Below are 56760 nucleotides of genomic sequence, written 5' to 3' on the forward strand. Positions count from 1 at the left end.
GGCCGGCCCGGGGGGGGGGGTGGGGGGGCCGGGGGGGGGCCGCCCCCGGGGCCCCCCCCCCCCGGCCCCCCCCGGGGGGGGGGGCGTGGGGCCCGCCCACCCCCCCCGCCCCACCGCTCGTCGCTGTCGCCCGGTCGATCGCCCCGGACTGGCGCACGGGCAGCCTCAGTAGGCCACCAGCGCGATGAGCAATGAGGACACCGCGGCGACCAGGAGCACGACGCCGGTGCCGAGCCCGACCACCGCGCTCACCGCCACGGCGCGCGCCCGGGCCACCGGGATCGCCGCGACCGCGATCAGGGTGACCAGCGCGGCGACCACATGGATCAGCGGGTAGTCCATCAGTACCGCCACCGGGAAGAGATGCACGCCCACGACAAGGGCGACCCAGGGGGCGGTCAGCTCACGGCGCCCCAGCAGGGCGAGCAGGCCGGCACCGACGGCGGCAGCCCCGAACTCGATCCCGACGACGATGCCGAAGGTCCGGCTGGTGTCGGCGTCGAACGCCGTACCGTCCGACCAGTGACTCCAGGCGAGGAGACCACCGGCGGCGGCCGTCAGCAGCGAGAGAACCGAACCGGCGATGAGCACCGGCCGCCACGGCTTCGGCGGCGCCTCCTGAGCCCAGCCGAACCAACTGGAGGCGAAGAACCCGAAGACGAACGCCGTCGCCGCCGCGTCTCGGACATGTTCGGTGATCATTGCGCTCCCCCGGGGTACCGCGTGGCTCGACGACCGTTTTCGCCTCTGTCGGCCGCGCTGCACCAGCGTCCACGACGCGGTAATACTGCCCTGACGGTGCGCTCGGCGACAGCGCGGGTTGCGGTCGCTCAGGCCATGGCCCCCTGTCCCGTGACGAGGTTGCTGGCGACGCCGATCGGGATGAACGCCGCCAGCCCCGCGACCTGCCATGGACTGTCCGGAGCGAATCGGCCGAGGCGATCGGTGACGCTGCTTAGCTTCGTCCGATGTCGTTGACGCAGCGCAGCACCGGCCGGGAGGTGAGGGCTGCGGCGTCCAGCGGGGTGTCGGCGTGGACGGTGAAGGTCGTCGACTCCCCTGGCAGCAGGGTGACCAGCACCTCGTCCACCTCGGCGGACGGCTCCAGCCGGTCCGGGAAGAGGGTCAGGTCGCGCAACACCGTGCGGGCGGTGACCCGGACCCGCTGTCCACCGTCGACCGCCTCGACCGTCGCGTCCCAGGCCGCCGCCGGCCAGTCGACGTCCCGGTCCTCGGCGAAGAACCAGAGCGCACGCCGCGCGCTCTCGCCCGCCTCGGCCACCAGCAACTCCCGCCGGTCCTCCTCCGGCCGCGACAATTCCGCCGGCAGCGCCAGCGTCACCGCCGAGTACGCGGGGACGTCCAGCTCCATCGTCGTCTTCGCCCGGGGCTCGCCGGTGAGGGTCAACCGGGTCACCGAGGCCGACGCCCGCCAGGGCGTGCCACCGTCGTTCACCGCGACCAGGGCCAGGCCGCCTTCGCGGGGCTGCACGGTGAGCAGCCGGTCGGCGTACGCGTGGCGCAGCGCGTACCACAGTGGTTTGCGCCGGCCGTCCCCGTCGACGGCCGACCAGGAGGTGACCGGCCAGCAGTCGTTGAGCTGCCAGACGATGGTGCCCGCGCAGACGCTCCGGTGCGAGCGGAAGTGCTCCACCCCGAGCTGGATCGCCCGAGCCTGGTTGAGTTGCGTCAGGTAGTGCCAGTCGTCGAAATCTGCCGGGACGGGCAGGTGCGCGTCCAGGCCGCGCTGGAGCTTGGCGTCCCCGCCGGCCGCCTTCTGGTGGTGCGCCATCCCCGGCGAGTCGTGGGCGAGGGGTTCGTCGCTCAGCGCCCGACGCAGGGTGGCGTACGCCGGTGGGCCCTGGTAGCCGAACTCGGCGACGAAGCGCGGCACGTACTCCCGGTACTTGCGGTAGTCGTCGGTGTTCCACACGTCCCAGATGTGCGTGGTGCCGTGCGCCGGGTCGTTGGGGTGGATCTCCTCGGTGCCTGACCAGGGGCTGCCCGGCCAGTACGGGCGGGTCGGGTCCAGCTCGCCGACGATGCGGGGCAGCACGTCCAGGTAGTAGCCGCGACCCCAGGTGCGCCCGGCCAGCACCTCTTGCCAGTCCCAGTCGTGCCAGCCCCAGATGTTCTCGTTGTTGCCGGTCCAGAGCACCAGCGACGGGTACGGCGCCAGCCGGGTCACCTGCTCAGCGGCCTCGGCGGCCACCTCGCTGCCGAACGGCTCCTCCTCCGGGTACGCGGCGCAGGCGAACAGGAAGTCCTGCTGGACCAGCAGTCCGCGCTCGTCGGCGAGGTCGTAGAAGTCCGCCGACTCGTACCGGCCACCGCCCCAGACCCGCAGCAGGTTGATGTTGGCGGCCGTGGCCTGGTCGAACCGCTCGGCCAGCCGCTCCCGGGTGACCCGGTTGGGAAACACGTCGTCCGGGATCCAGTTGACCCCGCGCACGAAGACCGGGACGTCGTTGACCGACAGCGCGAACGGGGTGCCGTGCTCGTCGGGGGTGGTGTCCAGTCGGACCGAGCGGAAGCCGATCCGCCGGGACCAGCTGTCCAGGATGTCGCCGTCCGGCGCGTGCAGGGTCACCTCCATCAGGTGGCGCGCCTGCTCGCCGTACCCCCGGGGCCACCACAGCGCGGGCTCGCGGGCGGTGAGGGTCAGCACGGCCGTGCGCTGCCCGGCCGGGACGACCACCTCGGCGTGGGCGCCGGCGACGGTGGCCCGGACGGTCAGCGGGACGTCCGCGACCCGCTCGACCTCGACGTGCAGCTCGACCCGCCCGTCCCGGCCGGCCAGGGTGACCAGCGGGCGGACGGTGGCCAGCCGGGCGGTGGACCAGGCGTGCAGGCCGATCTCCTGCCAGATGCCGGCGGTGACCAGCGTGGGGCCCCAGTCCCAGCCGAAGTTGCAGGCCATCTTGCGGATGAAGTGGAACGGCTCCGGATAGGCGTTGGGCCGGTCGCCGAGTCGCTCCTGCTGCGCCTCGGCGTAGCGGTAGGCGGAGTCGAACGCGACGACCAGGTCGTTGTCGCCGTCGCGCAGCAGCGCTCGGACGTCGAACCGGTAGCCGCGGTGCATGTTCTCGGTGCGGCCGACCTCGACACCGTTGACGGTGACCGTGGCGACGGTGTCCAGGCCGGCGCAGACCAGGTCGACCCGATCGTGGTCGCCCGCCGGGCGCCGGAAGCTCGTCCGGTAGCTCCAGTCGGTGCGCCCGATCCAGGCCAGTGCCAGTTCGTTGTCGTCGAGGTAGGGATCGGGGATCAGCCCGGCGTCGAGCAGGTCGGTGTGCACGCAACCGGGCACGGTGGCCTGGACGGTCAGCCCGGCGATCTCGGCCGGCACCTGCGCTCCGGGCGTCGCCTGCAGGGTCCAACCGTCGTGGAGTGCCTGTCGGCTCAAGACTTCACCGCACCTTCCATGATTCCGCGGACGATCTGCCGTCCACCGATGAACAACATGATCAGCAAGGGGATGGTAGCCACGAACGCACCGGCGAGCACCCGACGGTAGATGACGTAGTTGCCGCTGGCCAGGTCGGAGATGGCGACCATCGAGGTCGGGTAGTCGGTGCCGCCCAGGGTGATCAACGGCCACTGGAAGTCGTTCCAGGTCGCCACGAAGGTGAGTAGGCCGAGCACCGCGAGGGCCGGCCGGATCGCCGGCAGGACGATGGACCGGTAGACCCGCATGGTGGTCGCGCCGTCCATCCGGGCCGACTCGATCAGCTCGTCGGGGACGGTGTTGAGGATGAACTGCCGCATGTAGAAGACGCCGAACGCGGTGACCAGGCCGGGCACGATGACCGCCAGCAGGGTGCCGTTCCAGCCCAGCTTGCCCATCACGATGTACAGCGCGACGACGCCGAGCTGGTTCGGCACGGTGAGGGTGAGCACCACGAACAGCATCAGCCACCGGCTGCCGGCGAAGCGCAGTTTGGCGAAGGCGAACCCGGCCAGGGAGCAGAAGAACAGCATCGAGACGGTCACCACGGTCGAGACGATGACGCTGTTGATCAGCGAGGCGGCGAAGTAGACGTCCTGGAGGGAGAAGACCTCGTCCAGGTTGACCAGGAACCGGTCCCCGGGGATCACCGCCGGTGGGATCTGGGCCAGGGCCTCGTCGTTGCTGGTGGCGATGACGAACATCCAGTACAGCGGGAACGCCGCGAACAGCATTGTGGTGGCCAGCAGGAGGTACGTCCCGACGCCGGCCGGGGTGTCCTGCGGGGCGCGACCCATCAGGGCGGCCCGTCGCCGACGGCTCTTGGTGACCGCCGACCGGGGCGGTGTGGTGTCGACGGCGCTCACCTGGATCGCCCTCCGGAGAGTCGGTTGGTCAGCAGCGTGTTGATCCCGGCGACGACCAGGATGATCAGGAAGAGCGCCCAGCTCATCGCGGCCGCGTAGCCGAGGTTGAGGTCCTTCCAGCCGACCTTGTAGATCAGCTGCGCGATGGTCTGCCACTCGCCGTTGGGTCCGCCGGTGGCGGCCTGGGCGTTGAGGTCGAAGAGCATCGGCTCGATGAAGAGCTGGAACCCACCGATGGTGGAGAGGATGACGGTGAACACGATCACCGGCTGGATCATCGGCACGGTGATCCGCCAGAGCTGACGCCACGGGCCAGCCCCGTCGACCGCGGCGGCCTCGTAGACGTCGCGCGGGATGGACTGCATGGCGGCCAGGTAGAGCAGCGCGTTGTAGCCGATCCACTTCCAGTTGACCATCGTGGCGATGGCGATCCAGGCGTGCAGCTTGTCGGCCCGCCAGTTGATCGGGTCACCGTCGCCGATGCCGAACAGGCCGAGCACCCAGTTGGCCATCCCGAAGTCGCGGGAGAAGAAGACGCTGAACACCATGGTCGAGGCGACGATCGGGGTGACGTACGGCAGTAGCACGCCCACCCGCCACCAGGTCTGCGCTCGGAGCCGGCGGTTGAGCAACGACGCCACGATCAGCGCGAGCAGCAGCTGTGGCACCGAGGAGAGCAGGAAGATGCCGAAGGTGTTGTAGAGCGCGTTCCAGAAGTCGTCGTCGCCGAAGAGCTGGCGGAAGTTGGCCAGACCGGCCCACCCGGTGAGCGTCGGATCGTCCAGCCGGTAGTTCCGCAGGGCGATGACGCCGTTGAAGATCAGCGGGAACAGGCCGAAGACCAGGAAGATCAGGAAGAACGGCGCGATCAACACGTACGGCATGTAGCGCATGTCGAACCGGTACAGCCGGTCGCGCCAGCTGGGCCGGCGGTGGTCCGGGTCGGTGCCGTGACCGTGCCGCCCGGCGGCGGCACGGCGGCCCGACGACGCGGGCGCGGCGCGGGTGGTGGACATCGGGACACTCCAGGGCCGAAGAGACGGGGTACGCGCGGATGGCGCGGGGGCGGCCCGGGTCCGGCCCGCCCCCGCCCAGCGGGCTCAGGATGTGCTGGCCTTCTCGGCTTCCTTGACCGCCTCGGCCCAGGCGGCCTCGGGCTTGAGGGTCTTGTTCTGCACCCGGATCAGCACGTTCTCCACGGCCACCCGGGTCGGGCCGTTCTTCTTGCCCAGGTACTGCGGGGTCAGGCCCTGCGCCATCTTCGGGAAGATCTGGCCGACCGGTGCGTCGGTGAAGAACGGGTTCTTGAAGTCGGCGATGGCCGGGTCGCTGTAGAGGGCGGGCTGCGACGGCAGGTTGCCGACCTTCTTGAAGATCTCGATCTGCTGCTCCGGTTGGACCAGCCACTCCAGCAGCTTGTACGCCTCGTCGACGTGCTTGCTCTGCTTGGGGATGGTCAGGAAGGAACCGCCCCAGTTGCCGCCGCCACCGGGCACAGCGGCGATGTCCCACTTGCCCTGGGTGCCGGGGGCGGTGTCCTTGATGTGCCCGAGCATCCAGGCCGGGCAGGCGAGCACGGCGAAGGAGCCGCTGGTGAAGCCCTTGTCCCAGTCGGCCTGGAAGCTGGCCAGGTTGGCGGAGAGACCAGCCTGGATCGCCTTGATGGTGTAGTCGAAGGCCACCTTCGGGCCCTGCTCCATCTGGAGCTGGTCCTGCTCGTTGTAGAAGCCGACCTGCTGCTGGCCGAGGATCGGGTTGAACAGGTTGCTGCCGGCGTCGATGAACTTCTTGTTGGTCTTGCCGGTGTACTGCTGGCCGACCTCGATGAACCTGTCCCAGGTGGGCCAGAGGGCCGAGACCTGGTCGCGTTCGGTGGGCAGCCCGGCGGCCTTGAACAGATCGGTGCGGTAGCACATGGCCAGGCCCCCGGTGTCGGTGCCGAGGCCGATCTGGGTCTTGCCGTCGGCGGAGAGCGACTGCTTCCACTTCCAGGCCAGGTACTTGCTCTCGTACGAGCCGGCGCCCTTGTCGAGCAGGTTGACGAACTTGTCCGACTGGCCGCGGAACTGCACCATGAAGCCCTCGTCGATGGCGGCGATGTCCGCCGCGCCGGAGCCGGCGACCAGCTTCTTCTGCAGGTCCTCGTGCTGGGCGTTGTACTCCCCCGAGTTCAGCTGGATCTTGACGTTCGGGTTGGCCGCCTCGTACTTCGTCTTGAGGTCCTGAAGGCCGAAGTCACCCCAGAAGTTGATTTTCAGGGTGACCTGCCCGTCCGTCGCGCCGGAATCCTGCCCGCTCTTGCCGCTGCACGCGGCGACCAGGGCGAGACCGACCGTGCCCACGGTGACCGCGCGGGCCCACCGGGTCCAGGAGCGTTTCATGGCATCCTCCGAACAAGTGGGAACGCTCCCGACATCGAGAGACGTTGACTGAACCGGATAAGTGAGGCCACCGTACGGGCCGGTTCCGGGAGTGTCAACGGCTCGTTAACGCAGTGCACGAACGGTCCAGGTAAAGGGCCATGGGAGCGCGAACAGGCGTGGTGTAGCGCTTGCTGGCGCAGCTCCACGCGCCGGCCGGCACGCCCGAACCGAGGACGCACCGGTACGCTGAACCGGGCAAGTACGCCGCGCCCGGTGGCCGAGGTTTACCGTGGACGGTCGGTTGGCAGCCGCCGACACCGGTTGCGCTAGGTTGAGGCCGCCGGCTTGCCGCGGCAGTCAGAAGATCCGACCCCCGTGGCCGGAGAGTGGAGGAGCACGCCGGTGAAGCGGCCGACCATCGCCGACGTCGCCCGACGCGCCGGGGTGTCCAAGGGCGCCGTGTCGTACGCGCTGAACGGGCAGCCCGGCGTCTCCGAGGCCACCCGGCAGCGCATCCTGGCCATCGCCGCCGAGATCGGGTTCAGCCCGAGCAGCGCCGCCCGGGCCCTCTCCGCCGCCACCGCCGAGGCCGTCGGCCTGGCCCTGTGCCGGCCCGCCCGGATACTGGGCATCGAGCCGTTCTTCATGGAGCTGATCAGCGGCGTCGAGGCCGAACTCTCCGCCCGCTCGTACGCCCTGACCCTCCAGGTGGTGGCCGACCACGATGCCGAGATCGCGGTCTACCGACGCTGGTGGGGCGAGCGGCGGGTCGACGGCGTGCTCGTCTGCGACCTGCGCACCGACGACCGCCGCATCCCCGCACTGGAGCAGCTCCAACTGCCGGCGGTGGTGATCGGCGGGCCGGGCGGCACCGGCGACCTGGCCAGCCTCTGGTCCGACGACGCGGCCGCGCTGACCGAGGCGGTGGAGTACCTGGTCGCGCTCGGGCACCGGCGGATCGCCCGGGTCGGCGGCCTGCCCGACCTGCGACACACCGAGATCCGCACCGAGGCCTTCGCGGCGGTGTGCCAGCGGCTCGGCCTGGTCGACGCGGTCACCGTCTGGTCCGACTACACCGGCGAGGAGGGCGGACGGGCCACCCGCCGGCTGCTCAGCTCGGCCCAGCGGCCCACCGCGGTCATCTACGACAACGACGTGATGGCCATCGCCGGGCTCTCCGTCGCCCAGGAGATGGGGCTCACCGTGCCGGGTGACCTGTCCATCGTGGCCTGGGACGACTCGCCGCTCTGCCGGCTGGTGCACCCGCCGCTGACCGCGCTGGGCCGGGACATCCCGGCGTACGGCGCGCACGCCGCCCGGCAACTGCTCGCCGTCATCGCCGGACAGCCCGCGACCCGGGTGCAGGACGAGACCCCGCACCTCACCCCGCGCGGCAGCACCGCACCGCCCCGGGACAGGTGAACCGGTTCACCCAGGGGCGGTCAGCGGGACGTCGAGGGAAACTCCTCGAAGTACGCCTCGACCCGCTCGGCGGTCGCCGGGCGGGCCAGCGCGAAGCCCTGCCCGTACCGACAGCCGGCCCGCTGCGCCCCCCCGACCTGGGCCGGTGACTCCAGCTCCTCGGCGACGATCTCCACCCCCAGCCGCTCGCCGACGTTGACCACCACGTCGATCAGCGGCGGCTGCCCGTCCGGCCGCGCGCCCACCAGCTCCGGGCCCACCTTGAGCAGGTCGATCGGCAGCCGGCGGAGCTGGGCCAGCGAGGCGTGCTCGGCCCGGAAGTCGTCCAGGGCGGTGCGGACTCCCAGCGACCGCAGGCCGGCCAACCGGGCCACCACGGTCGACAGGTCGGCGGCGACCCTCGGCTCGGCCACCTCCACCACCAGTCGCTCCGGCGACACCCCGTACGCGGCCAGCACGGCGGCGGCGCGCTGCACGAAGTCGGGGGTGGTCAGCTCCCGGGTGGTGACGTTGACCGCCATCCACAGCTCCCGACTGCCCGCCGACCAGTCGGCCAACTGCCGGCAGGCCCGGTCCAGGACCCACCACTCCAGCTCGCCGACCAGGTCCAGGTCCTCGGCGACCGGCAGCAACTCGGTCGGGAGCACCGTGCCGAGTACCGGGCTGCGCCAGCGCAACAACGCCTCGGCGCCCACCGGCTGCCGGCTCGCCAGGTCGAGCACCGGCTGGTAGACCAGGTCCAGCTCGCCACGCGCCACCGCACCGGGCAGCTCACGTTCCAGATCGAGCCGGCGGACCAGCTGCTCCTCCAGGAACGCGTCGTACCACTCGACCCGGTCCCGGCCCAGCTGCACGGCCCGCCGCCGGGCCAGCTCGGCCTGGCGGAGCACGTCCGCCGGCCCGGCGCCGCTCACCTCGGCCAGCCCGATGCTCGCATGCACCCGCAGCACCGACCCGGCCAGCTGGTAGGGCGGGGTGAGCACGGTCAGCAGCCGGGTGCCCAGCGCGTACGCCACCACCGGGCCGGCGGAGGTGACCACGGCGAAGCCGGCGCTCGTGCACCCGGCGACCAGGTCACCGGGCGCGATGATCGCGCTGGCCCGGCGGACCGCCTCGGCCACCACGTCCTCGCGGCCCGTCGGCCCGATCGCGTCGGCGCTGTGCAGGTCCACCAGCAGCAGCGCGCCGACCGGGACCGGCACGTCGCCGATCGCGGCGAGGGCGTCCAGCAGGGCCGTGCGGTCCCCCGGACCGCCGCCACCGGACAGAACGGACCGACGGCCGAACGCCGACCAGGTCGCGCCGTCGTCGGGCGGCCAGGTCGAGCCGACGCCGTCCGAGATGGCCGACCCGACAGCAGTCGTACCTGGGTGCTCCGACGTGCCGAGCCAGCGCTGCTGAGCCGCACGGCGGTGCCGGACCGCCCGACCGCTACGCCGCCGGTGTGCGGCACGGCGCTCGGGGGAAGCCGCGTCACCGGAGCGCAGCAGCTCACGCAGCATCAGTGGCGGCACCGCCGCCAGGGCCAGCAGCACGCTCGTCCGATCCGGCGCCCGGCCCGCGCCCAGGTGCAGGCTCCCCGCCAGCAGCAGCAACACCGCCGGAAGCACCGCCCGGGGCCAGGCCGGGGCGACCCGACCCACCGCCGCCGCGTCGCCCGTGGCCACCGCGTAGCCCGCCGTCACCGCTTCGCCCTGCGCCACCGCGTCGCCCGCACCGAGCGCGGTGAGCAGCATCCCGAGCACCAGCGGCGGCACGGCCAGCAGGGCCGCCCGACCGGCCGACACGGGCGGCAGGGCCGTCAACAGCACCAATCCGACCAGGGTGAGCAGGACCCCACCCCGGCAGATCGCGCCGGCCGCGCGTCGGTACGGGCCGGTGAACGCACTGAGCGCCGCCATACCAAGCCCACCGAGCACCAGCGCGGCGGCCATCCGGGCCGGCACCGGCAGCGTGTCGCGGGGCAGCAGCAACCAGCCGGCGAGGGCCAGCCCGATGGCCGGGCCGGTCGCCTCGATCAGCAACCGCAACCGGGCCTGGTTCGGTGACCGCGTCCGGCCGACGAGTCGGCGCAGCCCGGCCACGGACAGGGCCGCCACGACCAACGACCCGACCAGCGCGGCGGCCCGATGCCCGGTGTCGGCCAGCGGCAACACGGCGGCGCTGACACCGGCTGCCACCACCGCCGCGTCGAGCAGCACCGCCGCCGCGCGCGGCCAAGAATCGGGGTGCGCCAGATCGGGGTGCGACGGATCGGCGGACGACAGATCGGCGGGCGACGGATCGGCGGAGCGCCGGGTGGCCAGCCGGGAGAGCCGCACCCCGGCGAGCGTGGCGCCCGCACCGCCGGCCAGTGCGATCACCACCGACGTCGGGGCCAGGCCAGCGGCGCCGGCGAGGACGAGCAGCGTCACCGCCGCGGACACGGCGGCCTCCGGCGCCGCCCGGCGGGGGACGAGGACGCGGAACGGGTACGCGAGGAGCACGGCGGTCGCCTTCGTGAGGGGGCACGGGGCGGTGCGGCGGTGCGGGACATCGGACGTTGCGGGTCCGCTGCCCACCAGTCGAGAACGACCGGCGGTCAAATCGGTTACGCGCCGGCCACCGAAAGGAAGCAGTGACCCGTGTCACTGTACGGCGTGCCGGGCGGCCCGACACCGCCCGCCGCGAGCCGGACCAGCCGGAGGTGGGATCATCGGAGGGTGAGTACGCCCAACACGATCCGCTTCCGGTACAACCAAGGCATCCTGGCCGCCGCGATCATCGCCTTCATCGGTGCCCTGCCGCTGGCCAACGCCCGGGCGTACCTGCTGCCGGTGCTGCTCGTCCCGCTCGCCGTCGGCGCGTGGGCCTGGCGGGCCGGCACCGACGCCGACGACCGGGAGCTGCGCCTGCGCGCACTGGCGGGGCAGCGCCGGATCGGCTGGGACCGGGTCGTCGAGCTGGCCACCGACCCGCGCGGGCGGGCGGTCGCCCGGCTCGACGACGGCCAGCAGGTCGTCCTACCGGCGGTACGCGGCTCGGACCTGCCCCGGCTGGTCTCGGCCACCGGCCAGACGCTGCCCGGCGCGGCCGGCTGAGCCACGGTCAGCGGCCGGCTGAGCTACGCCCGTCAGCGGCCGGCTGAGCTACGCGGTCAGTAGCCGTCGACCACCGTGTTGATCAGCGGCTGGCCGGCGGCGAAGCGCCGCACCTGATCGCCGACCAGCCGGTAGGCGCGCGGCAGCAGCCCTCGCACCGACCCGGCCACGTGCGGAGTGAGCAGCACGTTCGGCATCGTCCACAGCGGAGAATCGGCGGGCAGCGGCTCGGGGTCGGTGACGTCGAGCGCCGCCGAGATCCGGCCGGTGCCCAGCTCGGCGACGAGCGCCTCGGTACGGGCCACCGGCCCCCGGGCCGCGTTGACCAGCAGCGCACCGTCCGGCATCGCGGTCAGGAACTCCTTGTCGATCAGGCCGCGCGTCTGGTCCGTGAGCGGCACCAGCACCACCACCACGTCGGCCTCCGGCAGCAGCCGGGGCAGCTCCTCGACGCCGTGCACCCCCTGCTCGGGCCGGGCGGTCCGGGCCACCAGGGTGAAGCTCACCTCGAACGGGGCGAGCCGGTCCCGCACCGCGGTGCCGATCGAACCGGCCCCGACGATGAGCACCCTCTTGCCGGTGAGCTCGTCGGTCGGGGCGACGTCGCCGAATGCCCACCGTCGGTCGGCCTGCGCCCGGACGAAGGCCGGGAACGCCCGTAGCTGGGTCAGGATCGCCGTGACGACCCACTCGGCCGTGGACGGATCGTGCACTCCCCGGGCGTCGCAGAGCGTGACACCCGTCGGCGTCCGACCCGCCCAGGCGTCCGCACCGGCGGAGAGCAGTTGCACCACCGCCAGATCGGGCAGCTCGTGCAGCAGCGCGGTCGCGTCCGAGCCGGCCAGGAACGGCGGTACCCAGAACCGCACGCCGGCCACCGCTGAGGGCAGCCGCTCGGCGTGCTCGACGACTTCCACCGTCACGTTCGGGGGCAGCTCGCCGACGAGGTTCAGGCCGGCCTGGTGCGGAATCCATACCTTCACGTCCGCCGACGATAGCCCCCGCACCGGCGGCCGGTGCGGGCACGGCGGTGAACCGGCGTCCCGGGGGATGGCGCGCCGAGTCGGCCCGGGCGAGACTCGGCACACCGACGTTCGGCCGCGGCGTGAACCAGGTATAACGGATGGTCGGAGTGCCGGTCGGCCTCCGCCCCGGCAGACAGGCGCTCATGACCGACGGCTCCCCCGCCCGCCCCCGGCGTTCGATCGCACCACCCCTGGCGCTCGGCGATCCGGCACGGTTGCGGGCGCTCGCCGACACCGGGCTGGACGCCGCCCCGGACGAGGCGTTCGACCGGTTCGCCCGCCTGGTCAGCGACCTGCTGGACGTACCCGTCGCGCTGGTCTCCCTGGTCTCCGCCGAGCGGCAGTTCTTCCCCGGCGCGGTCGGGTTGCCGGAGCCCTGGGCGGAGCGCCGGCAGACCCCGCTGAGCCACTCGTTCTGCCAGCACGTGGTGGACATCGAGGTGCCGATGGTGCTGCCGGACGCCCGGCTCTACCCCCGCGTGCGGGACAACCTGGCCATCGAAGACCTCGGCGTGGTCGCGTACGCCGGGATGCCGCTGACCGACCTCTCCGGCCGGGTGCTCGGCTCGCTCTGCGCCATCGACAGCAAGCCGCGGGCCTGGACCGCCGGACAGCTGCGGACGCTGGCCGACCTGGCCGCCGCCTGCTCCTCGGAGCTGCGACTGCGGATCGCGCTGGACGGGGCGGAGGAGGCACGTCGGCGAGTCGTGCGGGCGCACGAGCGACTGGAACTGCTCGCCGGCCTGAGCGAGACGCTGGCCGGCACGCTGGACGTGGGCACCGCGCTGCGCCGGCTCGCCGACACCATGGTGCCGCTGCTCGCCGACTGGTGCCTGCTCACCCTGGTCGGGCCGACCGGCCTGCCCCGCGAGGTGGTCGCGGTACACCGGGACCCCGCCCGGACTGCGGACGTCGACCGCTTCGCCGAACTGCTGCGCACCGGGCTGAGCGCGGATTCGGCCATCCGGGCGGTGCTGCGGACCGGCCGGCCCCGGCTCGGCGGTGTGGCGTCGCTGGCGGATGTGGCACGTGGCACTACGAATCCGGAGATGGCGTCGATCGCCGGCCGCCTGGGTATCGCCTCCTACCTCTGCGTGCCGGTCCGTGCCGCCGGCGGCACGGTGCTCGGCGCGATCACCCTGGTCAACGACGCACAGCGCCAGCAGTTCGACGACCGCGACCTGCTCACCGCGGTCGACATCGGTCGCCGCGCCGGGCAGGCGATCGGCAACAGCTCGATGTACGGCGAGCAGCGGCACGTCGCCGAGGTGCTGCAACACAGCATGCTGCCGCAACTGCCGGTCGTACCCGAGCTGGAGCTGGCGGCCCGCTACCAGCCGGCGGCCGACCGGGTGGAGGTGGGCGGTGACTGGTACGACGCCTTCGTCCAGCCCGATGGGGACCTGATCGCGGCGATCGGGGACGTGGCCGGGCACGACATCGAGGCGGCGGCGACCATGGGCCAGCTGCGCAACCTGGTGCGCGGCAACGCGTTCGGCCGGCAGGACGCGGTCGGGGAGCTGATGACCCACCTGGACGGCGCGATCCGCGGCCTGCGGCTGCCGATCGCGGCCACCGCGACGCTGGTCCGGATCTGTCCCCAACGGTCCGGTGGCTGGGAGATGACCTGGTCCAACGCCGGGCACCCGCCGGCCCTGCTGGTCCGTGCCGGCGGCGCGGTGGAGGTCCTCGAAGCGCCGCCGGAAGCGCTGCTCGGGCTGGCCCGGCCGGTGCGACGGACCAGCCAGTCGACCAGCCTGGCCACCGGCGACACCCTGCTGCTCTACACCGACGGGCTGATCGAGCGGCGGGACCGGTCCATCGACGAGGGGCTCGCCGAGCTGCTGGACCGGCTGACCGGCACCGACACGCTGCCCCTCGACGAGCTGTGCGACCTGCTGCTCGCCTCGACCCGGCACCGCGAGGACGACACCGCGCTGCTGGCCGTGCGGGCACGCTGAACGGTCCACCCCGGAGCACCGCCGGCATCCGCCGTGTCCTGTCGGGCCCGGCCGGGCCGTCCGGCGGGATACCCTGGGCCGGGTGAGCGCCCGTCCCCCGTACACTCGCACCCGCCGCCTCCGGGCGGCCCTCGCGGCGTCCTGCGCGGCGCTGCTGTTCGCCGCCGGTTGCAGCTTCGGCGAGCCGGAGCCGGACCCGGCCGGTGAGCCGCCCAACCTGCCGACCCCGTCGGCGCCGGCGAGCCCCGGCGGCGCCGGCCAGCAGGCGGTGGCGACGGTGCTCGCCAAGGGGCTGCGGGTGCCCTGGGCGATCGCCTTCCTGCCAGACGGCGGCGCGCTGGTCACCGAGCGGGACAGCGGCCGGATTCTCCAGGTCGGTCCCGAGTCCGGGCCGGACGGGCTGCGGGTCCGGGTGGTGCAGACGATCACCGACGTGGCGGCGGCGGGCGAGGGCGGCCTGCTCGGCATCACCGTCTCCCCCGGCTACGACAAGGACCGCACGGTCTTCGTCTACTACACGACCGAGCAGGACAACCGGGTCGTCCGGCTGCAGCTCGGTGGGCAGCCCACCCCGATCCTCACCGGCATCCCCAAGGCCAACGTGCACAACGGCGGTGGGCTGGGCTTCGGCCCGGACGGGCAGCTCTACGCCAGCACGGGTGACGCCGGTGAGCGCCCCGCCGCCCAGGACGTGAAGAGCCTCGGCGGCAAGATCCTGCGGATCACCCCGGACGGGAAGCCGGCCGCGGGCAATCCCTACCCCGGCTCCCCGGTCTGGTCGCTGGGGCACCGCAACGTGCAGGGCTTCACCTGGGACGCCGCCAAGCGGATGTACGCCGTGGAGTTCGGCCAGAACACCTGGGACGAGATCAACCAGATCACCAAGGGCGGCAACTACGGCTGGCCGCAGGTCGAGGGGCGGGCCGGCGACAAGCGGTACAGCGACCCGATCACCCAGTGGGCGACCTCGGACGCGTCCTGCTCCGGGCTGGCCGCCGCGGATCGGCTGCTGGTCACCGGCTGCCTGCGCGGCAAGCGGCTCTGGGTGATGGAGCTGACCGACATGGGCACGCTGCTCGGTCAGCCCAGTGAGCTGCTCACCAACCGGTACGGCCGGCTGCGCGCGGTGGCCGCCGCGCCGGACGGATCGCTCTGGGTGAGCACCTCCAACCACGACGGGCGGGGCAACCCGGCGGCCGACGACGACCGGCTCCTGCGGGTGGTCTTCGCCGGCGGCGACGGCGGTCGCAGCTGACCTTCGTCACCATCCGTGCAGGTTTGCCAAGATCCTCCGATGGGCAGGTCAGAATCTCAGCATGGACGGGCAGCACGACGAGCAGCACGACGACGCCGGTGACCGGGACGACCCGGTGACCGGTGGCGAGTCGGTGACTGATGGCGAGCCGCAGCGGTCGGCCGGCCTGCGGGCTGGCCGGCTCGGTGCACTGCGCCGCACCGGGGTGATCCTCGCCGTGCTCGCCGTGGCCCTGGCCGGGGCGGTGCTCGGGGTGCTGGCCGGCGGCCGGGTGGACACCGACATCGGGCCGTTCCGGGCCAGCCTCACCCTCACCCCTGCCAGCGACGGCGGCACCACCGTCGACGTGCCTCCGCTCGGTGCGCTGCTGCTGAACAGCCACGACGGGCCGACACATCTCACCGTGCGGCTGGGGGCGCTGGACCAGGGACGCACCGAGGCGCTGCTCGACGACCCGGCCAGCATCAGCCGGGCCAGCCAGAGCGCCGTCGAGGACGTCCGGTCCGGGGTGATGCGGCTCGGCCTGCGGACCCTCGCCTCGGTGGTGCTGGTCACTCTGATCCTCGCCGGGCTGATCTTCCGCGATGTGCGGCGGACCGCCTGGGCGGGCGGGCTGGCGCTGCTCGTCACCGCCGGCAGCCTCGGCACGGCGGCGGCCACCCTGCGCCCACAGGCGATCGAGGAGCCGCGCTACGAGGGGCTGCTGGTCAACGCCCCGGCCATCGTGGGCGACGCCCGCCGCATCGCCAACGACTACACCAAGTACGCCGAGCAGCTGCAACGCATCGTCGGCAACGTCAGCCAGCTCTACACGACCGTGTCGGCGCTGCCGGTGTACGAGCCGGCGCCCGGCACCACCCGGGTGCTGCACGTGTCCGACATGCACCTCAACCCGACCGGCTGGCAGCTGATCCGGACGGTGGTGGAGCAGTTCGGCATCGACGCGGTGATCGACACCGGTGACATCACCGACTGGGGCAGCGAGCCGGAGGCGTCCTTCGTCGGCTCGATCGGCCTGCTGAAGAAGCCGTACGTGTTCATTCGGGGCAACCACGACTCGGGCCGCACCGGCGCCGCGGTGGCCCGCCAACCGAACGCGATCGTGCTGAACAACTCGACGACCACGGTCGCCGGGCTGACCATCGCCGGCATCGGCGACCCGCGCTTCACCCCGGACAAGAACACCTCCCCGGCCGGCAGCGGGCTGACCCAGCAGGTGGCCGACCAGGTGATCGGGGCCGGCGAGCAGCTCGCCAGCACGGTGCGCAACTCACCGCAGCCGGTGAACATCGCGCTGGTGCACGATCCGGCGTCCGCCGGGCCGCTCGCCGGCACCTGCCCGCTGGTGCTGGCCGGGCACACCCACTCCCGGCAGGTCTCCAAGCTGCCCCAGGCACCCGGGCAGCAGCCCACCACGCTGATGGTGGAGGGCTCCACCGGCGGCGCCGGGCTGCGCGGCCTGGAGGGCGAGAAGCCGACCCCGCTGTCGATGTCCGTGCTCTACTTCGACCAGCAGAAGATGCTCCAGGCGTACGACGACATCACCGTCGGCGGCACCGGGCAGGCCCAGGTCAACCTGGAACGGCACGTGGTGGAGAACCCGTCCGCCGGGGCACCCGCCTCGGTCACCCCCACCCCGACCCGCTGAGCGCGGGCCGGGGCGGCAGCGTCGGGAACGTGAGCGTCAGCGCAGCGCGAGGGCGGCCAGGGCGGCGTTGACGATGCTGCCGGGCAGCAGGTCGTGCAGCTCGTACAGCTCGGCAACGCTGCCGGACTGGCCAAACTCGTCCACTCCGAGCGGCACCGCCGGCGCGCCGAGCGCCGAACCGAGCCAGGCCATGGCGTGCGACGCGGCGTCGTGCACGGTCACCACCGGCACCCGGTCGGCGAACGCGGACCGCAGCGCGCCCGGCACGCTGGGCACCGTGGCGGTCCGCACGCCCTGGCGCAGGGTGCGCTGCCAGGCCCGGTAGAGCCGATCCAGCGAGGTCACGTCCACCACGTGCGCGGCGACGCCCTCCTCGGCCAGCTCCGCCGCGGCGGCCAGTACCTCGGGCAGCACCGCACCGGAGGCTGCCAGCTGCACCACCGGGGCGTCGGCCAGGTGCGGGTACGCCTGATGCGCGTCCACCAGCCGGTACGCCCCGGCGACCACCTGCCGGCGCAGCACCGCGTCACCGATCCGGGCCCGGGCCGCCTCGAACGGCGCCTGGTCCAGCGGTCGGGTGCTGAGCCGGAAGTAGTACGCGCCGTCCTCGGTGGGCGCGGCGGTCGCGGTCGGGGCCGACCCACCGGCGATCTGCCCGAGCGCGTCGCAGAGCAGCCAGTCCAGGCTGGCCGCGTACGCCGGTTCGAGGAAGGTCACCCCGGGCAGCTCCAGGCCGACCGAAGCGGTGATGGTGGACTGGTGGGCGCCGCCCTCCGGGGCCAGCGTGATGCCCGACGGGGTGCCGGCGACCACGAACCGGGAGCCGGAGTAGGTGCCGTACAGGAACGCGTCCAGGCCGCGCAGCACGAACGGGTCGTAGACCGTACCCACCGGCAGCAGCGGCTGCCCGGACAGGTCCCACGACAGGCCGAGCTGCCCGAGCAGCAGGAACAGGTTCATCTCCGAGATGCCCAGCTCGATGTGCTGCCCCGCCGGGCTCTCGGTCCAGCGCAGCATCCGGTCCTCGGTCCAGGATCGCTGCTCGGTGGGGGCGAACACCCCGGTCTTGTTGATGAACCCGGCCAGGTTGGTGGAGGTGGCCACGTCCGGCGCCGTGGTGACCAGGTAGCGGCCGACCTCCCGGTCCCGGGCCAGGTCCACCAGCACCCGGCCGAAGACCTCCTGCGTGGAGATCGGCTTGGCCGCGCGTACTCCGGTGCTCTCCGGGACGGTGACGCCGAGCGCCCGCTCGCGGGGCGCGCGGAACAGCGCCTCCCGACGGGCACCGGCCCGGATGCCGGCGGGTGACGCCGGGTCGAGGCGGTCCCACTCGGTCTCCCGGGTCAGCCCCTGCGCGGCACGCAACACGTCGACCTGCTCGGTGCTGAGCAGCGCCGAGTGGTTACGCGGATTGCCGGCGATGGGCAACCCCCACCCCTTCACGGTGTACGCGAAGACGACGCTGGGCCGGTCGGTGACCGCGTCGCACTGGGCGTACGCGTCGAGCATCGCGGACAGGTCGTGGCCGCCCAGGTCGGTGACGAGCGGGCCCAGCTCCTCGTCTGCGATGCCCCCCACGAAGGCACCCACCTCAGCCGGCGCACCGTCCAGGAACTGCTTGCGCAGCGCCGGGCCGGCCAGCCCGAACAGCGACTGGTACTGCTCGTTGGGCATCGCGTCGATCCAGTCGCGCAGCACCTCGCCGCCCGGCCGGGCGTACGCCTCGGCGAGCCGACGGCCGTACTTGACCTCCACGACGTGCCAGCCGGCCGCCTCGAACTGACCCCGCCACTGGTTGATCCGGATGCCCGGCACCACCCGGTCCAGCGACTGCCGGTTGAAGTCCACCAGCCACATGACGTTGCCCAGACCGGTGGTGGCCGGGTCGGCGACCGCCTCCCAGATGTTGCCCTCGTCCAGCTCGGCGTCGCCGATCAGCGCCACGAACCGGGAGTGCGGCCGGGCGCCGAAGTGCGCGTCGACGTAGCGCCGGGTGGCGGCGGCGAAGAGCGGAGCCGCCGCGCCGAGACCCACCGAGCCGGTGGAGAAGTCCACCTCGTCGGGGTCCTTGGTGCGCGACGGGTACGACTGGAGGCCGCCGCGGGCCCGCAGCCGGGGCAGGTACGAGCGGTCCAGGTTGCCGAGCAGGTACTGGATGGCGTGGAACACCGGAGAGGCGTGCGGCTTGACCGCAACCCGGTCCTCGGCGTCCAGGTGGGCGAACCAGAGCGCGGTCATCGCGGTGACCAGGGAGGCGCTGGACGCCTGGTGCCCGCCGACCTTCACCCCGTCGCCGGTGGCCCGGTCGTGGTTGGCGGCGTCCACGATCCGGGTGGCGAGCCAGAGCACCCGCCGCTGGATCTCGTCGAGCACATCGAGGTCGTGGTGGTTCACGGTGGCTCCATCCGGGCGTCGCCGTTGACGCCCTCGCGAGGGGTGCGGATCACGCCGCCCGAGTGGGCGACCCAGCGGGGTGGGACGTCAGGAAGTGCCCCTTCCTGTGCACGAAGCGTTGAGAAGGGGCCCCTTTCGGACGGTCAGCCCTGGACGCCGAGGCGCTCCAGGACCAGCTCACGGACGGTCTTCGCGTCGGCCTGACCGCGGGTGGTCTTCATGACCGCTCCGACCAGCGCGCCGGCTGCGGCGACCTTGCCACTACGGATCTTGTCGGCGATGCCGGGGTTGGCGGCGATCGCCTCGTCCACCGCGGCGGTGAGCGCGCCGGTGTCCGACACGACCTCCAGGCCCCGGTTGGTCATGATCTCGGTGGGCGAGCCCTCGCCGTCGACCACGCCCTCCAGCACCGCGCGGGCCATCTTGTCGTTGAGCTTGCCGGCGTCCACCAGGCCCTGCAACTCGGCGACCTGGCCCGGGGTGGCGCCGATGTCGGCCAGCTCCACGCCGCTCTCGTTGGCCCGGCGGGACAGCTCGCCCAGCCACCACTTGCGGGCGGCGGCCGGGGTGGTGCCGGCGGCGACGGTGGCCTCGATCAGCTCGACCGCGCCGGCGTTCAGCACCGACTGCATGTCCAGGTCGGACAGCCCCCACTGCTGCTGGAGCCGACGCCGGTGCACCCGGGGCAGCTCCGGCAGGGTGGCCTTCAGCTCGGCGACCCACGCGGGGTCCGGGGCGATCGGCACCAGATCCGGCTCCGGGAAGTACCGGTAGTCGGTGGCGGTCTCCTTCGAGCGGCCCGGGGTGGTGTCGCCGGTGTCCTCGTGGAAGTGCCGGGTCTCCTGGGTGATCCGGCCGCCGGCGTCCAGCACCGAGGCCTGCCGGAGCATCTCCGAACGGACCGCCCGCTCCACCGAACGCAGCGAGTTGACGTTCTTGGTCTCGGTGCGGGTGCCCCACTCCTGTCCCGGCAGGTTGAGCGAGGTGTTCACGTCGCAGCGCAGCGAACCCTCCTCCATCCGCACGTCCGAGACACCGAGGGTGCGGATCACGTCCCGCAGCTCGGCGACGTACGCCCGGGCCACGTCGGGGGCGAGCACGCCGGTGCCCGGGATGGGCTTGGTGACGATCTCGACCAGCGGAATGCCCGCCCGGTTGTAGTCGACCAGCGACTCGGTCGCGCCGTGGATGCGGCCGGTGGCGCCGCCGACGTGCAGCGTCTTGCCGGTGTCCTCCTCCAGGTGCACCCGCTCGATCTCGATCCGCACCGTCTCGCCGTTGACCTCGACGTCCAGGTAGCCGTCGACGCAGATCGGCTCGTCGTACTGGCTGATCTGGAAGTTCTTCGGCATGTCCGGGTAGAAGTAGTTCTTCCGGGCGAACCGGCACCACTCGGCGATGGAGCAGTTCAACGCCAGGCCGATCCGGATGATCGCCTCGATGGCCGCCTTGTTGGCCACCGGCAGCGAGCCGGGCAGGCCGAGGCAGACCGGGCAGACCCGGGTGTTCGGCTCGCCACCGAAGTCGGTCGGGCAGCCGCAGAACATCTTGGTGTTCGTGCCCAGCTCGACGTGGGTCTCCAGGCCGATCACCGGTTCGTAGCGCGCGACGACCTCGTCGTACGCGGGCAGCGTCGTCGTCATCTGGGCTCCTGCCTCACAGTGCCGGTGGGGTGAACGTGCCGACCGCGGACTCCAACGCGGCGGCGACCCGGTACATCCGGTCGTCGGCCATCGTCGGGGCCATCACCTGCAGGCCGACGGGCAGCCCCTCGGAGAGGCCGCAGGGCACCGAGATGCCCGGCCCGCCGTACAGGTTGGTCGGGATGGTGAACAGGTCGGCCAGGTACATCTGGTACGGGTCGGCGGTGCGCGCGCCCAACGGGAACGCCACCGACGGGGTGGTCGGCGAGATCAGCGCGTCCACCCGCTCGAACGCGGCGGTGAAGTCCCGGGTGATCAGCGTCCGGACCTTCTGCGCCTGCCCGTAGTACGCGTCGTAGTAACCCGACGACAGGGCGTACGTGCCGATCATGATGCGGCGCTTGACCTCCGGGCCGAAGCCGGCCTCCCGGGTCAGCGACATGACCTCCTCCAGCGACCGGTTGCCGTCGTCGCCGACCCGCAGGCCGAACCGGACGCCGTCGAACCGGGCCAGGTTGGAGGAGCACTCGCTCGGCGCGATCAGGTAGTACGCCGGCAACGCGTAGGCGAACGTCGGGCAGGACACCTCGACGATCTCCGCACCCAGCTTCGCCAGCGCGTCCACCGACTCGCGGAACGCGGCCATCACACCCGGCTCGGCGCCCTCGCCGACGAACTCGCTGACGATGCCGAGCCGTACGCCGGTCAGGTCGCCGGTCGCGCCGAGCTTCGCCGCCGCCACCACGTCCGGCACGGGCTGCGGGATCGAGGTGGAGTCGCGCGGGTCGTGCCCGCCGATCACCTGGTGCAGCAGGGCCGCGTCGAGCACCGTACGGGCGCAGGGGCCGGGGGTGTCCAGCGACGAGGAGAAGGCGACCAGCCCGTAGCGGGAGGTGCCGCCGTAGGTGGGCTTCACACCGACGGTGCCGGTGACCGCGCCGGGCTGGCGGATCGAGCCGCCGGTGTCCGAGCCGATCGCCAGCGGCGCCTCGTACGCGGCCAGCGCGGCGGCGCTGCCGCCACCCGAGCCGCCCGGGATCCGGCTGAGGTCCCATGGGTTGTGCGTGGGGCCGTACGCCGAGTACTCGGTGGAGGAGCCCATGGCGAACTCATCCATGTTGGTCTTGCCGAGCATCACCATGCCGGCGGCGCGCAGCCGCTGCACGATCGTGGCGTCGTACGGCGGGCGCCAACCCTCCAGGATCTTCGACCCCACGGTGGTCGGTACGCCCCGGGTGGCGAGCACGTCCTTCACCGCGACCGGCACCCCGGCCAGCGGGCCCAACTCCTCGCCGGCGGCCCGGCGCTCGTCGACCGCGCGGGCCGCGGCGAGCGCGCCGTCGGTGTCGACGTGCAGGAAGGCGTGCACTCGGTCGTCGACCGCGGCGATCCGGTCCAGGTGTGCCCGGGTCACCTCGACGGCGGAGGTCTCGCCGCCGGCGACCAGGGCGGCGATCTCCGTCGCGGTCATTCTGGTGAGGTCACTCATGAGGCCACATCCTCGGTGAGAATCCGCGGAACGCGGAACCGCTGGTCCTCAGCGTCCGGCGCACCCGACAGTGCCTCCTGCGGGGTCAGGCACGGCGTGACCACGTCCTCCCGCAGGATGTTGGTCAGCGGCACCGAGTGCGAGGTCGGCGGGATGTCCGCCGCGGCGACCTCGCCGACCTGGGCGACCGCCTGGAGGATCACGTCGAGCTGGCCGGCGAAGGTGTCCAGCTCCTCCTCGGTGACGGCGAGCCGCGACAGGCGCGCCAGGTGCGCGACCTCCTCGCGGGAGATGGCGGCCATCCGTGCCCCCTTCTGATGTCCTGCTGGTCGGGCGGTGTGCCGGCCGCGCGACGGGTGAGCGTGACACGCGGTGACCGGAGCGAGTCTATTGTTCCGCTCCGGTGCCGCGTCCCCGACTCCCCCTCCGCCGACCCGTGCGCCGCGTCGACGGGCGGGTCAGCGGGGGGTACGAAGGCCGTTGTCCGGCTCCGGGCCGCCGGTCGGGCGGACCGGCCGGTACCGGGCCAGCCACGTGACCAGCTCCTCGGCGGGCATCGGTCGGGCGTAGAACCAGCCCTGCGCGGCGTCGCAGCCGGCGGCGTGCAGCATCCGCCAGGTCCGCTCGTCCTCCACACCCTCGGCGACCACCCGCAGCCCCAGCGCGCCGGCCAGCTCGATCATCGACCGGACGATCGCCGCGTCGTCGGCGTCGTCGGCCATGCCGAGCACGAACGAGCGGTCCACCTTCACCTCGGACAGCGGCAACCGGCGCAGGTGTTGCAGGGAGGAATACCCGGTGCCGAAGTCGTCCAGCGCGATGGCCACCCCGATCCGGTGCAGCCGGGAGATGGTGGCCAGCACCCGACGCGGGTCGGCCATCAGGGCACCCTCGGTGATCTCCAGTTGCAGTCGCTCGGCCGGCACCTCGTAGCGGGCCAGCCGGTCGGCGATCTGGTCGGCGATCTCGCCGGTGTGCAGGTCACGCACGCTCACGTTCAACGCGGCGCGCAGCCCGATGCCGGCCGCCGACCACTTGGCGAGCTGCTCCACGACGTCGTCGACCACCCGCCGGGTGAGCAGCCGCATCACCGCGCTCTGCTCGGCGACCCGGATCAGCTCCTCCGGGTCGACCATGCCCCGGCGCGGGTGCCGCCAGCGCAGCAGCGCCTCGACGCCTACCACCTCGCCCGTCGCGATGGCGATCTGCGGCTGGTAGTACATGGTGATCTCGCCGGCGTCGTCGGCCGGCTCACCGCCGGAGTGTGCCCACTCGGTCGGGGCGAGCGGTTGCTCCGGGGCGCCCCGCCCGATGTCGCGCCGCGGACCGGGACCGCCGTCGGTCAGCGCGGGGGCGGGCACCGCACCGCCGTTTGGCGATCGCCGCCCGCGCCCGCCGCCGGAGTGCCGGTCCCGGGCCGCACCCGGGCGGGTGCCGGTGACCGTGGCGCGGGCGTTCCGGCCACGGATCGGGTCGGCTCCGGTGGCGATCCGGTTGATCAGCTCGTCGGCGTGCACCACCTCGGCGTCGGGCCGCCGCCGGCGAACCCACCACCGGCCGCCGACCCGCCGCGCCGCGGCGATCACCGGTGCCGCGCCCGCGTGCGGCGCGGCCTCGGCGGGCAGGTCACCGGCGGGCAGCGCCGCACCATCCCCGCCGCGCACCTCTGCCGCCCCGAGGGGTACGTCGACAGCCCGCTCCGGGCCCACTGGCTCGACCGGCCCGGAATCCCGACGGTTCCCGTCGGCCTGTCCCGTCAGCTCGCCGTGTCGCGCTGGTTCGGCGTCGAGTCGCTCGTCGGCGGACGGGCCGGACTCCAGCACGCGGCGCAGGTCGGCGAGGAGGCCGAGCCGCTCGGCGGAGTTGTGGTCGGACTCCGGGGCGTAGAGCGCCACCGTGTCGTTGCGGTGCTTGGCGTCGTACATCGCCACGTCGGCGTGGCGCATCAGGGTGGCGAAGTCCTCGCCGTGCTCGGGGAAGAGGGCGATCCCGATCGAACCACCCACGTCCAGCGGCAGCCCGTCCAACGGCACCGGCTCGGCCAGCGCCCCGACCACCCGGTCGGCCAGGTCACGCGCCTGGCTCGCGTCGGTCAGCCCGGTCATCACGATGGCGAACTCGTCCCCGCCGAGCCGGGCGATCATCTGCGGCCGAGGCTCCACGTCGGTGAGCCGGGCGCTGACCTCGACCAGCAACCGGTCGCCCACGGCGTGCCCGAGCGCGTCGTTGACGTTCTTGAAGCGGTCCAGGTCGATCAGCAGCAGCGCCAGGTGCCCGTCCGGTTCCCCCCGGGCGGTCCGCTCGGCGTGCAGGTGCACCTGCTCCGCCACCTCGGTCAGCAGGGCCTTGCGGTTGGGCAGCCCGGTGAGCGGGTCGGCGGCGGCGAGGTGCTGCTGCTCGACGGTCAGCCGGGCCATCCGGTACACGGCGAAAAGCGGCACCAACACCAGCGGGATCAGCGCCGCGCTGACGCGCGCGGCGGCGACCAGCACCGGGGCGAGCAGCAGCAGCGAGCCGGTGGAGAGCAGTTCGAAGCCGAGGCCCTGCCGGACGGTGGGCCACCACCGGTCGCCGAAGCGCAGCCGCACCGCCCAGCTGACCAGCCCGTAGTTGACCACGAACCACGCCACCGTGGCGCCGCCGACGACGGCCACGTCGGTCCAGTGCAACCGGCCGCCCGAGAAGATGGTGCCCGGCCCGAGCTGGATGACCCCGTACGCGGCGGCGAGAGCGCAGGCGTACTGGCCGACGTTGAACGCGGTCCGCCACGCGGCGTGCCGCATCCGCCAGCCCGAGACGACCACCCCCACCGCCTGCACGGCGACCGCCGGGCCGAGCCCCCAGCCGAGCAGGATCGCGAAGGTGAAGCAGGTGGAGGGGAAGACCGCGGAGGACTGCCCACGCCCCGGGGGGACGAACGGGCGGGCATCGCAGACCACGGCGAGCGCGGCCATCGTCCAGAACGCCACCGGCAGCCGGGAGAGCTCGCCGGGGAGTGTCGCGAGTGGACCGGCGGCGGTCAACGCGGCGACCGCCAGGATGCCGAGGACGAAGCCGGCGAACGGCGCCACCCGTCCGGGAGGGACGAAGTTGCGCGGGTCGGCGACCTCCATCACACCTCCCGACCGACGGTCGGCGTGCCGGTGAGCACGCCGTGACCCAATGAAACGCCCTCAGCCCCGAGTTTCCCGGTATGACAGTCACGAATCGGTCGTAGTCGTAATTAAGTTGGTATGCGCGACCAGCCGGTGCGGCGAGACGCCGGCAGCGGTCAGCCCTCCAGCCGGGCAGCCCCCCGCGCGGCGTCCGGACCCGCGTCCAGCAGCAGCCGGAACCCGTCCTCGTCGAGCACCGGCACCTTGAGGCTGGCCGCCTTGTCGGCCTTGGACCCCGGGTTGTCCCCCACCACGACGAAGCTCGTCTTCTTGGAGACCGACCCGCTCACCTTGCCGCCCCGGCTCTGCACGGCCTCGGCGGCCTGGTCCCGGGAGAAGCCCGCGAGCGTGCCGGTCACCACCACGGTCAGCCCCTCCAACGGGCGCGGCCCCTCGTCGACAGCCTCCTCGGCCATCCGTACGCCCGCCTCGGCCCACTTGCGGACCACCTCGCGGTGCCAGTCCACGGCGAACCACTCTCGGATGCTGGCCGCGATGGTCGGCCCGACCCCGTCGACCGAGGAGAGCTCCTCCTCGCTGGCCGCGTCGATGGCCTCCATCGAGCGGAAGTGCCGGGCGAGCGCCTGGGCCGCGGTGGGGCCGACGTGCCGGATGGAGAGTGCCACCAGCACCCGCCACAGGTCGCGCTCGCGGGCGACCGCCAGATTGTCGAGCAGTTTGACCGCGTTGGTGCCGAGGCTGCCGTCCTTGTTGACGAAGAACGGGGACCGGGACAGCTGCTCGGCGTCGAGCTGGAAGAGGTCGCCCTCGTCGGTGATGATCTCCGCGTCCAGGAGCGCCCCGGCACCCTTGTAGCCGAGCACCTCGATGTCGAACGCGCCGCGGCCGGCCAGGTGGAACACCCGCTCGCGTAGCTGGGACGGGCAGCTGCGCGTGTTGGGGCAACGGATGTCGACGTCGCCCTCCTTGGACGGCGCGAGCGGGGTGCCGCAGGCCGGGCAGTTGGTCGGCATGACGAACGGCCGGGCGTCGGGCGGGCGCAGCTCGACCACCGGGCCGAGCACCTCGGGAATCACGTCACCGGCCTTGCGCAGCACCACCGTGTCGCCGATCAGCACACCCTTGCGCTCCACCTCCCGGGCGTTGTGCAGGGTGGCCAGTGCGACGGTGGAGCCGGCCACCCGCACCGGTTCGAGGACGGCGAACGGGGTGACCCGCCCGGTGCGGCCCACGTTGACGTCGATGTCGAGCAGCTTGGTGGTGACCTCCTCCGGTGGGTACTTGAAGGCGATCGCCCACCGCGGGGCGCGGCTGGTCGAGCCGAGCCGACCCTGGATGGAGACCGGGTCGACCTTGACCACCACGCCGTCGATCTCGTGCTCGACGTCGTGCCGGTGCTCCGCGTAGTAGGCGATGTATTCCGCCACACCGGCCAGATCCGGCACCACCCGCCACCGGTCGCTGGTCGGCAGCCCCCACGCCTTCAGCGCGGTGTACGACTCGGACTGCGCCGTCGGCTGGAACCCGCGACGGGCGCCGATGCCGTGCACCACCAGGCGCAGCGGCCGGGAGGCGGTGACCCGTGGGTCCTTCTGCCGCAGGCTGCCGGCGGCGGCGTTGCGCGGGTTGGCGAAGGGTGCCTTGCCCTGCTCGACCAGACCCGCGTTGAGGTCGGCGAACGCGGCGATCGGGAAGTAGATCTCGCCCCGGACCTCCAGCAGCTCGGGCACGTCCGGGAATTCGGCGGACGGGGTGAGCTGGCTGGGCACGTCGCGGATGCTGCGCACGTTGGCGGTGACGTCCTCGCCGGTGCGGCCGTCACCACGGGTGGCCGCCCGAACGAGCCGGCCGGCCTCGTAGGTCAGGTTGATCGCCAGCCCGTCGACCTTCAGCTCGCAGAGGTAGGGCACCGGGCCGCCGGCATCCCGCTCGACCCGCTCGGCCCAGGCGGACAGCTCCTCGTCGGCGAAGGCATTGTCCAGCGAGAGCATGCGCTCGGCGTGGGTGACCGGGGTGAAGTCGGTGGAGAAGGTGCCGCCCACCCGTTGGGTCGGCGAATCCGGCGTGCGCAGCGCCGGGAACTCCTCCTCCAGCGCCTCCAGCTCGCGCAGCTGCTGGTCGAACTGGGCGTCGGCGATGGTCGGCGCGTCCAGCACGTAGTAGCGGTACTGGTGCTCGGTCAACTCGCCGCTGAGCGTGGCGTGCCGCTCCCGCGCCTGCGGCGTCGGCTCGGCGCCGGCCGCCGCCTCCTGCGCCGGGCTGACCTGTTGGCCGATCTGCTCCTCGGACACACCGCCACCTTCGGACACGCCTACGACCTCCCTGATCACGCTACTCCCGCACGGTATCGGGCCGGTCAGACAATCCGTCGGCCACCCGCGCCCACCGGCCGCGCCGTTGACGGGCGGCAAGGTCGACGGCGTGCGAGGATCGCCGGACGACGGTGGCCGGTGGGGCCACCGGAAGGCGGAGGTACCGATGCCCGAGGCCCTGCTCTGGGCGGTGGCGATCCTGCTGGCGGTGACCGCCGGCTGGGCGTGGAACAGCTGGCGGCACCGGGTGGCGAACCGGCGGTCGGGCACCCGGCCAGGCCGGGGCGCCACGGCGCGTACCGGTGGCCGCCGCACCACACCGCCCCGGCCGCGCGGCGGCGACCGGCCCGCCACCAAGCCCCGGTCGCGCGACACCGACCGGGTGACCGGCAAGCCGGCCCCGGGCGAGATCTGGTGGGCCGACGTGCCGTACGCCGACGACAGCGGGTCGAAGGTCCGGCCGTGCCTGGTGCTGCGCGCCGACTCCCGGGGCGCAGACGTCCTGAAGATCACCAGCCAGGACAAGAGCGACCGGGACGACCACGTGCGCATCCCCACCCGGGACTGGGACCCGGGCGCCGAGCACGACAGCTACCTGAGCCTCACCGAGCCGGCCCGGATCAGCTCGGCCGCCTTCGCCGACCGTGCCGGCAACTGCGACGGCGACCTGTGGCGACGGGTCCGCAGCCTGCACCACCTGCCCACCCGCTGACCGTCCCCCACCCGGCGATCCCCCGGGGCGGGGCACGCCCCCGCCGCCGAACGGGATCAGTCCCAGGCCGCGCCGAGCGTGGCGAGCTGGTCGGCGTACTCGATGCGGTCGACCCAGGCGGGTGGCCAGGCGGCCATCCCGGCGGCCGCACCCACGAAGGCGCCGGCCAGGGCGGCGATCGAGTCGGAGTCACCGGCGGTGGTCGCACCCCGGGCCAGTGCCGAGACCGGGTCGTCGGCGTGCCGTACCGCGCAGAGCAGAGCGGTGGCCAGCGCCTCCTCGGCCACCCAGCCATCCCCGGTGAGCCGGCACGGGTCAGCGCCATCATCCGGTTGTCCCAGCGCGGTCGTCAGTCGCCCCAGCACCGCCAGGCACTCGTCCCAGCCCCGGGCGATGAACTCCTCCGGGGTACGGACCCCGGGGCGCTGCCAGAGGTCACCCAGCCACTGCTCCCGGTACACCCGGCGCTGGGTGCGCGCCCGGTCGATAAGAATCGCGGGAAGCTCGGCGAGCGTGGCGCCCCCGCGCAGTGCGAAAACCGCGTACGCGGTGAGCTCGCTGGCAGCCAGCCCGGTCGGGTGGCCGTGCGTCAACCCGGCCTGTAGCTGGGCCAACCCGGCCAGCGTGTCCAGGTCCACGTCGAGCAACCCGACCGGCGTCACCCGCATGTTGGCCCCGCACCCCTTCGACCCGGCGACCGTCGCCTCCTGCCAGCGGAGCCCACGACCCAGCTCGGCGCAGGCGCGCAGGCAGGTCATCCCCGGGGCCCGGTTGTTGTCCGGGCTGATCGCCCAGGCCAGGAAACGCCGCCGCAGCAGCGGCTCCACGACCTCCGGGGTGAGCGACGGCGCCTCGTGCAGCGCCCAGCCCAGCGCCAGCGCCATCTGGGTGTCGTCGGTGACCAGCGCCGGCTCGCCGGACAGCTCCCGCGGACCGGTCGGGCCGTACCGTCGCTCGATCTCGGCGACGGTCAGGAATTCGGTCGGCTTGCCCAGCGCATCGCCGTAGGCGAGACCGAAGAGCGACCCCGAGGCGCACAGCGGAGAGTTGTGGATCACGGCGGCCATGATGCCCGGCCGCCGTGATCCACGCCAGGCTCAGTCCCAGCAGAGGCAGAACGGGTGGCCGGCCGGATCGGCGTAGACCCGCCAGCCTTCGCCCTCACCCGGCAGCCGTCGCGCGCCGAGCGCCAGCGCCGCCTTCTCGGCGGCCTCGACGTCGGTCACTGTCACGTCGATGTGGAACTGCTGCGGGCGCTCCGGATCAGGCCAGGCCGGCGGACGCAGGTTGAGCGCCCGCTGGAACGCCAGCCGGGGCTGCTGCCCGGGCGGGCCGCCCAGCACCACCCATTCGTCGTCGGAGTCGCCCTCGGCCAGAGACATGCCGAGCAGCTCCGCGTAGAACGCGGCCAGCGCCCGCGGATCCGGGCAGTCGATCACCACGGAACGTAGCTGTCCAATCATGACGCTCATCCTGCCCACCAATTACGACAGGAAACCTCAGTCCTCGACGAGGCGCCGGCCGGCGTCCCGGCAGGCGGCCAGCACCGTCCGGGCGTACTCCGGGGTGGCGCCGGCGAGGCCACAGGCCGGGGTGACCACCACCTGCTCGGCGAGCTGTCGACGGGGGAAGCCGAGGCGGTCCCAGAGCTGGCGTACCCGATCGGCGATCTGGGCGGAGGTCGGCGCCGGACCGGTCGACGGCGGCCGCGTCGGCGCGGCCCCGGCCAGCAGCCCGAGGCCGGCGTCGATCGCCTCGCCCAGCGGGTCCAGCTCGGTGAGCAGGCCCAGGTCGAGGGCGACTGCGGCAGCGCCGGTCGACCGGATCAGCTCCAACGGCACATCCGGGGCGCAGCAGTGCACCACGGTCGGGACGCCGACCGCTTCGACGACCGTGCGCAGCAGCGCCGCCGCGTCCGCCGACTCCACCGCCCGGTACGCGCCCAGCCCGCTCTCGGTGGGCACCCGCCCGGCCAGCACGGTCGGCAGCGACGGCTCGTCCAGTTGGAGCAGCACCGAGGCGTGGGGCAGTTGCCGGGCAACCGCCGCGACGTGCACGCGTAGCCCTTCGGCGAGGGAGTCGGTGAGATCACGGACCGCGCCGGGGTCACGCAGCAACCGGCCGCCGATCGGCAACTCCAGCGCGGCGGCCAGGGTGAGCGGGCCGCCGGCCTGCACCTTGATCGGGCCGGCGTACTCCTCGGCCTGCTCGGCGAGCTGGTCCAGATCGCGTTCCAGCAGGTCGCGCGCACGGCGCAGGTCACGGCCCGGGCGCGGGGCGACCCGCCAACGGCCCGCGTACAGCTCGACGGGCAGCTCGACCAGCATTCCGGCGGTGCGACCGATCAGGTCGGCCCCGGGGCCGCGAGCCGGCAGCTCGGGCAGGTGGGGCAGCGCCGGAAGCTCGCCGAGGACCACCCGCTGGGCCTCGGCGATGTCGGTGCCGGGCAGCGAACCGATACCGGTTGCCGCGCCGGCCGGCCAGGGCCACGCCTGATCTGTCACGGCCGAAGGGTATCCGGTGCGCGAAATGCCCCGGGCTGCGACGGCCACCTCGCCGGCCCCGGCTCCCGGCGGCCGCTCAGCGCCGGGTCAGCCGGTGATGGTGGCGGAGCCGAGAACCACGTCGCCGGCCGGGTCCGGCCGGTACGCCACCACGGCCTGACCGGCGGCGACACCGCGGACCGGCCGACGCAGCTCGGCGTGGAGCCGGTCGCCGTCGAGGGCCACGGTGGCCGGCACCACCTCGCCGTGCGCGCGCAGCTGCACCTCGCACTCGACCGGCGCGTCCGGACGCGGGCCACCGGTCCAGACCGGCCGCTCGGCGTGCACCTGGAACACCTCCAGCGCCTCGGCCGGGCCGACCGTCACCGTGTTGGTCTTCGGCGTGATGGAGAGCACGTAGCGCGGCCGCCCGTCCGTGGCGGGTCGGTCCAGGTGCAGCCCGCGACGCTGGCCCACGGTGTACGCGTACGCGCCGGTGTGGCTGCCGACCACCGCGCCGGTGCTCGCGTCCACCACGTCGCCGGGCGCCGCACCGAGCCGGCCAGCCAGGAAGCCCCGGGTGTCGCCGTCGGCGATGAAGCAGATGTCGTGCGAGTCCGGCTTGTCGGCCACCGCCAGGCCACGCTCGGCGGCCTCCACGCGGACCTGCGCCTTGGTCGAGTCGCCGAGCGGGAAGATCGACCGGTCCAGCTGCTCGCGGGTGAGCACGGCCAGCACGTACGACTGGTCCTTGGCCACGTCGACGCTGCGCCGCAGCAGCCCGTCCGGGCCGAGCCGGGCGTGGTGGCCGGTCACCACCGCGTCGAAGCCCAGGGCCACCGCCCGGTCCAGCACCGCCGTGAACTTGATCTTCTCGTTGCAGCGCAGGCAGGGATTCGGCGTACGGCCTGCCGCGTACTCGGCCACGAAGTCGTCCACCACGTCGGCGTGGAACCGGTCGGCCATGTCCCAGACGTAGAACGGGATGCCGATCACGTCGGCCGCCCGCCGGGCGTCCCGGGAGTCCTCCAGCGTGCAGCAGCCACGCGCCCCGGTCCGGTAGGTCTGTGGATTGCGAGCCAGCGCCAGGTGCACGCCGGTCACGTCATGCCCGGCCGCCACCGCCCGCGCCGCCGCCACGGCCGAGTCAACCCCGCCCGACATAGCCGCCAACACCCTCACCAGCCCACTCCCTTCCCTCCCCCAGCCTATCCACCCACCCAACCCACCCCCATCCCCGCCACAACACCCCGCCCCCGCTCCGTCGATCATGGAGTTGTGGTGGGGGACAAAAGCCGCCTGCCATCGCACTCCGGGCACCACGACCCCATGATCGACCGGGTGAGGGGTGGCCCCCGGGGGGGGGGGGGGGGGGGTTAGCGCTGGGTGCGGTGGGCGGCGGCTCGGCGGGCGCGGTCGACGGCCGCCGGGAGGGCCGCGATGAGGGCGTCGATCTCGGTCTGGGTGCTGGTGTGACCGAGGGTGAAGCGCAGCGAGGAGCGGGCGCGGTCGTCGTCGGCACCCATCGCCAGCAGCACGTGCGAGGGCTGGGCCACCCCGGCCGAGCAGGCCGAGCCCGTCGAGCAGGCGATGCCCTGGGCGTCGAGCAGGAGCAGCAGGGCGTCGCCCTCGCAGCCGGGGAAGGAGAAGTGCGCGTTGCCGGGCAGCCGGTCGACCGGGTCACCGTTGTAGATCACCTCGGGCACCGCCTGGCGGACCCGCTCGATCAGGTCGTCACGGAGCGCGGCCACCCGGGCCGCGTACTCCTGCTGGCCCTTCACGGCCGCTTCGACGGCGACCGCGAAGGCGACGATGCCGGCGGTGTCCAGGGTGCCGGAGCGTATGTCGCGTTCCTGGCCGCCACCGTGCAGCAGCGGCGTGGCCGCCACGTCCCGGGCGAGCAGCAGCGCCCCCACCCCGGTCGGACCGCCCAGTTTGTGCCCGGTGACGGTCAGCGCGGCGACCCCGCTGGCGGCGAAATCGACCGGCACCTGACCGACGGCCTGGATGGCGTCCGTGTGGAACGGCACACCGTGCTCGGCGGCGACGGCGGCCAGCTCGGCTATCGGCTGGACGGTGCCCACCTCGTTGTTCGCCCACATCGCGGTGACCACGGCCACCCGGTCGGTGTGCGCTGCCAACTCGGCGCGCAGGTCCTCCGGGTCGAGTCGACCGGCGGCGTCCACCGGCAGCCAGCCGACCTCGGCCCCCTCGTGCTGGGCCAGCCAGTCCACCGCGTCCAGCACCGCGTGGTGCTCGATGGCGCTGGAGACCACCCGTCGGCGGTCGGGGCCGGCTCCCCGGCGAGCCCAGAAGATGCCCTTCACCGCAAGGTTGTCGCTCTCCGTGCCACCACCGGTGAAGATCACCTCGGAGGGCCGGGCGCCCAGGACGGCGGCCACCCGCTCGCGCGACTCTTCGACCCGGCGGCGGGCGCGGCGACCCGCCGCGTGCAGGGAGGACGCGTTGCCGACCTCGCGGACGGTGGCGACGTACGCCTCCAGTGCCTCATCGAGCATCGGAGTGGTCGCCGCATGATCCAGGTAAGCCATCACCGTTCAGCCTACGGCCGACAGGTCGGAGACCGGATGGCGGAGGGGACTCCGGTGACCGGCCGGACCCGGAGGCCCTCGCCCGACGCGGTACGGCCAGGGCGGGAAGAGGTTCCTCTCCCCCGTCCCCGCCCGCATCCGGACCGGGTCCGGGAGACCGGCGCGGCGGCTGGTCCCGCTGGGCGGCGTGACGCCCGGGCCTTCAAGGGCGGCCAACTACATCTGCACGTGGCGAATCTCCCGCGCGTGCCGGGGTACTACGAGGTCTGGCTCATCAACCCGAGGGCACCCTGACGGGCTGATCGGCGGGCCGGCTCAGCTCCCCGGCCCGCCGATCAGCTCCCTTTCCGCCAGCACGAAAGTGGCCGCCCACTCGGGCGGCCACTGTTCGTCGTGCGGTGCCGGGGTGTGCCGTTGGGCGGCAGCCCCGGGTCGGTCACTTGCGCTTGCGGATCTCCTCGGCGGCCTGCGGGACGATCTTGAACAGGTCGCCCACCACGCCGAAGTCGGCCAGCTCGAAGATCGGCGCCTCGCCGTCCTTGTTGACCGCGACGATGGTCTTCGAGGTCTGCATGCCGGCCCGGTGCTGGATGGCACCGGAGATGCCGAGCGCGACGTAGAGCTGCGGGGAGACCGTCTTGCCGGTCTGGCCCACCTGGAACTGGTGCGGGTAGAAGCCGGAGTCGACCGCCGCGCGGGACGCGCCGACGGCGCCGCCGAGCAGGTCGGCCAGCTCCTCGACCAGCTTGAAGTTGTCCGCGTTGCCGACACCGCGACCGCCGGAGACGACCACGCCGGCCTCGGTCAGCTCGGGGCGGGAGCCCTTCTGCTCGGCGACCCGCTCGACGACCTTGGCCAGCTTGTCGCTGTCGGTGACCGACACCGTGAGCTGCTCGATCGTCGGGGTGGCCGCCGCCGCGGTCGGAGTGACCGAGTTGGGCCGGACGGTGACCAGCGGCAGGCCCTTGGTGACCTTGGACTTGACGATGGTGGAGCCGGCGAAGGCGATCTGGGTGGCGGTGCCGTCGGCGGCCAGGCCCACCACGTCGGTCAGGATGCCGTTCTCCAGCTTGACGGCGAGCCGGGCAGCGATCTCCTTGCCCTCCTGCGCCGAGGCCAGCAGCACGGCGGCGGGCTGCACCCGCTTGACCAGCTCGGCCAGCACGGTGGCCTTGGGGGCCACCAGGTAGCCGTCGATCTCGTCACCCTCGGCCGCGTAGATCTTCTCCGCGCCGTACTCGCCCAGCTTGCCGCTCAGCGCCTCGGCCGCACCAGCGCCGCCGAGCACGACCGCGCTGGGCGTGCCCAGCTCGCGGGCGAGGGTGAGCATCTCCAGGGTGACCTTCTTGACGCCGAATTCCTTGGTGGCTTCGACGACGACGAGAACCTCAGACATGTCCAGACCCGCTCTCACACGAACTTCTCGGTAGCGAGGAACTCGACCAGCTTGACGCCGCCCTCGCCCTCGTCGGTGATCTTGGCGCCGCCGGAGCGCGGCGGGCGCTTGGTGTGCTCGACCACGGCGCTGGTGGCGCCGTCGAAGCCCACCTCGGTCGGTGCGACGCCGAGGTCGGCCAGGGAGAACGTCTGCACCGGCTTCTTCTTGGCGGCCATGATGCCCTTGAAGGAGGGGTAGCGCGGCTCGTTGATGGTGTCCCAGACGGAGACCACGGCCGGGGTGGAGGCGGTGACGACCTCGTAGCCCTCCTCGGTCTGCCGCTCGACGGTCAGCGTGCCGCCGTCGACGGTGAGCTTGCGGGCGCCGGTGAGCGCCGCGACGCCGAGCCGCTCGGCGAGCATGTGCGGCATGACCTGGACCCGACCGTCGGTGGACTCCGCGCCGCAGATCACCAGGTCGGCGTTGAGCTGACCGAGCGCGGCGGCGAGCACCTTCGAGGTGGAAACCGCGCAGGAACCGTGCAGGGCGTCGTCCACCACGTGCACGGCCTTGTCCGGGCCCATGGAGAGCGCCTTGCGGATCGACTCGGTCGCCCGGTCCGGACCCATGGTCAGGATGGTGACCTCGCCACCGTGCGCCTCCTTGATCTTCAGCGCCTCCTCGATGGCGTACTCGTCCATCTCGTTGATCACGTTGTTCGCCGAACCGCGGTCGACGGTGTTGTCGTCATTGCGCAGGTTGCGGTCCGCGCCCGAATCAGGCACCTGCTTGACGAGTACGACGATATTCATCGCGTTCGACGACCCTCCTGTGTGGTGATGCGATTCGCTCGCCCGGTCTCGGGCGCAGCCTCGCGCGTCGGTCGACGCCCGGTCAACCGCGGGCTGCTGTGCAGTTGCCCACGGCGCAATGTTACCTGCCAGTAGGTTGCGGGCCCCGGGGCACTCAGAGTGACACAGCTCACCGATGTCGCCCGGGGCCGCCGCCTGCTCAGGCCGGTCCGGCCAGCGCGCCCCGGATCCGGTCGATGGCCGCGGCCTCCGCCGGGGCCACCCCGTCGTGCGCCCGGGCCACCCGGTCCGCCGCGGTCAGCACCACCTCTCGGTACGCCTCCACGTCCGCCGGCGACTTCTCCCGCAGGATCCGCACCGCCCGACCGAGCGCCGGCAGCACCACCGACTCGATCTCCAGCTGGGAGTCCCGGGGCAGCCGGGGCAGCGGACCGCTGGTCAGCGCATCCTTGACGACCCCGCTGGCGTCGGCCAGCGCGCCGGAGGCGGCGAAGCTCTCCCGGATCACCCCCAACATGCCCGGGGCGGCGTTGGAGACCAGGAACACGGCGCCAAAGACACCGGTCTTGAGGGTCAGCCGCTCATCTTCCGTCAACCGCTGCTCCATGATCACGGAGTGTAGACGTACGGGGTGGTGGTGGTGACCGGGACGAGGCCGAGCCGCTGGAGGATCGGCCGGCTGTCCTCGGATGCGTCGACCTGCAGCAGCGTCCGGTCCCGCTGGTCGGCCAGCCGGGCCCGATAGGTGACCAGCGCTCGGTAGATGCCCTTGCGACGCCACTGCGGCAGGGTGGATCCGCCCCAGAGGGTGGCGAAGCCGGTGTTCGCCGGGAAACGCACCCAGCCGGCGCTCACCACCGTCTCGCCCGCCTCGGCCACCACCACAGTGATCGAGTGCGGGTCGGCGTCGATCTCCTTGGCCAGCCCCGTGACGAGGTGCGAGCGGTCCTCCTGCCAGACCTCCTCCTCCATGGCGGCGATCCGCTCCAGGTCGGCCTGGCTGGTCACCTCACGCAGACGTACCCCCTCGGGGGCGACCGGCAGCGCGGCCGCCAGCGGCGCGACCGGGCCGACCACCACGGTCTCCCGGTCCTCCGCCACGAACCCGGCGGCGCGCAGGCGGTCCGCCAGGTCCGCTGGCTCGTCGTGCTCGTTGAGCTTCCACTCCACCGACTGGCCGCGCTGGCGGAACAGCTCCACCTGCCGGGCGATGAGCGCGTCCAGCTCGTCCCCGGTCAACCCGCCGAGGTCGCGGTAGGTGAGGAACCCGCCGGCGTCGAGCCCGATGATCCGGACCAGCGGCCCGTCCCGCTCCACTGTCACCCCGGCTGGCACCGGGTCCGGGATCTCTGGGCGGAGTTGGTTGTCATAGGCGGTACGCAGCGTCATCACGTCGAGATCGGTCACCGCCCCAGGCTAAGCCGGAGGGGAAGCGGATAATCGGCGTCGTGTGGGAGGCGATCAGGCGGTGGTTCGACCCGGCGGACCTACGCTCGGTCGGCGAGCCACCGGACTACCGGTTCTCCCTGGCCAACGAGCGCACCTTCCTGGCCTGGCTGCGTACCGGCCTGGCGCTGGTCGGCGGCGGGCTGGCCGCCGCGCAGTTCCTGCCGCCGCTGCCGCTGACCCACCTGCGGGAGGTGATCGCGGTCGCGCTGCTGCTGCTCGGCGGCGCCGTCGCGGTCCGCGCCGTGGACCACTGGGCGCGTACCGAACGGGCCATCCGGCTCGGCCAGGAGCTGCCCGCCTCCCGTTTCCCCGCCATCCTCGCCCTCGCCATCGGGGCGGGCGCCGTGCTGCTGGTGGTCGCGGTGCTGGTCCGGGCGGTCGGCGAAGCGTGACCGGCGGCCCACGCCCGAGGCCGGGGTCCGGCCGGTGACCGCCGGGCGCGACCCGGGGCTGCAACCGGAGCGGACCCGGCTGGCCTGGCGGCGCACCGCGCTGGCACTGACCGTGGTGACCGCGCTGGCCGTCCGGCTGGGGTCGACCGGCGACCCGGCCGGGGCGCTGATCGCCGGCGCAACCGTGCTGGTCTGGGGGGCCGTGCTCGTGCTCTGCTGGCCCCGGGCCACCGGCACCGGGCCGGCGCGCACCGGCGGCCGCACGCTGCCCCTGGTCGCGCTGGCCACCGTCGGGCTCGCACTGCTGGGTGTGCTGCTGGTGGTTCGCCGACTGTGGTGACGGGACGGGGTGCGCCATGATAGGTGCATGGCCCGGCTTGGCGTACTCCTCTTCCTGGTGCAGATCGTCCTCGCGGTCTGCGCGCTGATCAGTTGTCTCTCCGCCGAGGAGGGCCAGATCCGTGCCCTGCCCCGGATCGCCTGGGTGCTGATCATCCTGTTCTTCCCGCTGATCGGTTCGATCGCCTGGTTCCTCGCCGGCCGGGTGCCCAGCGCCGGGACCCGCAAGGCCGGGCCGGCCGGCAACGGCCGCACCGGGCGGCAGCGCCCGCGCCCGCTCGCCCCGGACGACGACCCGGAGTTCCTCCGCTCGGTGCAGGACCGCGCCCAACAGCAGGACCAGGAGCTCTTCCGCCGCTGGGAGGAAGACCTGCGCCGACGCGAGGACGACCTGCGCCGCCAGGACGGTGATCCGCCGCGGGAGGGTGACCGGCCGGAGGTGTGAGCACCGGCCCGGCCGCGCCGGTGCCGGCGACCGGGCCGCTGCGGGTCAGACCCGACGCTTGAGCCCGCGCACCGCCAGCGGTGCGAAGATCACCGCGATGCCGAAGCCCCAGAGCAGTGTCTGGAGCACCGGGCCGGCCACCGGCCCGCCGACCAGGAGCCCGCGCAGCGCGTCGGCCACCACGGTCACCGGATTGACCTCCACCCAGTTCTGCAACCAGCCCGGCATCCGGTCGGTGGGCACGAAGATGTTGCTGGTGAAGGTCAACGGGAAGATCACCATGAAGCCGAAGATCTGCACCTTGTCCGGTTCGCTCACCAGCACCCCGACCAGCACCGATATCCAGGACGCGGCCAGCGTGAACGTCAGCAGCAGCGCGAACGCCCCGACCACCCCGAGCAGCCCGTTGCCGACCCGGAAGCCCAGGATCGCCCCGACGCCGAGCAGCAGCGCGATCGACCAGGCCTGCTTGACGGTGTCGGCGAGGATCCGACCGGCCAGCGGCGCCCACCGGGCGATGGGCAGCGCCCGGAGCCGGTCGAAGACGCCCTTGGTGAGGTCGTTGTTCAGCCCGAACCCGGTCGTCATGGTGGCGAAGAGCGCGTTCTGCACCATGATGCCGGGCAGCATGAAGGTGAGGTACTCGCCGGACGAGCCGGCGATGGCGGTGCCGAAGACGTAGGTGAACAGCAGCACGAACATCACCGGCTGGATGCTCAGGTCGAGCAGCTCCATCGGGTTGTGCTTGATCTGCACCAGGCTGCGCCAGGCCAGCGTGAACGTGTGCCGCAGCCCGGCAGCGGGACCGAGCCGGCGGGCCGGCGTCCGCGCAGGGGTGAGAGTGGCGGCGGTCATGCCGAGGTCCTTTCCAGGTCGGTGTCGGCCGGCGCGTCCTCGGCCCGGTGGCCGGTGAGGGAGAGGAAGACCTCGTCCAGGCTGGCGCCGCGCAGCGCCAGCTCGGCGACCGGAATGTCGGCGGCGTCGAGGCGACTCACCACCGCGGGCAGCACGCTGGGGTCGTTCACCGCGACGGTGACGGCGTTCTGGGCCACCTCGGGGGTCACGCCGGACACCTCGCCAGCGATGGCGACCACGGTGCCCAGGTCGGTGAGCTCGGCCGGTCGCACGGTCAGGGTCTGCCCGCCGGTCTTGGCCTTCAGCTCCTCGGGCGTGCCCTGGGCGATCACCCGGCCGTGGTCGACCACCGCGATCTCCCCGGCGAGCTGATCGGCCTCCTCCAGGTACTGCGTGGTGAGCAGCACCGTCACCCCGTCGGAGACCAGGGTGCGGACGATGTCCCACAGGTCGTTGCGACTGCGCGGGTCCAAGCCGGTGGTCGGCTCGTCGAGGAAGAGCACCTGCGGCCGGCCGACCAGGCTGGCGGCGAGGTCCAGCCGACGCCGCATGCCGCCGGAGTAGGTCTTGGCGGCCCGGTCGGCGGCGTCGCTGAGCTGGAAGTCGGCGAGCAGTTGGCGGGCGCGCAGCCTGGCGTCGGCCCGGCTCAGCCCGAGCAGCCGGCCGATCAGCAGCAGATTCTCCGCGCCGGTCAGAGTCTCGTCGACCGAGGCGTACTGGCCGGTCAGGCCGACCAACTGGCGCACCTGGTGGGCCTCGCGGACCACGTCGAAACCACCGACGGTGGCGTGCCCCTCGTCGGGGCGCAGCAGGGTGGCGAGCACCCGTACGGCCGTGGTCTTGCCGGCGCCGTTCGGCCCGAGCAGGCCGAAGACGGTCCCGGTCGGGACCGCCAGATCAACGCCGGCGAGAGCGGTGGTGGCGCCGAAGCGACGCACCAGACCCTCGGCGCGGACTGCGTAGTCCATCGCAACTCCTGTCGTCTCCGGTGGTGGCACCACCATGGGCGACAGGGCTGACAGCCCGCCGATCCCGGGCTGACGTTACGACGATCGGCGCTGACATTCCGCTGATTTAGCTGCGGAAAGACCGCGCCGCCGCCCGCTGGGCGGGCGACGGCGGCGGCAGGTGCGACTCAGGCCAGGTTCGACGACCGGGGGTACGCGTCGGTCGGGTCGGTGAGCACGTTGACCAGGTACGGCACTCCAGCGTCGAACGCCCGCTGCAACGCCGGACCCAGGTCGGCGGCCTTGGCGACCGTCTCCCCCGCACCGCCGAGGGCGCTGACCACCGTGTCGTAGCGCAGCTCCGGCTGGAGGTCGGCGGCCACGTCGTAGCCGTACATGGCCTGCATCGGGTGCTTCTCCAACCCCCAGATGCCGTTGTTGCCGACCACGATCACCACCGGCAGCTTCTGGCGGACCAGCGACTCGACGTCCATCAGCGAGAAGCCGGCGGCGCCGTCGCCCATCAACACGCAGATCTGCCGGTCCGGGTGGCTGACCCGGGCACCCATCGCGTAGCCCATGCCGGTGCCCAGGCAGCCGTACGGACCCGGGTCCAGCCAGGTGCCAGGCTGGGCCGGCTCCAGGTACCGCCCGGCGTACGAGACGAAGTCACCACCGTCGCCGATGGTGATCGCGTCACGGGCCAGCACCCGGCGCAGCTCGCCATAGATCCGCGCCGGCCGGATCGGGTCGGTCTCGGCGGCCATCTCCGCCGCGTCGCGGGCCCGGGCCGCGTCCTCTGCGGCGCGCAGATCGGCGATCCAGCCGCTGTGGTCGGCCCGGTCACCGGCGTGGTCGGCCAGCGCGGAAAGGATCAGGCGCAGGTCGCCGGCCGGGGCGGCGGCCGGCTGCACGTGCCCGGCCCGCTGGCTGGGCGCGTCGACAATGTGCACCACCTTGGCGTCGCCGAAGTCACCGAAGCTGAGCCGGAAGTCGAGCGGGGTGCCGACCACCACGACCACGTCGGCGCCGGAGAGCGCGGCCCGGCGCGCCTTGGCGAAGGCGAGCGGGTGCTCCGGCGGGAGCGAGCCGCGGCCCATGCCGTTGGTGAAGACCGGCACCTGCAACGCCTCGGCCGCCTCACGCAGCGCGGCCACCGCGTCGCCGGCGTACACGTCGGAGCCGGCGATGATGACCGGCCGCTGCGCGCTGGCGATCAGCGACGCGGCCCGGGCAACCTCGTCCGGGTCCGGCGCGACGGGGTCGATGCCGGTCGGGGCGGGCACCTCGGCCTCGGCGACGGAGAAGACCGTCTCCAGTGGGAAGTCGAGGAAGGCCGGCCCGCGGTGCGGGGTGAGCGCGGCGGTGAGCGCGGCGCCCACCGCGCGCGGGATGTCGTCGGTGCTGAACACCGTCTCGGCGTGCTTGGTGACCGGGGCGACCAGCGGCAGGTGGTCCATCTCCTGGAGGCTGCCCGAGCCCCAGCGGAACGCCGGCGCCCGGCCCCCGAGCACCAGCACCGGGGAGGCGTTGAAGTAGGCGCTGGTCATGCCGGAGATGCCGTTGGTGACACCGGGACCGGCCGTGAGCACGGCGAGGCCGGGACGGCGCTGGAGCTTGGCCACCGCCTCGGCGGCGAAGACCGCGGACTGCTCGTGCCGGACGTCGTAGATCGGGAAGTCGTTCCGGTGCGCGGCGTCGTAGAGCGGGAAGACGTGGCCACCGGAGAGGGTGAACATCTCGCGCACCCCGTACGCCCGCAGCGCCGCGAGCGCCAGCTCCCCGCCGTGACCTTCGACCCGCTCCGTCATCGCCGCTCCCCTTCGTCGCTCATGACCGAAGCCACACGCTACTGGCCGGTAAGCAGAATGTGAACCGTTCTCGGCTGACCGTCGGGCCGGCGACATGCGCCGCCGGCCCCGTCCGCTCAGCGGCCGGTGAAGCCCGGCTTGCGCTTCTCGACGAAGGCCGCCATGCCCTCGCGCCGGTCGTCCGTGGCGAACAGCGCCGCGAAGAGCTGACTCTCCCAGGCCAGGCCCGAGTTCAGGTCCATGTCCAGGCCGCCGTCGACCGCCAGCTTCGCCGCGCGCAGGGCCTGCATCGGCCCGTTCAGGTACGGCGTGACCAGCGCGACCGCCGCGTCGTAGACCTCGGCGGCCGGGACGACCCGGTCGGCCAGGCCGATCCGGAGCGCCTCCTGCGCGTCCACCATCCGCCCGGACATGATCAGATCCTTGGCCCGGGCCGGGCCGACCAGGCGGGCCAGCCGCTGGGTGCCGCCCGCGCCGGGGATGATGCCCAGCTTGATCTCCGGCTGGCCGAGCTTGGCGTCCTCGGCCACCACCCGCCAGTCGCAGGCCAGCGCCAACTCGCAGCCCCCGCCGAGGGCGTAGCCGGTGATCGCGGCGACGACCGGCTTGGGGATCCGGGCGATCGCGCCGAGCGCGCTGGACAGGTTCGCGGCTCGCTCGGCCATGTCCACGTAGGACATCTCGGCCATCTGCTTGATGTCCGCACCGGCGGCGAAGACCTTCTCCCCGCCGTACACGATGACGGCGCGGACCTCGGGGTCGTCGGTGGCCGCCGTGGCGGCGGCGCGCAACTCCTCCTGCACCTGGGTGTTGAGCGCGTTCATCGGCGGCCGCTCCAGCCGGATGGTGCCGATGCCGTCCTTGGTCTCCAGCCGAACGAACTCGCCCACGCTGCCCTCACTTCCTCGTCGAAGTCGCGTGCCAACCTTACGACCCGGCTCGTTGGGGTAAGTAGTCTGGTGTCAGCCCCGCGGGCGGGAGTCCAGCGATGATCACGTATTACGACGACAAGTCGGTCCAGGTCACCTCCACCGCAGTCCGGGTGGAGGGCCGCAGCTACGCGCTGGCCGACATCAGCATGATCTGGCACCGCCGGGGCAGCCGCTCCTGGCGGGTGCTCGTCGGGCGAGGCGCGATCGGCGCCGCGCTGGCCGGTCCACTGATCGCGGCCGTGCTCGGCATCGGCGTGGCCGTCTGGCTGCACCGCTCGCCCACCGTGACGATCGCGATCGTCGGCGCCTCGGTGCTGGTCGGGCTGGCCGTCGGGCCGGTCGCCGACTTCCTCTTCGAACACCTGGACCGCTCGTACGCCCGGGGCAGCCGGCAACTGGAGATCTGGGCGCGCTGGCGCGGCCAGCCGGTACGGCTGCTGTGCACCGGCGACGCGCTGCGCTTCGGGCAGATCTACCGGGCGGTGCAGCGCGCGGTCGAGCACAACCACCCGGTCCGCCCGACCAGCCGCCGATAGCGGCCCACGTTTCAGAACCGGATCGGCTCGTCCGGCGGCTCGACGAGGTCCCACGGCCGACATCCGACGGACGCGTGCGCGCGACGACCGCACCGCCGGCCAGCGCTCAGATCTTGGACACTTACCGATCGCGCGATCGGTAAGTGTCCAAGATCTGAGCGGAACGCACCGGACGCCTGGGTTGCCTGCCGGTGGTTAGGCTTAATGATGACCCTCTATTACCGGGACGACGCGGTGCAGGTGACCTCCGAGTCGATCCGGGCGGGCGGTCACGTGATCGCCCTCTCCGATGTGACGTTCGTCTGGCACGCGCGCGGCCCGAAGACCCTCGCGGTGCGCGGCCGGGTGCTCGGGCGGGGTGTCCTGGTCCTGCTGCTCTCGCTTCCACCGCTGGTCGCGCTGGTCTGCGTGCTCTCGCTGGCGTACACGGCGCAGGACCGGGGCAACTGGAAGATGGCTCTGATCATCCTCGCCGCCTGCGCGGTGGGGGCGCTGGCGCTGACCCCGTTCCTGGAGATCCCACTGACCTGGCTGGACCGCTCGTACGAGCGCGGCAGCCACGTGCACGAGCTGTGGGTGCAGCACCACAACCGGGAGCAGTTGCTGCTGCGTACGCCGGACGCGCTACGGTTCGGCCAGATCTACCGGGCCGTCCAGCGTGCCGTCGAACAGCAGGGGGACCATCGATGAGCAACCGCCGTGGCGAGGCCGCCGCGCTGGCCGGGCTGCTCGCCGTGGCCGGCGTCACCCACCTCCTGCGCCCCAACCTTTACGACCCGATCGTGCCGGGCGCGCTGCCCGGCCCGGCCCGATTCTGGACGTACGCCAGCGGGGTCGCCGAGCTGGCGGTGGCGGCGGCGGTGGCGAACCCGGCCACCCGACGGGCCGGCGGTCGAGCCGCGGCCGCCCTCTTCATCGCCGTGCTGCCGGCGAACGTGAAGATGGCGGTGGACTGGCGACACCGGCGTCCGGCGAAGCGGGCCATCGCCTACGGCCGGGTGCCGATGCAGGTGCCGCTGATCTGGTGGGCCCTGCGCGTCGCCCGCGCTGGCCGGTAGGCCCGGGGCCGGTCAGGTCAGCGGCCGGTCAGGTCAAGCAGGCCGGTCAGGTCAACGGCAGGGTGGTGGCGATCGGCCAGCCCACCAGGGCGGCGCCCAACGCGGCCGGCAGCCAGCGCGGGCCGGCGTACCGGCGCAGCACGGTCGCCCAGGCGGCCTGCCAGCCGAGCAGCAACGCGAACAGCGGCACCACCAGCACGACGAAGCCGGGCGCCAGACCCACCAGCGCCGACGCCGTCAGCACGAGCACGGTGACCGCGACGACCAGCAGGTGTCGCCCCGTCCGCCCGGCGGCGACCAGCTCGACGCCCAGCAGGAACAGCAGGCAGGCTCCCGCCACCAACGGGAGCAGCCACCAGCGGGCACCGACCGGCAATGCCGAGGTCAGTCCAAGGTGGATCGGCAGCGCGACGGCGAGGACGGCATACCCGGTCAGCACCAGCGCCGCGACGGCGGTCCGTGCCGGTGCGCGCCGGTCCGCCGGCGCGGCCGTGCCGGACGGCGGTGGCGACGCGCCGGACAAGCCCGGCAGCCAACGCTGACCGGCGACCAACAGCACTCCGGTAACCAGCAGGAAGCCGATGACGTAGCCGCCGACCGCGAGCGGGAGCCAGGCGGTCGGCAGCACCGCCGCGACGGCCGCGCCGACGCCGGCCGCGAGCACCGCCATCGCGAACAGCAGCAGGCCACCGAACGGCACCCGGTCCCCGGCCGGCGCCGGACTCCCGGGCGGCGCTGGGCTGTCGGTCTGCGCCGGGGCGTCGGGTTCCCGGCCAGAGGGTGGCTCGGTCGGTCGGCGGTCGGTCGCCGGGCGCGGCAGGAGCAGGGCCGCCAGCGGGACCACGCCGATGCCGAAGGCGAACACCAGCAGCGCCGCCCCGGCGAGCCGGGCGGTCGGTCGTGGCTGGGCGGTGCCGTCGGCGATGGGCAGCCAGCCGGCGATCTCCTCGTGGGTACGCGGGGCGAAGAGCACCGAGATGTGCTCGGCACCGGGCACCACCACCACTGGCTGTCGGCTCGTTCCCGCGCCGCGCCGAACGGCATCGTCAGCCGCCCGGCGGAAGGCGGGGAACTCCGCACCGCCCACGATAAGCAGCAGCTCCGCCGGTCGGCCCGGGGACAGCTCGCCGGCGTCGGGCAGCGAGATCGCCACGGTTCGAGCGATCTCCGGGTGCCGGCTGGCGTACCGGGTGACCGCACCGGCGCCCATCGAGTGTCCGACCAGGACGATGCCGTCCGGATCGACGTCCGGCCGGGAGCGTAGGTAGCCGACGGCGGCGTCCAGGTCGGCGGCGAGCGTGGCGGCGGACGTGTCCGGGCCCGCGCCGGGCAGCCGGGCCGGGTTGGCACCGTGTCCGGCGAAGTCGAACAGCAGCGCGACCGCTCCCCGCCGGGCGACGGTGTCGGCGATCGGGCGCATCAGCTGAGCCGAGCCGGCGAAGCCGTGCGCGATCACCACCCCGGGCCGCCGGACGCCGGGCGTCGGAGGGCGGGCACGCACCTCGGTCATCGGCACCCCGGCGACGGTGACGTGCCGGGCGGTGAGGCCGGCGTCCGCCCGGACCAGCACCAGCGTGCCGAGCGCGGCGGCGGCCACCGCCAGCACGGCGAGCAGGACGGCGGTGCGGGTGCTCGGCGGGCGATGCGGCGTGGGTGCCGACATGCCGGCACCCTACCGTCGGACGACCCGCCCGACGCTCCACCGAGCGCGCCGGCCGAGCGCCGCCGGGCGGTTGTGGTGCGGCCGACGCACACTTGACCCCATGGCGATTCCCCTCCCCACACCGGCCGCCGTGGTCGGCCTGACCCGATCCGCTCTCGACCAGGCGCTCGGCTCGGCCGCCTCGTTCGCCGCCGTGCCCACCCGCGCGTTCGCGGTGCTGGACGGGGTTGAGGCGCTGCTGGCCCGAATCAACGGGGTGGTGGACCGGATCGAGACGACCCTGGACCGGACCGACCAGGTGCTCACCGACGCCGAGACGGCGGTGCGCGAGGTGGCCGTGATCAGCGCCGCCGCGACCACCGCCATCGACACCGCCACCGAGGTGGCGACGGCCGCCGCCGTACTGGTCCAGGAGGCCGGCAAGATCGCCCGGGTGGCCGGCACGGTGGTCGCCGAGGCCGACGCGGTGGCCGGCCGGGCCGCCGTCACCGTGGGCACCGCGGCGGAGGCGGCCGCCACGGCGGCCGAGCTGCTGGCGGCGTACGAGCCGACGCTACGGCGGGCCGCACCGATGACCGAGCGGTTCGTCGAGCAGCTCAGCCACGAGGAGATCACCGCGGCGATCCACCTGATCGACGAGCTGCCCAAGCTCAAGGAGCACCTGACGGCGGACATCCTGCCGATCCTCGCCACCCTCGACCGGGTCGGGCCCGACCTGCACGACCTGCTGGACGTCACCCGCGACCTCAAGCTCGCCGTGGCCGGCATCCCGGGGCTGGGCATGCTGCGCCGACGCGGCGAGAAGCTCAGCGACGACGCCGTCTGAGCCCTCGCCGGCCAGCGACGACCTGTCCGCCGCCGCCTCAGCAGTCGCAGGTGATCGTTGACCGTGGCGCGGTCAGGTCGTCGACCGGGCGACGGGTCACCCCGGTCCCGGTCACCACCGGCAGCCCCTCCCGCACCCAGTACTCGAACCCGCCGAGCATCTCCTTGACCGGGTGGCCGAGCCGGGCGAACTCCAACGCGGCCCGGGTCGCACCGTTGCAGCCCGGCCCCCAGCAGTAGGTGACCACCGCCGACCCGGCTGGGATCAGCCCGGCAGCCCGGGTGGCGATCTCGGCGGTGGGCAGGTGCACCGCCCCCGGCAGGTGTCCCTGCGCCCAGGCGGCCTCCCCCCGGGAGTCGACGACCACCAACCCGGGAGTACGGGCGGACAGGTCGGCGTGCACGTCGCTGACGTCGGTCTCGACGCTGAGCCGGGCGAGGAGGTGGGCGGCGGCGGTGGCCGGATCGGCCGCCGGGACGGCGAAGGTGAATGTCATGCACCGATCCTGGCCGCCGTCCCCGCTCCGGACGAGTGGCGGAAACGACGTCCTGCGCTAACATCCCGCCATGCCGACCCGCGCCGTGGCCGCCAACCCACTCCCGTTGCCAACGGCCCGTCGGCCGGCCGCCGGGCACCGCGTCGCCGTGCTCGCGTACCCGGGGATGTCGGTGTTCGAGACCGGCATCGTCACCGAGGTGTTCGGACTGCCCCGGCCTGAGTTCGACGTCGACTGGTACGACCTGGTGGTCTGCGCTGAGCGGCCCGGGCCGGTGCCGGTCGTCGGTGGAGCCAGCCTGCACACCCCGTACGGCCTGGCGGAGCTGGCGGCGGCACAGACGGTCATCGTTCCCGGCGTGCCCGACGTGACCGCCGACCCGTCATCCGAGTTGGTGAGCGCCCTGCTTCGAGCGCACCGGCGGGGTGCCCGGATCATGTCGATCTGCTCTGGCGCGTTCGCGCTGGCCGGCGCCGGGCTGCTGGACGGGCGGCGGGCCACCACCCACTGGCAGTACGCGGAGCTGCTGGCGCGGCGGTACCCGCGGGTCGAGGTGGACCCGGACGTGCTCTACCTCGACGACGGCGACCTGCTCACCAGCGCCGGCAGCGCCGCCGGGCTCGACCTCTGCGTGCATGTGGTTCGGCGGGACCACGGCTCGGCGATCGCCAACGCGGTCGCCCGTCGGTTGGTGATCCCCCCGCACCGCGACGGCGGGCAGGCCCAGTTCGTGGAGGCGCCGGTGACCACCGACCCGGACGACGACCGGATCGCCGCCAGCATCGACTGGGCGCTCGCGCACCTCACCGAGCCGCTGACCGTGGCCCAGCTCGCCGGGCGGGCGCACATGTCGCCCCGCACCTACCTGCGGCACTTCGCCCGGGCCACCGGGACCAGCCCGATCCGGTGGCTGATCGACCAGCGGGTCCGGGCCAGTCTGGCGCTGCTGGAGGAGACCGACGCCCCGGTCGAGCAGATCGCCGGCGCGGTTGGCTTCGACACCCCGGTCACCTACCGCCACCATTTCGGTCGGGTCATGCTGACCTCGCCGTCGGCGTACCGCCGGGCCTTTCGCACCGGAGCGGCGACGGGCCGGCCGGCGTAGCGCGGGCGGGTCAGCCCCGGGCGTACAGCTCGTCGATCTCGGCGCGGCGGGGCAGAGCCACCGAGGCGCCGAGCCGGCGCACGCAGGCCGCGCCGGCCGCCGCCGCCCAGCGCACCGCGTCGACCAGGTCCCGTCCCTCGCCCCAACCGACGGCCAAGGCGGCGGTGAACGCGTCGCCCGCCGCCGTGGAGTCGACCACGTCGACCCGGACGGCCGGCACGTGCACCTCGGCGCCCTCGCGGTCGACGTACCAGGCGCCCTCGCCGCCGAGGGTGAGCACGGCTCGGGGCACCAGGTCGAGCAGCGCCCGTGGCTCCCGACCTCGGCCGGTGAACGCCTGCGCCTCACCCTCGTTGACGACCAGCAGGTCCACCGCCGCGAACAGCTCCGGCGGGACATCCCGAGCCGGTGCGGCGTTCAGGATGACCCTGGTGCCGGCGGCGCGGGCGGCCACCGCGGCGTCGGCCACCGTCTGCACCGGGATCTCCAGCTGGGCGACGAGGACGTCCGCCGCACGGACCGTGGACAACTCCTCCTCGGTGAGGCCGAGCAGCGCGTCGTTCGCGCCGGGGGTCACCACGATGGCGTTCTCCCCCTCCGCGTTGACCATCACCAGCGCCACCCCGGACGCGCCGTAGACCACCCGCAGCTGGCCGGTGTCCACCCCGGCCGCCGCGATCCGGGCCGTGAGGGTGACACCGAACGCGTCGGAGCCGATCGCACCGAGGAAGGCGCAGGAGGCGCCGGCCCGGACGGCGGCGACGGCCTGGTTGGCGCCCTTGCCGCCGGGCACCATCACGAAGTCGGTGCCGAGCAGGGTCTCGCCCGGTCGGGGCAGCGCGGGCGCCATCGCGACCAGGTCCATGTTGGCGCTGCCCACCACGACCACCCGGGTCTGCGGCACGGTGACCTCCCGCCCTGTCCCGGGCTCAGGCGGCGCGGGCGGTGAAGCGGTCGCCCGAGCGCTCGACCACCAGCGGCAGGCCGAAGGTCTTGGAGAGGTTGTCGCCGGTCAGCGTCTCGGCGAGCAGGCCCTGCGCGACGGCTACGCCCTCCCGCAGCAGCAGTGCGTGGGTGAATCCCGGCGGGATCTCCTCCACGTGGTGGGTGACCAGCACCAGAGCCGGGGCGTCCGGGTCGTACGCCAGCTCGGCCAGGCGGGCCACCAGGTCCTCGCGCCCACCCAGGTCGAGCCCGGCGGCGGGCTCGTCGAGCAGCAGCAGCTCCGGGTCGGTCATCAGCGCGCGGGCGATCTGCACCCGCTTGCGCTCACCCTCGGAGAGGGTGCCGTAGCGGCGCTCGGCGAGGCCGCCGATGCCGAGCTGGCTCAGCAGCGCCCGCGCCCGCGCCTCGTCGCCGCGCTCGTAGCTCTCCCGCCAGCGGCCGACCACCGACCAGGCGGCGGTCACCACCACGTCGCTGACCCGCTCGTCGGCGGGCAGTCGCTCGGCGAGCGCGGCGGTGGAGAGCCCGATCCGGGTACGCAGCTCGTTGACATCGGTGCGGCCGATCCGCTCACCGAGCACGTGGGCGACACCGGTGGTGGGGTGCAGTCGGCCGGCGGCGAGGTTGAGCAGGGTGGTCTTGCCGGCCCCGTTGGGACCGAGCACCACCCAGCGCTCGTCCAGCTCGACCCGCCAGGTCAGGTCCTGCAGTAGAGCGGTGCCGGACCGGCGTACACCGACGCTGTCGAGGCTGACCACCAGATCCGGGTCCACGGGTGCGGAGGCGGAGGCGGCGCCGGCAGCGCCGCGGATCAGGTCACCAGTCACCGGACCATCCAACCACGCAGCGCGGCGATGCCCCCCGCGGGCGGCCCCGCGGCCATAGGGTGAGGCACCGTGTCGTTGATCACCACACCCGGAGGACCGACCATGCCCGGTCGAGGTACGGAGTCGCGCGAATGAGCGCGGTCATCGAGATCGAGGGTCTGCGCAAGACCTTTCAGAGCCTACGGAGCGGCCGACGGGTCGCGGTCGACGGGTTCGACCTGCTGGTCGAGGCGGGCCAGATCCACGGTTTCCTGGGCCCCAACGGTTCCGGCAAGACCACCACGCTGCGTGCCCTGCTCGGGCTGGTCCGGGCCGACAGCGGGCAGATGAGGGTGCTCGGCGAGCCGTCGCCGCAGCAACTGCCCCGGGTGGCCGGCAGGGTCGGCGCCATCGTGGAGAGCCCGCAGTTCTTCGGCAACTTCACCGGGCACCGCACGCTGCGGCTGCTGGCCCGGGCCGGTGGGGTGCCGACCTCGCGGGTGGACGAGGTGCTGGAGCTGGTCGGCCTGCACGACCGGGGCGACGAGCGGGTGAAGGGTTACTCGCTGGGCATGAAGCAGCGCCTCGCGGTGGCGTCCGCGCTGCTGAAGGATCCGCAGCTGCTCATCCTGGACGAGCCGGCGAACGGGCTGGACCCGGCCGGCATCCGGGAGATGCGGGACCTGATGCGGTCGCTGGCGGCGGCCGGCGTGACGGTGCTGGTGTCCAGTCACATCCTGGCCGAGATCCAGCTGATCTGCGACCACGTCACGATCATCTCGCAGGGGCGGCGGGTGGCGGCCGGCCGGGTGGACGAGGTGCTGGCCGGCCACGACCGGCACGAGTTCCTGGTCCGGGTGGCCGAGCCGGAGCGCGCCGCCGAGTTGCTGCGCGCGGCCGAAATGGCGGCGACCGTCGATGGCGGGGCACTGGTGGTGGGCGGGGTGACCGACCCGGCGGCGATCAGCCAGGTGCTCGGCGAGCAGGGGCTGTGGGTGGGCGAGCTGACCCCGCTGCGGCCCGATCTGGAGAGCGTCTTCCTCGAGCTGACCGGCGCCGGCGGGCACCCGTCGGTGCCCCGCCAGGTGGACGACTCGGCGCTGCCGCCCGGCGTTGAGGGTGACGCTGTGATCAATCTCGATCGGGGAGTGGACGCGTGAACCTGGTTCGTGCCGAGCTGGAGCGGCTGTCCGCGCGTCGCTTCGTGCAGCTCATGGTCGTCCTGCTGGCACTGGCGTTCGCCGTCACCGCGGCGACCACCCTGGCCGGCTCCCACAAGCCCACCGCGAGCGAACTCAGCACGGCGCGGGCGCAGGCCGCCGAGGCGCGGCAGAGCATGGAGAACCACTTCCAGCAGTGCCTGGCCCGAAAGAACGGCACGTTCCCGTCGACAGACTCGGAGCTGTACTACCCCTCCGACTGCTCGGAGATCGACCCGATCCGGCAGGACCGGCTGCCGATCGCCGCCGACTTCCTACCCGGGGTGTTCAGCTTCGCCCAGCAGGCCCGCCCGCTGCTCTACTTCCTCATCGCGTTCCTGGTGCTGTTCGGGTTCCTGGTTGGCGCCTCCTACATCGGCGCGGACCTGAACTCGGGCGGCGTGGTGAACCTGTTGCTCTGGCGACCGCGCCGGATGACGGTGCTCGGTGTCAAGCTGGGCACCCTGCTCGGCACGGTGCTGGCGCTGGCGGTGACGGCCTCGTTGGTCTACCTCGCCACGTTCTGGGTGATCGGGCAGACGGCCGGTCTGGCCGGCCGGCTGGGCGGGGACTTCTGGCGCTCACTGGGGGCGGTGCACGGTCGTGGCCTGGTGCTGGTGTTGCTGGCCAGCGCGCTGGGCTTCGCCATCGCCACGCTGGGCCGACACACCTCGGCGGCGCTCGGCGCGGTCGCCGCGTACGCGGTGGTCTGGGAGTTGGGCGCCCGGCTGGTGTTGCAGATCGTCGACGCCCCGCGCCCGGACCAGCTGATGCTCTCCAGCTACATCGGGGCGTGGCTCAGCGGTGAGGCGCGGTTCTACGACGGCCGGCTCTGCAGGGGCGACAGCGTGGGCGGCGGCTTCTGCGACGGGTTCTATTCGCTGACCTGGGCGCCGGCCCTGGCGGTACTGCTCGTGCTCACCGGCGGGTTGACGGCGGCGGCGTTCGCCGTGTTCCGTCGCCGCGACCTGATGTGAGCCTCCGCCGGGCCGCCCGCCTGGGCCGGGCGGCCCCGCCTGCTGCGGGCCGCCCGCCCTGGTCCGGGCGGCCCGGCGGACCGGAACGGATGCGGCAAGAGCTTGCAGCACGATGGCCGGCGGTGAAATATTCCTTCACATGACCCCGCCAGCGGGCTCAGCCGACGGTGGAGCCGAACACCTCGTCGCGGACGGCGTCCAGCGCGGTACGCAGCGCACCGCGCAGGATCGGCTCCTCGGTCAGCCCGGTGGGCACCACCCGAGGCCGGACCAGGGTGATCGCCGCGACCTCCTGCTGCACCCGGTCGGCGAGCGCCGCGCCGCCGGCCTGACCGACCTCACCGGCGAGCACCACCAGCGGTGGGTCGAGCACCACGCACGTGCTGGCCACGCCGAGCGCGAGCCGGCGGGCCAACTCGTCGAGCATCGGGCCGCCACCGGCACCGTCGGCGACGGCCGCGCGAACCGCGTCGGCGGCGTCGGCGTCCGGGTAGCCGTACTCGCGGGCGATCGCGCGGACCGAGTCCGCGCCGACCAACTGCTGGAAGGCCGGCTTGGCGCGGCGGGAGACGTCGCGTGGGATGGGCGCGCCGGGCACCGGCAGGTAGCCGATCTCACCGGCCGCGCCGCTGCTGCCGTGGTGCAGCCGCCCACCCAGCATGATCGCCAGGCCGACGCCAGCGCCCACCCAGACCAGCACGAAGTCGGTCAGCCCCTGCGCGGCGCCGGACTGCGCCTCGGCCACCGCGGCCAGGTTCACGTCGTTCTCGAAGACCACCGGCGTGTGCAGGTCGTCGCGCAGGGCGCCGAGCACCCCGCTGTGCCAGCGCGGCAGGTTGAAGGCGAAGGTGATGTCACCGGTGCCGGGGTCGACCAGACCCGGCGTGCCGAGCACGATCCGCCGTACGCTGCTCAGCTGCGCCTGGGCGCTGCTCGCGGCCTGCACGACGGCGTTGTGCACCACGCCCACCGGGTCGTCGGTGTCCCGGGTGGACTGCTCCACCCGGCCGATGACCGCGCCGGTGATGTCGGCGCAGGCAGCCACCACCCGATCCGCCCCGACGTCCACCCCGACCACGTGGGCACTGCTCGGGCGTACGGCGTAGAGCTGGGCGTTCGGCCCTCGTCCACCGGCCTGCTCGCCGACACGGCTGACCAGACCGCGCTCCTCCAGCCGCTCGACCAACTGGGAGGCGGTGACCTTGGACAGCCCGGTCAGCTCACCGAGCCGGGCCCGGGTCAACGGGCCGCGTTCGAGGAGCAGTTCCAGCGCCGCACGGTCATTGAGCGCCCGCAACAGGCGGGGGGTGCCGGGCAGCCGGGTCGCACTCATGCCACGTCCTTTAGTTTTAGTAAACTTTGCTAACTGTAAACCGACCTGCGAACGGGTAGCCGTAGCGTAACGGCCACCCGGAGGTGGAGCGCTCGGCCGACCCGGCAGGGCGATGACCACCGCCGTACGACGTTTCGTGCCCGCCGGGCACCGAGAGGGGAAGATCACGTGGGGCTGGATCCAGGACTACGCCGGCTCGCGCTCGGCACGTTGCTTGCCGCGTACCCGGGACCGATCCCGCCGGACTGGGCCGTTGACCTGGTGGCCGACGGGCTGGCCGGGCACACCCTCTTCGGCACCAACGTGCACGACCCGGCCCAGGTCGCGGCGAGCACCGCCGCCCTGCGCGTCGGCCGCGCGGACGTGCTGATCGCCATCGACGAGGAGGGTGGCGACGTGACGCGGCTGGCGCACGCCACCGGCAGCCCGTACCCCGGCAACGCCGCCCTCGGCGCGATCGGCGACGTGGCGCTCACCCGACGGGTCTACCAGGCGATCGGCGCCGAGCTGGCCGCACTCGGCATCACCGTCAACCTCGCCCCGACGGTGGACGTGAACACCGCCGACGACAACCCGGTGATCGGCACCCGGTCGTTCGGCGCGGACCCGGTGCGGGTGGCCGCCCACTCGGCCGCCGCCGTGAGCGGGCTACAGGCCGCCGGCGTCGCCGCCTGCGCCAAACACTTCCCCGGCCACGGCGCCACCATCACCGACTCGCACCACGAGTTGCCCACCGTGGACGTCCCACTGAGCCTGCTGCGCCAACGCGACCTGCCGCCGTTCGCCGCGGTCGTGGCCGCCGGGGCGCGCGCGGTGATGACCGCACACATCCGGGTGCCGGAGCTGACCGGCACCGGTCCGGCCACCTTCAGCCGGGCCGTCCTGGTCGACCTGCTCCGCACCGAGTACGGCTTCACCGGCGCCGTCATCACCGACGCACTGGAGATGAAGGGCGCCGCGGTGGCCGCTGGCGGTGTCGGGCCGGCCGCGGTCCGCGCTCTGGCCGCCGGCGCCGACCTGCTCTGCATCGGCGCGAAGGTCGACGCCGGGCTGGTCGAGCGGGTGGCCGCCGAGATCGTCGACGCGCTCGCCGACGGGCGGTTGGCGACCTCCCGGGTCGAGGAGGCGGCCGGCCGCGCCGCCGCGCTCGCCGCCTGGACCCGGGCCGCCGGCGCATCGGCGACCGCCACCGAAACCGACCTGGGGTACGCGGCGGCGCGCCGGGCGGTCCGGGTGGACGGAGTGCTCACCGGCCTGGACCGTCCGCTGGTGGTGCAGCTGCACACCGAGTCCACCATCGCCGAGGGGCGGGTGCCGTGGGGCCTCGGTCCGCACCTGGACGGAGTGCAGGAGGTCCGGGTGATCGCCGCCGAGACCGATCAGGCGACGCTGCGCGGGCTGGCCGGCGACCGGCCGATCGTGCTGGTCGGGCGGCACCTGCACCGGCTGCCCGGCGGCCCGGAGCTGATCGCCGGCCTGGCCGCGGACCACCCGGTGACCGTGGTGGAGATGGGCTGGCCGGCGCAGTGGCGCCCGGCGGGCGTACGCGCCTTCGTCACCACGTACGGCGCGAGCCACGCCAACGGCCGGGCGGCCGCCGAGGCGCTCGGACTGTCCGGCTGAGGCAGAGCGGCAACCGGTCGGGCCGGGAACGGCCCACCATCCTCTCTTGAACACGTTCAAGAACTGCCCTACGCTGACACCGTCGGTAGTTGAACACGTTCAAGAAGGGCCTGTGCGCATGGACATCAAGGTCTGGATGTACCTGATCTACCTCGCGGTCAGCATCGGCCTGACCATCTGGGTGGCCCGGGCGTTGTCCCGCAACGGACAGGTATTCCTGGAGGAGGTGTTCGCCGACGAGCGGCTGGCCCGAGCGGTGAACAGCCTCCTGGTGGTCGGCTTCTACCTGCTCAACCTCGGCTACGTGACGGTGGCGATGAAGCACCCCGACCCAGTGGATTCGACCAGCCAGGCGATGGAAGAGCTATCCCTCAAGATCGGCTTGGTACTGCTGGTGCTCGGCGCGCTGCACTTCTTCAACGTCTTCGCGCTCGGCCGCTACCGCCGGACTCGGCTCCGCCAGCTCGCCACCCACCCGCCCATCGCACCGATCGGCCGGCTGCCCATGCCGTCCACACCGCACGGCTCATACCCGATCGGGGCGCAGCCGGGCGCGGGGCCGGTGACCAACCCTCCGGCCCGATGACCGTCACACCGGCTGGCGGCCCCGAGGGGCTGCCGGATCCCACCGCACACGGGGGCGGTGGGATCCGGGGGTTCACCGTCCTGTTCGACGCGAACTGCCCGCTCTGCCGTACCGCCCGCCGATGGCTGGCATCCCACGCCCAGCTCGTACCCCTGGAGTTCGTGCCCGCCGGGTCGGCCGAGGCCCGGCGGCGCTTTCCCGGCCTGGACCACGACGCGACGCTGCGCGACCTCACCGTGGTGGCCGACACCGGCGAGGTGTACGCGGGCGACGGCGCCTGGTTCGCCTGCCTCTGGGCGTTGGCCGACCACCGGTCCACGGCGGAACGGCTGGCCCGACCGAGCCTGTTGCCGCTCGCCCGGCAGGTGGTGGCCACCGCCTCAGCGATCAGGGAGCGGGTTCGCGATCCGTGGGCCGAGCCGACGAACGAACCAGCGGGATACGGTGACCCCGATGACCGAGCAGCCTGCGCCGACGA

Annotated in this window: 51 protein-coding genes (2 of these 51 cut by a window edge); 20 read left to right on the top strand and 31 right to left on the bottom strand. The window is 73.2% G+C overall.

The genetic code is table 11. The features are described from left to right. Nucleotides 1-165 precede the first annotated feature (165 nt). From ACFY29_RS34090 to ACFY29_RS34110, 5 genes are all read right to left on the bottom strand, one after another. Entirely contained in the window at nucleotides 166-702 is a 537-nt protein-coding gene (locus ACFY29_RS34090) for a hypothetical protein (protein ID WP_386992773.1), read from the bottom strand. Between the two features lie 253 nt (nucleotides 703-955). After that, on the bottom strand, nucleotides 956-3406 hold the full coding sequence (locus ACFY29_RS34095) for a glycoside hydrolase family 2 protein (protein ID WP_386992775.1): 2451 nt from the start codon (nucleotides 3404-3406) through the stop codon (nucleotides 956-958). Next, nucleotides 3403-4245, bottom strand: coding sequence for a carbohydrate ABC transporter permease (locus tag ACFY29_RS34100; protein ID WP_328426337.1), 843 nt, complete (start codon nucleotides 4243-4245; stop codon nucleotides 3403-3405). Before ACFY29_RS34100 ends, ACFY29_RS34095 begins: the two co-directional genes overlap by 4 nt. 65 nt (nucleotides 4246-4310) lie before the next feature. Beyond that, nucleotides 4311-5330, bottom strand: a complete 1020-nt coding sequence (locus ACFY29_RS34105; protein WP_386992777.1) for a carbohydrate ABC transporter permease — start codon at nucleotides 5328-5330, stop codon at nucleotides 4311-4313. Nucleotides 5331-5414: 84 nt separating this feature from the next. Next, nucleotides 5415-6695: an extracellular solute-binding protein gene (locus tag ACFY29_RS34110; protein ID WP_386992779.1), complete on the bottom strand. Its 1281-nt coding sequence runs from the start codon at nucleotides 6693-6695 to the stop codon at nucleotides 5415-5417. A 384-nt stretch (nucleotides 6696-7079) separates the two neighbouring features. Between ACFY29_RS34110 and ACFY29_RS34115 the strand changes: the two genes are divergently transcribed. After that, on the top strand, nucleotides 7080-8099 hold the full coding sequence (locus ACFY29_RS34115; RefSeq protein WP_328424349.1) for a LacI family DNA-binding transcriptional regulator: 1020 nt from the start codon (nucleotides 7080-7082) through the stop codon (nucleotides 8097-8099). A gap of 20 nt (nucleotides 8100-8119) precedes the next feature. On the opposite strand, the gene ACFY29_RS34120 is transcribed toward ACFY29_RS34115, so the two are convergent. Continuing rightward, nucleotides 8120-10585 (bottom strand): EAL domain-containing protein, encoded by a 2466-nt coding sequence (locus ACFY29_RS34120; RefSeq protein ID WP_386992781.1) that lies wholly within the window; start codon nucleotides 10583-10585, stop codon nucleotides 8120-8122. 216 nt (nucleotides 10586-10801) lie between these two features. On the opposite strand from ACFY29_RS34120, the gene ACFY29_RS34125 reads away from it, so the two are divergent. Beyond that, entirely contained in the window at nucleotides 10802-11179 is a 378-nt protein-coding gene (locus ACFY29_RS34125; RefSeq protein ID WP_386992783.1) for a PH domain-containing protein, read from the top strand. Nucleotides 11180-11235: 56 nt separating this feature from the next. On the opposite strand, the gene ACFY29_RS34130 is transcribed toward ACFY29_RS34125, so the two are convergent. Further along, nucleotides 11236-12162 (bottom strand): 2-hydroxyacid dehydrogenase, encoded by a 927-nt coding sequence (locus ACFY29_RS34130; RefSeq protein WP_328424343.1) that lies wholly within the window; start codon nucleotides 12160-12162, stop codon nucleotides 11236-11238. Nucleotides 12163-12347: 185 nt separating this feature from the next. Here ACFY29_RS34130 and ACFY29_RS34135 point away from each other — a divergent pair, with 185 nt between their 5' ends. The 3 genes from ACFY29_RS34135 to ACFY29_RS34145 all read left to right on the top strand — a co-directional run bounded on the left by ACFY29_RS34135 (nucleotide 12348) and on the right by ACFY29_RS34145 (nucleotide 17068). Further along, on the top strand, nucleotides 12348-14165 hold the full coding sequence (locus tag ACFY29_RS34135; protein ID WP_386992785.1) for a SpoIIE family protein phosphatase: 1818 nt from the start codon (nucleotides 12348-12350) through the stop codon (nucleotides 14163-14165). 82 nt (nucleotides 14166-14247) lie between these two features. Continuing rightward, on the top strand, nucleotides 14248-15420 hold the full coding sequence (locus tag ACFY29_RS34140) for a PQQ-dependent sugar dehydrogenase (protein WP_386992787.1): 1173 nt from the start codon (nucleotides 14248-14250) through the stop codon (nucleotides 15418-15420). A gap of 61 nt (nucleotides 15421-15481) precedes the next feature. After that, nucleotides 15482-17068, top strand: a complete 1587-nt coding sequence (locus tag ACFY29_RS34145) for a metallophosphoesterase (protein ID WP_386992789.1) — start codon at nucleotides 15482-15484, stop codon at nucleotides 17066-17068. A gap of 36 nt (nucleotides 17069-17104) precedes the next feature. Here the strand turns inward: ACFY29_RS34145 and ACFY29_RS34150 are convergent, their stop codons facing one another. From ACFY29_RS34150 to ligA, 6 genes are all read right to left on the bottom strand, one after another. Next, a complete protein-coding gene (locus ACFY29_RS34150; RefSeq protein ID WP_386992791.1) occupies nucleotides 17105-19462 on the bottom strand; it encodes a pyruvate dehydrogenase in 2358 nt (785 codons plus the stop codon). A gap of 143 nt (nucleotides 19463-19605) precedes the next feature. Beyond that, nucleotides 19606-21105, bottom strand: coding sequence for an Asp-tRNA(Asn)/Glu-tRNA(Gln) amidotransferase subunit GatB (gene gatB, locus ACFY29_RS34155; RefSeq protein ID WP_386992793.1), 1500 nt, complete (start codon nucleotides 21103-21105; stop codon nucleotides 19606-19608). A gap of 13 nt (nucleotides 21106-21118) precedes the next feature. After that, complete coding sequence (gene gatA, locus ACFY29_RS34160; RefSeq protein ID WP_386992795.1) at nucleotides 21119-22594, bottom strand: Asp-tRNA(Asn)/Glu-tRNA(Gln) amidotransferase subunit GatA; 1476 nt, start codon at nucleotides 22592-22594, stop codon at nucleotides 21119-21121. Next, nucleotides 22591-22896, bottom strand: coding sequence for an Asp-tRNA(Asn)/Glu-tRNA(Gln) amidotransferase subunit GatC (gene gatC, locus ACFY29_RS34165; protein WP_328424332.1), 306 nt, complete (start codon nucleotides 22894-22896; stop codon nucleotides 22591-22593). The genes gatA and gatC overlap by 4 nt, the downstream gene beginning before the upstream one ends. Nucleotides 22897-23052: 156 nt before the next feature. After that, nucleotides 23053-25707 carry a putative bifunctional diguanylate cyclase/phosphodiesterase gene (locus ACFY29_RS34170; RefSeq protein WP_386992797.1) on the bottom strand — a complete coding sequence of 885 codons (2655 nt, stop codon included), beginning with the start codon at nucleotides 25705-25707 and terminating at the stop codon, nucleotides 23053-23055. 158 nt (nucleotides 25708-25865) lie between these two features. After that, on the bottom strand, nucleotides 25866-28001 hold the full coding sequence (gene ligA, locus ACFY29_RS34175) for an NAD-dependent DNA ligase LigA (RefSeq protein ID WP_386992799.1): 2136 nt from the start codon (nucleotides 27999-28001) through the stop codon (nucleotides 25866-25868). 187 nt (nucleotides 28002-28188) lie between these two features. On the opposite strand from ligA, the gene ACFY29_RS34180 reads away from it, so the two are divergent. Next, nucleotides 28189-28734 (top strand): type II toxin-antitoxin system PemK/MazF family toxin, encoded by a 546-nt coding sequence (locus ACFY29_RS34180; protein WP_386992802.1) that lies wholly within the window; start codon nucleotides 28189-28191, stop codon nucleotides 28732-28734. Nucleotides 28735-28790: 56 nt separating this feature from the next. Here ACFY29_RS34180 and ACFY29_RS34185 read toward each other — a convergent pair whose 3' ends face one another. The 9 genes from ACFY29_RS34185 to ACFY29_RS34225 form a co-directional block, all read right to left on the bottom strand. Further along, nucleotides 28791-29801 carry an ADP-ribosylglycohydrolase family protein gene (locus ACFY29_RS34185; RefSeq protein ID WP_386992804.1) on the bottom strand — a complete coding sequence of 337 codons (1011 nt, stop codon included), beginning with the start codon at nucleotides 29799-29801 and terminating at the stop codon, nucleotides 28791-28793. Nucleotides 29802-29831: 30 nt separating this feature from the next. Next, a complete protein-coding gene (locus tag ACFY29_RS34190; RefSeq protein ID WP_386992989.1) occupies nucleotides 29832-30197 on the bottom strand; it encodes a VOC family protein in 366 nt (121 codons plus the stop codon). 36 nt (nucleotides 30198-30233) lie between these two features. Next, nucleotides 30234-31238: a methionine synthase gene (locus tag ACFY29_RS34195; protein ID WP_386992806.1), complete on the bottom strand. Its 1005-nt coding sequence runs from the start codon at nucleotides 31236-31238 to the stop codon at nucleotides 30234-30236. 87 nt (nucleotides 31239-31325) lie between these two features. Beyond that, nucleotides 31326-32399 (bottom strand): tRNA 2-thiouridine(34) synthase MnmA, encoded by a 1074-nt coding sequence (mnmA, locus tag ACFY29_RS34200; RefSeq protein WP_386992808.1) that lies wholly within the window; start codon nucleotides 32397-32399, stop codon nucleotides 31326-31328. Between the two features lie 194 nt (nucleotides 32400-32593). After that, complete coding sequence (locus tag ACFY29_RS34205; protein ID WP_386992810.1) at nucleotides 32594-33769, bottom strand: cysteine desulfurase family protein; 1176 nt, start codon at nucleotides 33767-33769, stop codon at nucleotides 32594-32596. Between the two features lie 436 nt (nucleotides 33770-34205). Continuing rightward, nucleotides 34206-35165, bottom strand: coding sequence for an electron transfer flavoprotein subunit alpha/FixB family protein (locus ACFY29_RS34210; protein WP_328424314.1), 960 nt, complete (start codon nucleotides 35163-35165; stop codon nucleotides 34206-34208). A gap of 14 nt (nucleotides 35166-35179) precedes the next feature. Beyond that, nucleotides 35180-35959, bottom strand: coding sequence for an electron transfer flavoprotein subunit beta/FixA family protein (locus ACFY29_RS34215; protein ID WP_328424312.1), 780 nt, complete (start codon nucleotides 35957-35959; stop codon nucleotides 35180-35182). A gap of 199 nt (nucleotides 35960-36158) precedes the next feature. Next, nucleotides 36159-36566, bottom strand: a complete 408-nt coding sequence (locus ACFY29_RS34220) for a hypothetical protein (RefSeq protein ID WP_386992813.1) — start codon at nucleotides 36564-36566, stop codon at nucleotides 36159-36161. A 2-nt stretch (nucleotides 36567-36568) separates the two neighbouring features. After that, nucleotides 36569-37366, bottom strand: a complete 798-nt coding sequence (locus tag ACFY29_RS34225) for a GNAT family N-acetyltransferase (protein WP_386992815.1) — start codon at nucleotides 37364-37366, stop codon at nucleotides 36569-36571. A 41-nt stretch (nucleotides 37367-37407) separates the two neighbouring features. Here ACFY29_RS34225 and ACFY29_RS34230 point away from each other — a divergent pair, with 41 nt between their 5' ends. Genes ACFY29_RS34230 through ACFY29_RS34240 form a run of 3 tightly spaced genes read left to right on the top strand, consistent with a single transcriptional unit; the run spans nucleotide 37408 to nucleotide 38584 of the window. Next, complete coding sequence (locus tag ACFY29_RS34230) at nucleotides 37408-37800, top strand: YidH family protein (RefSeq protein WP_386992817.1); 393 nt, start codon at nucleotides 37408-37410, stop codon at nucleotides 37798-37800. Nucleotides 37801-37834: 34 nt separating this feature from the next. Further along, nucleotides 37835-38140: a DUF202 domain-containing protein gene (locus tag ACFY29_RS34235; RefSeq protein WP_386992819.1), complete on the top strand. Its 306-nt coding sequence runs from the start codon at nucleotides 37835-37837 to the stop codon at nucleotides 38138-38140. A 27-nt stretch (nucleotides 38141-38167) separates the two neighbouring features. After that, entirely contained in the window at nucleotides 38168-38584 is a 417-nt protein-coding gene (locus ACFY29_RS34240; protein ID WP_386992821.1) for a PLD nuclease N-terminal domain-containing protein, read from the top strand. A 45-nt stretch (nucleotides 38585-38629) separates the two neighbouring features. Here the strand turns inward: ACFY29_RS34240 and ACFY29_RS34245 are convergent, their stop codons facing one another. The 4 genes from ACFY29_RS34245 to ACFY29_RS34260 all read right to left on the bottom strand — a co-directional run bounded on the left by ACFY29_RS34245 (nucleotide 38630) and on the right by ACFY29_RS34260 (nucleotide 43087). Then, nucleotides 38630-39439 carry an ABC transporter permease gene (locus tag ACFY29_RS34245; protein WP_328424295.1) on the bottom strand — a complete coding sequence of 270 codons (810 nt, stop codon included), beginning with the start codon at nucleotides 39437-39439 and terminating at the stop codon, nucleotides 38630-38632. Next, a complete protein-coding gene (locus tag ACFY29_RS34250) occupies nucleotides 39436-40407 on the bottom strand; it encodes an ATP-binding cassette domain-containing protein (protein ID WP_355606244.1) in 972 nt (323 codons plus the stop codon). The genes ACFY29_RS34245 and ACFY29_RS34250 overlap by 4 nt, the downstream gene beginning before the upstream one ends. Nucleotides 40408-40574: 167 nt before the next feature. Further along, on the bottom strand, nucleotides 40575-42197 hold the full coding sequence (locus ACFY29_RS34255) for an acetolactate synthase (protein WP_355606247.1): 1623 nt from the start codon (nucleotides 42195-42197) through the stop codon (nucleotides 40575-40577). A gap of 116 nt (nucleotides 42198-42313) precedes the next feature. Next, complete coding sequence (locus ACFY29_RS34260; protein ID WP_328424289.1) at nucleotides 42314-43087, bottom strand: enoyl-CoA hydratase-related protein; 774 nt, start codon at nucleotides 43085-43087, stop codon at nucleotides 42314-42316. 98 nt (nucleotides 43088-43185) lie between these two features. On the opposite strand from ACFY29_RS34260, the gene ACFY29_RS34265 reads away from it, so the two are divergent. The 3 genes from ACFY29_RS34265 (at nucleotide 43186) to ACFY29_RS34275 (ending at nucleotide 44723) form a co-directional block, all read left to right on the top strand. After that, a complete protein-coding gene (locus ACFY29_RS34265; protein ID WP_386992825.1) occupies nucleotides 43186-43665 on the top strand; it encodes a DUF6232 family protein in 480 nt (159 codons plus the stop codon). A gap of 207 nt (nucleotides 43666-43872) precedes the next feature. Beyond that, nucleotides 43873-44355, top strand: coding sequence for a DUF6232 family protein (locus ACFY29_RS34270; protein WP_386992827.1), 483 nt, complete (start codon nucleotides 43873-43875; stop codon nucleotides 44353-44355). Continuing rightward, nucleotides 44352-44723: a hypothetical protein gene (locus tag ACFY29_RS34275; RefSeq protein WP_386992829.1), complete on the top strand. Its 372-nt coding sequence runs from the start codon at nucleotides 44352-44354 to the stop codon at nucleotides 44721-44723. Before ACFY29_RS34270 ends, ACFY29_RS34275 begins: the two co-directional genes overlap by 4 nt. A 46-nt stretch (nucleotides 44724-44769) precedes the next feature. Here the strand turns inward: ACFY29_RS34275 and ACFY29_RS34280 are convergent, their stop codons facing one another. After that, nucleotides 44770-46386 (bottom strand): dienelactone hydrolase family protein, encoded by a 1617-nt coding sequence (locus ACFY29_RS34280; protein ID WP_386992830.1) that lies wholly within the window; start codon nucleotides 46384-46386, stop codon nucleotides 44770-44772. A 100-nt stretch (nucleotides 46387-46486) separates the two neighbouring features. Between ACFY29_RS34280 and ACFY29_RS34285 the strand changes: the two genes are divergently transcribed. Then, entirely contained in the window at nucleotides 46487-47212 is a 726-nt protein-coding gene (locus ACFY29_RS34285; protein WP_386992833.1) for a hypothetical protein, read from the top strand. Between the two features lie 37 nt (nucleotides 47213-47249). Here the strand turns inward: ACFY29_RS34285 and ACFY29_RS34290 are convergent, their stop codons facing one another. Next, nucleotides 47250-47708, bottom strand: coding sequence for a rhodanese-like domain-containing protein (locus ACFY29_RS34290; protein ID WP_386992835.1), 459 nt, complete (start codon nucleotides 47706-47708; stop codon nucleotides 47250-47252). 70 nt (nucleotides 47709-47778) lie between these two features. Here ACFY29_RS34290 and ftrA point away from each other — a divergent pair, with 70 nt between their 5' ends. Beyond that, nucleotides 47779-48813, top strand: a complete 1035-nt coding sequence (gene ftrA / locus ACFY29_RS34295; protein ID WP_386992838.1) for a transcriptional regulator FtrA — start codon at nucleotides 47779-47781, stop codon at nucleotides 48811-48813. Between the two features lie 10 nt (nucleotides 48814-48823). Here ftrA and ACFY29_RS34300 read toward each other — a convergent pair whose 3' ends face one another. Together ACFY29_RS34300 and ACFY29_RS34305 are read right to left on the bottom strand one after the other, a co-directional pair. Beyond that, nucleotides 48824-49717, bottom strand: coding sequence for a ribokinase (locus ACFY29_RS34300; RefSeq protein WP_386992840.1), 894 nt, complete (start codon nucleotides 49715-49717; stop codon nucleotides 48824-48826). Nucleotides 49718-49742: 25 nt separating this feature from the next. Beyond that, nucleotides 49743-50585 carry an ABC transporter ATP-binding protein gene (locus tag ACFY29_RS34305; protein WP_328424271.1) on the bottom strand — a complete coding sequence of 281 codons (843 nt, stop codon included), beginning with the start codon at nucleotides 50583-50585 and terminating at the stop codon, nucleotides 49743-49745. 131 nt (nucleotides 50586-50716) lie between these two features. Between ACFY29_RS34305 and ACFY29_RS34310 the strand changes: the two genes are divergently transcribed. Both ACFY29_RS34310 and ACFY29_RS34315 read left to right on the top strand, forming a co-directional pair. Continuing rightward, nucleotides 50717-51724, top strand: a complete 1008-nt coding sequence (locus tag ACFY29_RS34310; RefSeq protein WP_386992843.1) for an ABC transporter ATP-binding protein — start codon at nucleotides 50717-50719, stop codon at nucleotides 51722-51724. Next, a complete protein-coding gene (locus tag ACFY29_RS34315) occupies nucleotides 51721-52740 on the top strand; it encodes an ABC transporter permease subunit (protein ID WP_386992845.1) in 1020 nt (339 codons plus the stop codon). The genes ACFY29_RS34310 and ACFY29_RS34315 overlap by 4 nt, the downstream gene beginning before the upstream one ends. Nucleotides 52741-52897: 157 nt before the next feature. On the opposite strand, the gene ACFY29_RS34320 is transcribed toward ACFY29_RS34315, so the two are convergent. After that, nucleotides 52898-54073, bottom strand: a complete 1176-nt coding sequence (locus tag ACFY29_RS34320; protein WP_386992847.1) for an ROK family protein — start codon at nucleotides 54071-54073, stop codon at nucleotides 52898-52900. Between the two features lie 168 nt (nucleotides 54074-54241). Here ACFY29_RS34320 and ACFY29_RS34325 point away from each other — a divergent pair, with 168 nt between their 5' ends. After that, nucleotides 54242-55696, top strand: a complete 1455-nt coding sequence (locus ACFY29_RS34325; protein ID WP_386992849.1) for a glycoside hydrolase family 3 N-terminal domain-containing protein — start codon at nucleotides 54242-54244, stop codon at nucleotides 55694-55696. A 118-nt stretch (nucleotides 55697-55814) separates the two neighbouring features. Continuing rightward, a complete protein-coding gene (locus ACFY29_RS34330; protein WP_386992991.1) occupies nucleotides 55815-56282 on the top strand; it encodes a hypothetical protein in 468 nt (155 codons plus the stop codon). After that, nucleotides 56279-56760 carry the 5' portion of a thiol-disulfide oxidoreductase DCC family protein gene (locus ACFY29_RS34335; RefSeq protein WP_386992851.1) on the top strand. The gene runs 13 nt beyond the window's last position, so only the first 482 of its 495 coding nucleotides appear in the window; its start codon is at nucleotides 56279-56281; the stop codon falls past the right edge of the window. Before ACFY29_RS34330 ends, ACFY29_RS34335 begins: the two co-directional genes overlap by 4 nt. After that, nucleotides 56736-56760: the start of a TetR family transcriptional regulator gene (locus ACFY29_RS34340; protein ID WP_386992853.1), read on the top strand. It continues 674 nt past the right edge of the window; the window shows 25 of its 699 coding nt (coding positions 1-25); the start codon lies at nucleotides 56736-56738; its stop codon lies beyond the right edge, outside the window. The genes ACFY29_RS34335 and ACFY29_RS34340 overlap by 38 nt, the downstream gene beginning before the upstream one ends.

It is taken from the genome of Micromonospora sp. NPDC000668, assembly GCF_042897975.1.
In the GTDB taxonomy this organism is placed as follows: domain Bacteria; phylum Actinomycetota; class Actinomycetes; order Mycobacteriales; family Micromonosporaceae; genus Micromonospora.

Excerpts from the sequence above, each read along its gene's own strand:
- ACFY29_RS34110 (WP_386992779.1), bottom strand. The coding sequence starts at position 6,695 with ATGAAACGCTCCTGGACCCGGTGGGCCCGCGCGGTCACCGTGGGCACG.
- ACFY29_RS34285 (WP_386992833.1), top strand. The coding sequence starts at position 46,487 with ATGGCGATTCCCCTCCCCACACCGGCCGCCGTGGTCGGCCTGACCCGA.
- ACFY29_RS34100 (WP_328426337.1), bottom strand. The coding sequence starts at position 4,245 with ATGGGTCGCGCCCCGCAGGACACCCCGGCCGGCGTCGGGACGTACCTC.
- ACFY29_RS34190 (WP_386992989.1), bottom strand. The coding sequence starts at position 30,197 with ATGATTGGACAGCTACGTTCCGTGGTGATCGACTGCCCGGATCCGCGG.
- ACFY29_RS34145 (WP_386992789.1), top strand. The coding sequence starts at position 15,482 with ATGGACGGGCAGCACGACGAGCAGCACGACGACGCCGGTGACCGGGAC.
- ACFY29_RS34090 (WP_386992773.1), bottom strand. The coding sequence starts at position 702 with ATGATCACCGAACATGTCCGAGACGCGGCGGCGACGGCGTTCGTCTTC.
- ACFY29_RS34135 (WP_386992785.1), top strand. The coding sequence starts at position 12,348 with ATGACCGACGGCTCCCCCGCCCGCCCCCGGCGTTCGATCGCACCACCC.
- ACFY29_RS34330 (WP_386992991.1), top strand. The coding sequence starts at position 55,815 with ATGGACATCAAGGTCTGGATGTACCTGATCTACCTCGCGGTCAGCATC.
- ACFY29_RS34265 (WP_386992825.1), top strand. The coding sequence starts at position 43,186 with ATGATCACGTATTACGACGACAAGTCGGTCCAGGTCACCTCCACCGCA.
- ACFY29_RS34275 (WP_386992829.1), top strand. The coding sequence starts at position 44,352 with ATGAGCAACCGCCGTGGCGAGGCCGCCGCGCTGGCCGGGCTGCTCGCC.
- gatC (WP_328424332.1), bottom strand. The coding sequence starts at position 22,896 with ATGGCCGCCATCTCCCGCGAGGAGGTCGCGCACCTGGCGCGCCTGTCG.
- ACFY29_RS34205 (WP_386992810.1), bottom strand. The coding sequence starts at position 33,769 with ATGGCTTACCTGGATCATGCGGCGACCACTCCGATGCTCGATGAGGCA.
- ACFY29_RS34105 (WP_386992777.1), bottom strand. The coding sequence starts at position 5,330 with ATGTCCACCACCCGCGCCGCGCCCGCGTCGTCGGGCCGCCGTGCCGCC.
- ACFY29_RS34170 (WP_386992797.1), bottom strand. The coding sequence starts at position 25,707 with ATGGAGGTCGCCGACCCGCGCAACTTCGTCCCTCCCGGACGGGTGGCG.
- ACFY29_RS34320 (WP_386992847.1), bottom strand. The coding sequence starts at position 54,073 with ATGAGTGCGACCCGGCTGCCCGGCACCCCCCGCCTGTTGCGGGCGCTC.
- ACFY29_RS34255 (WP_355606247.1), bottom strand. The coding sequence starts at position 42,197 with ATGACGGAGCGGGTCGAAGGTCACGGCGGGGAGCTGGCGCTCGCGGCG.
- ACFY29_RS34215 (WP_328424312.1), bottom strand. The coding sequence starts at position 35,959 with ATGAATATCGTCGTACTCGTCAAGCAGGTGCCTGATTCGGGCGCGGAC.
- ACFY29_RS34290 (WP_386992835.1), bottom strand. The coding sequence starts at position 47,708 with ATGACATTCACCTTCGCCGTCCCGGCGGCCGATCCGGCCACCGCCGCC.
- ACFY29_RS34280 (WP_386992830.1), bottom strand. The coding sequence starts at position 46,386 with ATGTCGGCACCCACGCCGCATCGCCCGCCGAGCACCCGCACCGCCGTC.
- ACFY29_RS34310 (WP_386992843.1), top strand. The coding sequence starts at position 50,717 with ATGAGCGCGGTCATCGAGATCGAGGGTCTGCGCAAGACCTTTCAGAGC.
- ACFY29_RS34270 (WP_386992827.1), top strand. The coding sequence starts at position 43,873 with ATGACCCTCTATTACCGGGACGACGCGGTGCAGGTGACCTCCGAGTCG.
- gatA (WP_386992795.1), bottom strand. The coding sequence starts at position 22,594 with ATGAGTGACCTCACCAGAATGACCGCGACGGAGATCGCCGCCCTGGTC.
- ACFY29_RS34220 (WP_386992813.1), bottom strand. The coding sequence starts at position 36,566 with ATGGAGCAGCGGTTGACGGAAGATGAGCGGCTGACCCTCAAGACCGGT.
- ACFY29_RS34210 (WP_328424314.1), bottom strand. The coding sequence starts at position 35,165 with ATGTCTGAGGTTCTCGTCGTCGTCGAAGCCACCAAGGAATTCGGCGTC.
- ACFY29_RS34240 (WP_386992821.1), top strand. The coding sequence starts at position 38,168 with ATGGCCCGGCTTGGCGTACTCCTCTTCCTGGTGCAGATCGTCCTCGCG.
- ACFY29_RS34245 (WP_328424295.1), bottom strand. The coding sequence starts at position 39,439 with ATGACCGCCGCCACTCTCACCCCTGCGCGGACGCCGGCCCGCCGGCTC.
- gatB (WP_386992793.1), bottom strand. The coding sequence starts at position 21,105 with ATGACGACGACGCTGCCCGCGTACGACGAGGTCGTCGCGCGCTACGAA.
- ftrA (WP_386992838.1), top strand. The coding sequence starts at position 47,779 with ATGCCGACCCGCGCCGTGGCCGCCAACCCACTCCCGTTGCCAACGGCC.
- ACFY29_RS34185 (WP_386992804.1), bottom strand. The coding sequence starts at position 29,801 with ATGGCCGCCGTGATCCACAACTCTCCGCTGTGCGCCTCGGGGTCGCTC.
- ACFY29_RS34250 (WP_355606244.1), bottom strand. The coding sequence starts at position 40,407 with ATGGACTACGCAGTCCGCGCCGAGGGTCTGGTGCGTCGCTTCGGCGCC.
- ACFY29_RS34180 (WP_386992802.1), top strand. The coding sequence starts at position 28,189 with ATGCCCGAGGCCCTGCTCTGGGCGGTGGCGATCCTGCTGGCGGTGACC.